At 54.6% G+C, this 57,110-nt stretch carries 53 protein-coding genes and 1 pseudogene (2 of these 54 cut by a window edge); 25 read left to right on the top strand and 29 right to left on the bottom strand.

Annotated features, from left to right (window positions below):
- The 4 genes from FS690_RS02910 to pdeR form a co-directional block, all read left to right on the top strand.
- Positions 1–1,796 carry the 3' portion of an exoribonuclease II gene (locus FS690_RS02910; RefSeq protein WP_145339047.1) on the top strand. Its footprint begins 139 nt before the window's first position, so only the last 1,796 of its 1,935 coding nucleotides appear in the window; the start codon falls outside the window, past its left edge; its stop codon occupies positions 1,794–1,796.
- Positions 1,797–1,976: 180 nt separating this feature from the next.
- The gene (locus tag FS690_RS02905) at positions 1,977–4,043 is read left to right on the top strand and encodes a carbon starvation CstA family protein (RefSeq protein ID WP_094110939.1); all 2,067 of its coding nucleotides are present in this window, start codon (positions 1,977–1,979) and stop codon (positions 4,041–4,043) included.
- Positions 4,036–4,332, top strand: coding sequence for a YbdD/YjiX family protein (locus FS690_RS02900; protein ID WP_039384547.1), 297 nt, complete (start codon positions 4,036–4,038; stop codon positions 4,330–4,332). The genes FS690_RS02905 and FS690_RS02900 overlap by 8 nt, the downstream gene beginning before the upstream one ends.
- Positions 4,333–4,485: 153 nt before the next feature.
- On the top strand, positions 4,486–6,468 hold the full coding sequence (gene pdeR, locus FS690_RS02895; RefSeq protein WP_039384551.1) for a cyclic di-GMP phosphodiesterase: 1,983 nt from the start codon (positions 4,486–4,488) through the stop codon (positions 6,466–6,468).
- 15 nt (positions 6,469–6,483) lie between these two features.
- On the opposite strand, the gene FS690_RS02890 is transcribed toward pdeR, so the two are convergent.
- A complete protein-coding gene (locus FS690_RS02890) occupies positions 6,484–7,350 on the bottom strand; it encodes a crotonase/enoyl-CoA hydratase family protein (RefSeq protein ID WP_039384553.1) in 867 nt (288 codons plus the stop codon).
- A 315-nt stretch (positions 7,351–7,665) separates the two neighbouring features.
- Positions 7,666–8,361 (bottom strand): L-ribulose-5-phosphate 4-epimerase, encoded by a 696-nt coding sequence (araD, locus tag FS690_RS02885; protein WP_039385955.1) that lies wholly within the window; start codon positions 8,359–8,361, stop codon positions 7,666–7,668.
- Between the two features lie 316 nt (positions 8,362–8,677).
- Between araD and osmB the strand changes: the two genes are divergently transcribed.
- Entirely contained in the window at positions 8,678–8,896 is a 219-nt protein-coding gene (osmB, locus tag FS690_RS02880; RefSeq protein ID WP_039384556.1) for an osmotically-inducible lipoprotein OsmB, read from the top strand.
- 62 nt (positions 8,897–8,958) lie between these two features.
- Here the strand turns inward: osmB and yciH are convergent, their stop codons facing one another.
- The 5 genes from yciH to pgpB all read right to left on the bottom strand — a co-directional run bounded on the left by yciH (position 8,959) and on the right by pgpB (position 12,547).
- Positions 8,959–9,282 (bottom strand): stress response translation initiation inhibitor YciH, encoded by a 324-nt coding sequence (yciH, locus tag FS690_RS02875; RefSeq protein ID WP_039384559.1) that lies wholly within the window; start codon positions 9,280–9,282, stop codon positions 8,959–8,961.
- Entirely contained in the window at positions 9,282–9,989 is a 708-nt protein-coding gene (gene pyrF, locus FS690_RS02870) for an orotidine-5'-phosphate decarboxylase (RefSeq protein WP_145339046.1), read from the bottom strand. Before pyrF ends, yciH begins: the two co-directional genes overlap by 1 nt.
- A 187-nt stretch (positions 9,990–10,176) precedes the next feature.
- Positions 10,177–11,346, bottom strand: coding sequence for a lipopolysaccharide assembly protein LapB (gene lapB / locus FS690_RS02865; protein ID WP_145339045.1), 1,170 nt, complete (start codon positions 11,344–11,346; stop codon positions 10,177–10,179).
- A 6-nt stretch (positions 11,347–11,352) separates the two neighbouring features.
- Entirely contained in the window at positions 11,353–11,658 is a 306-nt protein-coding gene (locus FS690_RS02860; protein ID WP_039384565.1) for a LapA family protein, read from the bottom strand.
- Between the two features lie 124 nt (positions 11,659–11,782).
- Complete coding sequence (pgpB, locus tag FS690_RS02855) at positions 11,783–12,547, bottom strand: phosphatidylglycerophosphatase B (RefSeq protein WP_039384568.1); 765 nt, start codon at positions 12,545–12,547, stop codon at positions 11,783–11,785.
- A 225-nt stretch (positions 12,548–12,772) separates the two neighbouring features.
- On the opposite strand from pgpB, the gene ribA reads away from it, so the two are divergent.
- Complete coding sequence (gene ribA, locus FS690_RS02850) at positions 12,773–13,366, top strand: GTP cyclohydrolase II (protein WP_039384570.1); 594 nt, start codon at positions 12,773–12,775, stop codon at positions 13,364–13,366.
- A gap of 32 nt (positions 13,367–13,398) precedes the next feature.
- Here ribA and acnA read toward each other — a convergent pair whose 3' ends face one another.
- The 6 genes from acnA to sohB form a co-directional block, all read right to left on the bottom strand.
- A complete protein-coding gene (gene acnA, locus FS690_RS02845; RefSeq protein ID WP_145339044.1) occupies positions 13,399–16,080 on the bottom strand; it encodes an aconitate hydratase AcnA in 2,682 nt (893 codons plus the stop codon).
- 422 nt (positions 16,081–16,502) lie between these two features.
- Entirely contained in the window at positions 16,503–16,682 is a 180-nt protein-coding gene (locus FS690_RS02840; protein ID WP_039384574.1) for a hypothetical protein, read from the bottom strand.
- A gap of 3 nt (positions 16,683–16,685) precedes the next feature.
- Positions 16,686–16,844, bottom strand: a complete 159-nt coding sequence (locus FS690_RS02835; protein WP_071668859.1) for a YmiA family putative membrane protein — start codon at positions 16,842–16,844, stop codon at positions 16,686–16,688.
- 492 nt (positions 16,845–17,336) lie between these two features.
- On the bottom strand, positions 17,337–18,311 hold the full coding sequence (cysB, locus tag FS690_RS02830; RefSeq protein WP_039384577.1) for an HTH-type transcriptional regulator CysB: 975 nt from the start codon (positions 18,309–18,311) through the stop codon (positions 17,337–17,339).
- Between the two features lie 184 nt (positions 18,312–18,495).
- Positions 18,496–21,093: a type I DNA topoisomerase gene (gene topA / locus FS690_RS02825; RefSeq protein ID WP_104085016.1), complete on the bottom strand. Its 2,598-nt coding sequence runs from the start codon at positions 21,091–21,093 to the stop codon at positions 18,496–18,498.
- A gap of 463 nt (positions 21,094–21,556) precedes the next feature.
- Positions 21,557–22,603, bottom strand: a complete 1,047-nt coding sequence (sohB, locus tag FS690_RS02820; RefSeq protein ID WP_039384581.1) for a protease SohB — start codon at positions 22,601–22,603, stop codon at positions 21,557–21,559.
- A 175-nt stretch (positions 22,604–22,778) separates the two neighbouring features.
- Between sohB and FS690_RS02815 the strand changes: the two genes are divergently transcribed.
- Entirely contained in the window at positions 22,779–23,543 is a 765-nt protein-coding gene (locus FS690_RS02815; RefSeq protein WP_039384584.1) for a YciK family oxidoreductase, read from the top strand.
- Positions 23,540–24,127, top strand: coding sequence for a cob(I)yrinic acid a,c-diamide adenosyltransferase (gene cobO, locus FS690_RS02810; RefSeq protein WP_039384586.1), 588 nt, complete (start codon positions 23,540–23,542; stop codon positions 24,125–24,127). The genes FS690_RS02815 and cobO overlap by 4 nt, the downstream gene beginning before the upstream one ends.
- A gap of 28 nt (positions 24,128–24,155) precedes the next feature.
- Here cobO and rluB read toward each other — a convergent pair whose 3' ends face one another.
- Positions 24,156–25,031: a 23S rRNA pseudouridine(2605) synthase RluB gene (gene rluB, locus FS690_RS02805; protein ID WP_145339043.1), complete on the bottom strand. Its 876-nt coding sequence runs from the start codon at positions 25,029–25,031 to the stop codon at positions 24,156–24,158.
- 777 nt (positions 25,032–25,808) lie between these two features.
- Here rluB and FS690_RS02800 point away from each other — a divergent pair.
- Positions 25,809–26,450, top strand: coding sequence for a hypothetical protein (locus FS690_RS02800; RefSeq protein ID WP_039384588.1), 642 nt, complete (start codon positions 25,809–25,811; stop codon positions 26,448–26,450).
- 23 nt (positions 26,451–26,473) lie between these two features.
- Here FS690_RS02800 and FS690_RS02795 read toward each other — a convergent pair whose 3' ends face one another.
- Positions 26,474–27,094: an L-threonylcarbamoyladenylate synthase gene (locus FS690_RS02795; RefSeq protein WP_039384591.1), complete on the bottom strand. Its 621-nt coding sequence runs from the start codon at positions 27,092–27,094 to the stop codon at positions 26,474–26,476.
- Positions 27,095–27,115: 21 nt separating this feature from the next.
- Entirely contained in the window at positions 27,116–27,991 is an 876-nt protein-coding gene (locus FS690_RS02790) for a PHP domain-containing protein (RefSeq protein WP_039384594.1), read from the bottom strand.
- Between the two features lie 280 nt (positions 27,992–28,271).
- Between FS690_RS02790 and FS690_RS02785 the strand changes: the two genes are divergently transcribed.
- The 6 genes and pseudogenes from FS690_RS02785 (at position 28,272) to FS690_RS02755 (ending at position 35,337) form a co-directional block, all read left to right on the top strand.
- Positions 28,272–29,834 carry an anthranilate synthase component 1 gene (locus FS690_RS02785; protein WP_104085017.1) on the top strand — a complete coding sequence of 521 codons (1,563 nt, stop codon included), beginning with the start codon at positions 28,272–28,274 and terminating at the stop codon, positions 29,832–29,834.
- Positions 29,834–31,427: pseudogene (gene trpD / locus FS690_RS18500) on the top strand (bifunctional anthranilate synthase glutamate amidotransferase component TrpG/anthranilate phosphoribosyltransferase TrpD). Before FS690_RS02785 ends, trpD begins: the two are co-directional and overlap by 1 nt.
- Positions 31,428–31,434: 7 nt before the next feature.
- The gene (gene trpCF / locus FS690_RS02770; protein WP_186368974.1) at positions 31,435–32,796 is read left to right on the top strand and encodes a bifunctional indole-3-glycerol-phosphate synthase TrpC/phosphoribosylanthranilate isomerase TrpF; all 1,362 of its coding nucleotides are present in this window, start codon (positions 31,435–31,437) and stop codon (positions 32,794–32,796) included.
- A gap of 43 nt (positions 32,797–32,839) precedes the next feature.
- Positions 32,840–34,033: a tryptophan synthase subunit beta gene (gene trpB / locus FS690_RS02765; protein ID WP_039384608.1), complete on the top strand. Its 1,194-nt coding sequence runs from the start codon at positions 32,840–32,842 to the stop codon at positions 34,031–34,033.
- The gene (gene trpA, locus FS690_RS02760; protein ID WP_039384612.1) at positions 34,033–34,836 is read left to right on the top strand and encodes a tryptophan synthase subunit alpha; all 804 of its coding nucleotides are present in this window, start codon (positions 34,033–34,035) and stop codon (positions 34,834–34,836) included. Before trpB ends, trpA begins: the two co-directional genes overlap by 1 nt.
- A gap of 186 nt (positions 34,837–35,022) precedes the next feature.
- Positions 35,023–35,337 carry a BON domain-containing protein gene (locus FS690_RS02755; protein ID WP_039384615.1) on the top strand — a complete coding sequence of 105 codons (315 nt, stop codon included), beginning with the start codon at positions 35,023–35,025 and terminating at the stop codon, positions 35,335–35,337.
- Positions 35,338–35,375: 38 nt separating this feature from the next.
- Here FS690_RS02755 and ompW read toward each other — a convergent pair whose 3' ends face one another.
- Positions 35,376–36,008, bottom strand: coding sequence for an outer membrane protein OmpW (ompW, locus tag FS690_RS02750; protein WP_039384618.1), 633 nt, complete (start codon positions 36,006–36,008; stop codon positions 35,376–35,378).
- A 232-nt stretch (positions 36,009–36,240) separates the two neighbouring features.
- Between ompW and FS690_RS02745 the strand changes: the two genes are divergently transcribed.
- Genes FS690_RS02745 through yciA form a run of 4 tightly spaced genes read left to right on the top strand, consistent with a single transcriptional unit; the run spans position 36,241 to position 38,490 of the window.
- The gene (locus tag FS690_RS02745) at positions 36,241–36,636 is read left to right on the top strand and encodes a YkgJ family cysteine cluster protein (RefSeq protein ID WP_094110951.1); all 396 of its coding nucleotides are present in this window, start codon (positions 36,241–36,243) and stop codon (positions 36,634–36,636) included.
- A gap of 49 nt (positions 36,637–36,685) precedes the next feature.
- Positions 36,686–37,420, top strand: coding sequence for a YciC family protein (locus FS690_RS02740; protein WP_039384626.1), 735 nt, complete (start codon positions 36,686–36,688; stop codon positions 37,418–37,420).
- Between the two features lie 59 nt (positions 37,421–37,479).
- A complete protein-coding gene (locus FS690_RS02735) occupies positions 37,480–38,019 on the top strand; it encodes a septation protein A (RefSeq protein WP_039384629.1) in 540 nt (179 codons plus the stop codon).
- 54 nt (positions 38,020–38,073) lie between these two features.
- Complete coding sequence (yciA, locus tag FS690_RS02730; protein ID WP_039384631.1) at positions 38,074–38,490, top strand: acyl-CoA thioester hydrolase YciA; 417 nt, start codon at positions 38,074–38,076, stop codon at positions 38,488–38,490.
- A 45-nt stretch (positions 38,491–38,535) separates the two neighbouring features.
- On the opposite strand, the gene FS690_RS02725 is transcribed toward yciA, so the two are convergent.
- Positions 38,536–39,267 (bottom strand): energy transducer TonB, encoded by a 732-nt coding sequence (locus FS690_RS02725; RefSeq protein WP_145339042.1) that lies wholly within the window; start codon positions 39,265–39,267, stop codon positions 38,536–38,538.
- Between the two features lie 204 nt (positions 39,268–39,471).
- Between FS690_RS02725 and FS690_RS02720 the strand changes: the two genes are divergently transcribed.
- Positions 39,472–39,768 carry a YciI family protein gene (locus FS690_RS02720; RefSeq protein WP_039384635.1) on the top strand — a complete coding sequence of 99 codons (297 nt, stop codon included), beginning with the start codon at positions 39,472–39,474 and terminating at the stop codon, positions 39,766–39,768.
- Between the two features lie 3 nt (positions 39,769–39,771).
- The gene (locus tag FS690_RS18320) at positions 39,772–39,942 is read left to right on the top strand and encodes a hypothetical protein (RefSeq protein ID WP_158086426.1); all 171 of its coding nucleotides are present in this window, start codon (positions 39,772–39,774) and stop codon (positions 39,940–39,942) included.
- 20 nt (positions 39,943–39,962) lie between these two features.
- Here FS690_RS18320 and FS690_RS02715 read toward each other — a convergent pair whose 3' ends face one another.
- Positions 39,963–40,136, bottom strand: a complete 174-nt coding sequence (locus FS690_RS02715; RefSeq protein WP_128083772.1) for a YciY family protein — start codon at positions 40,134–40,136, stop codon at positions 39,963–39,965.
- A 163-nt stretch (positions 40,137–40,299) separates the two neighbouring features.
- Here FS690_RS02715 and cls point away from each other — a divergent pair, with 163 nt between their 5' ends.
- A complete protein-coding gene (cls, locus tag FS690_RS02710; protein WP_039384637.1) occupies positions 40,300–41,760 on the top strand; it encodes a cardiolipin synthase in 1,461 nt (486 codons plus the stop codon).
- Between the two features lie 35 nt (positions 41,761–41,795).
- Entirely contained in the window at positions 41,796–42,125 is a 330-nt protein-coding gene (locus FS690_RS02705; RefSeq protein ID WP_222126073.1) for an HI1450 family dsDNA-mimic protein, read from the top strand.
- Between the two features lie 63 nt (positions 42,126–42,188).
- Here the strand turns inward: FS690_RS02705 and oppF are convergent, their stop codons facing one another.
- The 6 genes from oppF to FS690_RS02675 all read right to left on the bottom strand — a co-directional run bounded on the left by oppF (position 42,189) and on the right by FS690_RS02675 (position 49,204).
- Positions 42,189–43,193, bottom strand: a complete 1,005-nt coding sequence (gene oppF, locus FS690_RS02700; protein WP_039384638.1) for a murein tripeptide/oligopeptide ABC transporter ATP binding protein OppF — start codon at positions 43,191–43,193, stop codon at positions 42,189–42,191.
- The gene (locus tag FS690_RS02695) at positions 43,190–44,206 is read right to left on the bottom strand and encodes an ABC transporter ATP-binding protein (protein ID WP_145339041.1); all 1,017 of its coding nucleotides are present in this window, start codon (positions 44,204–44,206) and stop codon (positions 43,190–43,192) included. The genes oppF and FS690_RS02695 overlap by 4 nt, the downstream gene beginning before the upstream one ends.
- Before the next feature lie 11 nt (positions 44,207–44,217).
- Positions 44,218–45,126: an oligopeptide ABC transporter permease OppC gene (oppC, locus tag FS690_RS02690; RefSeq protein WP_039384641.1), complete on the bottom strand. Its 909-nt coding sequence runs from the start codon at positions 45,124–45,126 to the stop codon at positions 44,218–44,220.
- Positions 45,127–45,141: 15 nt separating this feature from the next.
- Complete coding sequence (oppB, locus tag FS690_RS02685) at positions 45,142–46,062, bottom strand: oligopeptide ABC transporter permease OppB (RefSeq protein WP_039384644.1); 921 nt, start codon at positions 46,060–46,062, stop codon at positions 45,142–45,144.
- 81 nt (positions 46,063–46,143) lie between these two features.
- Positions 46,144–47,784, bottom strand: a complete 1,641-nt coding sequence (oppA, locus tag FS690_RS02680; protein ID WP_039384646.1) for an oligopeptide ABC transporter substrate-binding protein OppA — start codon at positions 47,782–47,784, stop codon at positions 46,144–46,146.
- A 772-nt stretch (positions 47,785–48,556) separates the two neighbouring features.
- Positions 48,557–49,204 (bottom strand): YchE family NAAT transporter, encoded by a 648-nt coding sequence (locus FS690_RS02675; RefSeq protein WP_039384649.1) that lies wholly within the window; start codon positions 49,202–49,204, stop codon positions 48,557–48,559.
- 386 nt (positions 49,205–49,590) lie between these two features.
- On the opposite strand from FS690_RS02675, the gene adhE reads away from it, so the two are divergent.
- A complete protein-coding gene (adhE, locus tag FS690_RS02670; RefSeq protein ID WP_145339040.1) occupies positions 49,591–52,269 on the top strand; it encodes a bifunctional acetaldehyde-CoA/alcohol dehydrogenase in 2,679 nt (892 codons plus the stop codon).
- A 51-nt stretch (positions 52,270–52,320) separates the two neighbouring features.
- Here the strand turns inward: adhE and tdk are convergent, their stop codons facing one another.
- The gene (tdk, locus tag FS690_RS02665; RefSeq protein ID WP_145339039.1) at positions 52,321–52,941 is read right to left on the bottom strand and encodes a thymidine kinase; all 621 of its coding nucleotides are present in this window, start codon (positions 52,939–52,941) and stop codon (positions 52,321–52,323) included.
- Between the two features lie 373 nt (positions 52,942–53,314).
- On the opposite strand from tdk, the gene hns reads away from it, so the two are divergent.
- The gene (hns, locus tag FS690_RS02660; protein ID WP_145339038.1) at positions 53,315–53,722 is read left to right on the top strand and encodes a histone-like nucleoid-structuring protein H-NS; all 408 of its coding nucleotides are present in this window, start codon (positions 53,315–53,317) and stop codon (positions 53,720–53,722) included.
- Positions 53,723–53,817: 95 nt separating this feature from the next.
- Here hns and FS690_RS02655 read toward each other — a convergent pair whose 3' ends face one another.
- The 3 genes in view from FS690_RS02655 to galU are tightly spaced (at most 23 nt apart) and all read right to left on the bottom strand, a layout consistent with a single transcriptional unit that may run on beyond the window.
- The gene (locus FS690_RS02655) at positions 53,818–54,825 is read right to left on the bottom strand and encodes an NAD-dependent epimerase (protein ID WP_145339037.1); all 1,008 of its coding nucleotides are present in this window, start codon (positions 54,823–54,825) and stop codon (positions 53,818–53,820) included.
- Between the two features lie 14 nt (positions 54,826–54,839).
- Positions 54,840–56,180, bottom strand: a complete 1,341-nt coding sequence (locus FS690_RS02650; protein WP_039384663.1) for a UDP-glucose/GDP-mannose dehydrogenase family protein — start codon at positions 56,178–56,180, stop codon at positions 54,840–54,842.
- A 23-nt stretch (positions 56,181–56,203) separates the two neighbouring features.
- On the bottom strand, positions 56,204–57,110 hold the 3' portion of the coding sequence (gene galU, locus FS690_RS02645) for a UTP--glucose-1-phosphate uridylyltransferase GalU (RefSeq protein WP_039384664.1). It continues 2 nt past the right edge of the window; only the last 907 of its 909 coding nucleotides appear in the window; the start codon is cut by the window's right edge — 1 of its three bases falls inside, at position 57,110; it ends in the stop codon at positions 56,204–56,206.

Here is a 57,110-nt window from a genome sequence, read left to right as displayed (position 1 = left end):
CGCCACCGCAAATGAAGAAAGTGATGCACGGCGATCGTATCACCGCGGTGATCCACACCGATAAAGATCGTGAAAGTGCAGAGCCGGATACCCTGATTGAGCCGTTTCTGACGCGCTTCGTCGGCCGGGTGCAGAAAAAAGACGATCGTCTCGCCATCGTGCCGGATCATCCGCTGCTGAAAGATGCCATTCAGTGTCGCGCCGTGCGCGGTCTGACGCACGATTTCCAGAACGGTGACTGGGCTGTGGCTGAAATGCGTCGCCATCCGCTGAAAGGCGATCGCGGCTTTTATGCTGAGCTGACTGAATTTATCGTTACCGCAGACGACCACCTGGCGCCGTGGTGGGTCACGCTGTCGCGCCATAACCTGGAGCGCGAAGCGCCAGAGAGTGAATGCGGCGGAATGCTGGATGAGCAGCTGACGCGTGAAGATCTCACCGCGCTGAACTTTGTCACCATCGACAGCGCCAGTACGCAGGATATGGACGATGCGCTCTATGCGGAAGCGCAGGCGGATGGCAGCCTGCTGCTGACCATCGCTATTGCCGATCCGACCGCTTACGTAGCTGAAGGCAGCGAGCTTGATAAGCTGGCCGCCCGGCGCGCGTTTACCAACTACCTTCCCGGCTTTAACATTCCTATGCTGCCGCGCGAGCTCTCCGATAATATCTGTTCGCTGCGCCCGCATGAGAAACGTCCGGTGCTCGCCTGCCGGGTGACGGTCCAGCCGGATGGCGCACTCGCTGACGACGTGCATTTCTTTGCAGCCTGGATTGAATCCAAAGCCAAACTGGTTTACGACAACGTCTCAGACTGGCTGGAAAACAGCGGCAGCTGGCAGCCGGAAAATGAGGCGATTGCTGAGCAGATCCGTCTGCTGCATCGTCTCTGCCTGGCGCGCAGTGAATGGCGTCAGACCCATGCGCTGGTATTTAAAGATCGCCCCGATTTCCGCTTCCTGCTGGGAGAGAAAGGCGAAGTGCTGGATATTATCGCTGAACATCGTCGTATCGCTAACCGCATGGTTGAAGAGGCGATGATTCTGGCCAACATCTGCGCGGCGAACGTGCTGCAGAAAAAACTGGGTTTTGGCATCTATAACCTGCACACCGGCTTCGATCTGGCCAACGCTGAACAGGTAGCTGGCGTGCTGGCTGGTCACGGCATTACCGTCGATCCGCAGGCCATTACGACACTGGAAGGGTTCCGTCAGATGCGTCGCGAACTCGACGCGCAGCCGACTCAGTATCTCGACAGCCGCATTCGCCGTTTCCAGAGCTTTGCTGAGATTGGCACCGAACCCGGCCCGCACTTTGGTCTGGGTCTGGATGCCTATGCGACGTGGACCTCACCGATCCGTAAGTTTGGCGATATGATCAACCATCGCCTGCTGAAAGCTATTGTGCGCGGTGAGAGCATTGCCCGTCCGCAGAGTGACGTTACGGTTATCATGGGTGAGCGTCGCCGTCTTAACCGAATGGCTGAGCGCGATGTGGGTGACTGGCTTTATGCGCGTTTCCTGACGCCTTTCGCCGGCAGCGAGCGCAAATTCAGCGCCGAGATCATTGATGTATCGCGCGGTGGTATGCGCGTACGCCTGCAGGAAAACGGTGCGGTGGCCTTTATTCCGGCGCCGTTTATTCATGCGGTACGCGATGAGCTGGTCTGCTCGCAGGAGAGCGGCACGGTGCAGATTAAAGGTGAAGTGGTGTATCGCGTCACCGATATCATTGATGTCACCATCGCCGAAGTGCGCATGGAGACCCGCAGCGTGGTTGCCCGCCCGGCAGCCTGACGGCGCTCATAGTGCGGGATAACAGCTGTTATCCCGCCTCTTCTTTTCTGCTCTGCTTTAAAATTTGTATCGCGCTTCACACTTCTGCTTTTACTACCTTTCGTTAACATTTTTTTACCTTACTTTTAACTCGTTGTGTTTCGCTTGCCTGTTTTTCCGGCCTCTACAAGGAGTTAACTCATGAACAACGTCAAAACCGGCATCGTCTGGTTAGCAGTGGCGTTAATCGGTGCTGGCGCATTTGCCATGCTTGCGCTCAGCCGCGGCGAACATGTCAATGCGGTCTGGCTGGTTATTGCATCGGTCGCCTGCTACAGCATCGCCTACCGTTTCTATAGCCTGTTTATCGCCCGCCGCATCTTCGAACTTGACGATCGCCGCCGTACGCCAGCAGAGCGCCTCAGCGATGGCCTGGATTATGTTCCGACCAACAAATGGGTGCTGTTTGGTCATCACTTTGCCGCCATTGCCGGTGCAGGACCGCTGGTCGGACCGATTCTGGCGGCACAGATGGGCTTTCTGCCGGGCACTATCTGGATCCTGGTGGGGGTGATGCTCGCCGGCGCGGTGCAGGACTTCCTGATCCTGTTTATCTCTACCCGTCGGGACGGACGCTCGCTGGGTGAAATGGCGCGCCAGGAGCTGGGCTCTTTTGCCGGCGTGGTGACGATGCTCGGTGCGCTGGGCGTGATGATCATTATTCTCTCTGCGCTGGCGCTGGTGGTGGTTAAAGCACTCGCTAACAGCCCGTGGGGACTCTTCACCATCGCAGCCACCATTCCCATTGCGCTGTTTATGGGCGTCTATATGCGCTTTCTGCGTCCGGGAAAAATTGCTGAGGTTTCCCTTATCGGTTTTGTACTGATGATGGCAGCGATTATCTATGGAGGCGATGTGGCCGCCGATCCTTACTGGGGCCCCTTCTTTACCCTTAAAGGCACAGAGCTGACGTGGGTGCTGGTGATCTACGGTTTCGTCGCCTCTTCGCTGCCGGTCTGGCTGCTGCTGGCACCGCGCGACTACCTCTCCACCTTCCTGAAGATTGGCGTTATTGTCGGGCTGGCAATAGGAATTCTGTTTGCTATGCCGGAGCTGAAAATGCCGGCGGTAACAAAATTCATTGATGGCACCGGCCCGGTGTTCTCCGGTGCGCTCTTCCCGTTCCTGTTTATCACAATTGCCTGCGGAGCTATCTCTGGATTTCATGCGCTGGTCTCCAGCGGCACCACGCCTAAACTGGTAGAGCGCGAAAGCCATATCCGGTTTATCGGATACGGCGCCATGCTGATGGAGTCGTTCGTGGCTATTATGGCGCTGATCTGCGCCTCGGTACTGGACCCGGGCGTCTACTTCGCCATGAACTCCCCGGCTGCGCTGATTGGAACCACCGTCGAAAACGCGTCGCAGGTAATTAATGGCTGGGGCTTTGTTGTCACGCCGGAGATGCTGAGTGGCATTGCACGGGACGTCGGTGAAAGTACGGTGCTCTCACGCGCCGGTGGCGCCCCCACCTTCGCCGTGGGTATGGCACACATCATCACCGAGGTATTCAACAGTCGCGCGATGATGGCGTTCTGGTATCACTTTGCCATTCTGTTTGAGGCCTTATTTATCCTGACCGCCGTGGATGCCGGCACCCGCGCCTGCCGTTTTATGGTGCAGGACTTAGTGGGTACCGTGGTTCCGGCAATGGGCAGTAACCGCTCCTGGCTGGGAAATATGGCCGGCACCACCGTTGCCGTCGCCGGCTGGGGCTTTTTTGTCTATCAGGGGGTGGTCGATCCGCTGGGCGGGATCAATACGCTGTGGCCGCTGTTCGGCATTGGTAACCAGATGCTCGCCTCAATGGCGCTGATCCTCGGGACAGTGGTGCTGTTTAAGATGAAAAAACAGCGCTACGCGTGGGTCACTATTCTCCCTACCGCATGGTTATTTATCACCTCGATGACCGCGGGCTGGCAGAAGATTTTTCATGAAAAACCCGCCATCGGCTTTCTGGCTCAGGCGCGCAAATTTCAGCAGGGCATCGACAATGGCATCGTGATCGCCCCGGCCAAAAGCGTGGCGGATATGCAGACCATTATCTTCAGCAATCAGATCAACGCGGCGCTGTGCGGCTTCTTTATGCTGGTTGCAGTCACCATGCTGGTTGCCGCCTTCTTTGTTATTCGTCGTGCGCTCCGCAGCACGTCACCGACCGTGCGCGAAGCAGAGGTTTCATTGCGTAAGGAGGTACGCCATGTCTGAGTCCATCTATCGCTGGACGCCTCCCGGCGCAGGCTGGCAGATAAAGCGCTGCTTACTGATAGTGAGTGCCGCTGATACCCCGCCGCTCTCCCGCTGGCAGCAAATCTGGCGCGGATTGCAGCAGAGCTTTCGTTTAATGGTTGGCGTGCACGATTATCAAACTTATCTGAAGCATATGCGCCTCCATCATCCTGAAACGCCGCCCATGGATGAGCGCACTTTTCACCGGCACTGTCTCAATGCCCGCTTTCCGAGCCAGGCTGGAAACCCCGGCAGATGTCCCTGCTGATGATTATAAGCCCCGTTTTCGGGGCTTTTTCGTGCCATTCTTTAATAAAAACAAAAATATATTCGGTTTGCATCTTGTGCTTACGCAGGAGGTTGAATACTGTTGCTAAAATAATGAGATAGAGTCTTAGAGACATGGCCGGAGGAAGTTTAAATGACCGATGAACAGGGGCAAACCTTGCTGTATGCCTTGTTTGGCACCACCAGCCCCCATTGGCGGTTAACCTCTGACAGTGACGCACTGCATTTTGCCGAAGATGAAAATGCCAATACCAATCTGGCCGTTTCGCTTACTCCGGCGCAGGCCAGTCTGTTACGGGCGATGACGGTGATCACCTCCAGCATTAATCTTACTCTGCCGCTGCACGGAACCCCGGTGCCAATGCACTTTGTCGGACGTAAAGTGAACCAGTCTACCTGGGCCGGCACCGCCTCCGCATGGGGTGATACGTCGTCGGTTGCCCGCGATCTGACCCAGGGACTCTCTTTCGCCGAACAGGTGGTATCTGAAGCTAACTCGGTTATCGTTATCCTCGACCAGCGCGGTAACATTCAGCGCTTTAATCGTTTGAGTGAAGAGTATACCGGCCTGAAAGAGCAGGAAGTTATCGGTCGTAACGTCTTTCAGCTATTTATGACCCGGCAGGAGGCGCAGGCTTCACGCCGTAATATCACCGGTTTTTTCCGCGACGGAAATTCGTATGAAGTTGAGCGCTGGGTCAAAACCAAAAAGGGTCAGCGACTGTTTCTGTTCCGTAATAAGTTCGTTCACAGCGGCAGCGGAAAAAATGAAATTTTCCTCATCTGTTCCGGTACGGATATCACCGAAGAGCGACGGGCACAGGAGCGGCTTCGGGTGCTGGCAAATACCGATACGGTCACGGGTTTGCCTAATCGTAACGCTATTCACCAGCAAATTAGCCTGGCACTGGAGCTGGCGAACGGTTCTCAGACCGGCGTGGTCTACCTCGATCTCGACAATTTTAAAAAGGTAAATGACGCTTACGGTCATATGTTCGGCGATCAGCTGCTGCAGGCGGTATCGCTGGCTATCCTCAGCTGCCTGGGCAAAGATCAGACGCTGGCGCGTCTTGGCGGCGATGAATTTGTGGTGCTGGCTGAGCATACCAGTCAGGCGGCGCTGGAGGCGATGTCGTCGCGTATCCTTGAGCGGCTGCGGCAGCCCTTTCGCATCGGGCTTATTGAGGTTTACAGCGGCTGTTCTATCGGGATCTCACTGGCTCCCCTGCATGGTGAAGATCGCGAAAGCCTGATCCGCAATGCGGATACGGCCATGTATCATGCCAAAGAGAATGGCCGCGGCAAGTTCTGCATCTTCACCAGCGAAATGAACAAGCGGGTCTTTGAATACCTCTGGCTCGATACCAATCTGCGTAAAGCGCTGGAGCAGGATCACCTGGTGGTCTATTACCAGCCTAAGGTCGATCGCGACGGCGAGGTGCGCAGCGCCGAAGCGCTGGTACGCTGGAACTCTCCGGAACGCGGCATGGTCTCGCCCGGCGACTTTATCCCCTATGCCGAAGAGTCCGGTCTCATTGTCCCGCTGGGCCGCTGGGTCATGCTTAATGTGCTGCAGCAGATTATAAAGTGGCGCAGTGAAGGCATTTTTCTGCGCGTTGCCGTCAACGTCTCCGCGAAACAGCTTATCGATCAGAGCATCTACAGCGATCTGAAAAATGCGCTGGGCGAAGCGGGGCTGACGGAATCCCCGATCGATATTGAATTAACTGAAAGCTGCCTGATTGAGAATGAAGCGGGTGCGCTTAAGCTCATGAAACAGTTTCAGGAGCTTGGGGCGCAGGTACATCTTGATGACTTCGGCACCGGCTACTCCTCCCTTTCTCAGCTGGCACGGGTACCCATTGATGCCATTAAGCTGGATCAGAGTTTTGTCCGGGATATCAACAAACAACCGGTTTCGCAATCTTTAGTGCGCGCGATTGTGGCGGTTGCCAAAGCCCTTGAGCTGCAGGTGATTGCAGAGGGTATTGAAACCAAAGCGGAAGAGAAATTTGTTCTCACTAACGGTGTAGATGGGCGCCAGGGCTATTTTTACGCCAAACCAATGCCCGCAGAACAGCTCGGGCATTGGCTGAAGCATCCTGCCCGTGTTTAACGCTGCGCGGAAGTGTTATCCGGCTTTACGTAATGAAGCACTGTGGCGATTTTGTAACTGCACCAGGCGCTCCATATAGGCGATATCCTTGGGTTCAAGCGTAAAGGCATAATCTACCCAGTCCTCCGTAATATCCATCAGTTCAGCACGTGACAGCTGCAGTACGCGCTGGCGCGCTTTCAGCATGGCACGCACGCCATTCAGCTTGGGCCGTAAGGTATCGATAAAGGTGCGCGTCGCGCGATACGCTTCACCCGGCTGGAACACTTTATCGACCAGGCCGCGCGTCTCATACCACTCCGCACTGTGCGACTCCCCTTCACAGATCAGCTCTTCTGCCAGCTTCATACCGGAACGACGCGCGACCAGCGAATAGCCACCCATTCCCGGGAACAGATTGAACGCAATCTCCGGGAAACCGAGACGCGCGCTGTTCTGTGCCAGAATGAAATGGTGCGCCAGCGCGGCCTCAAAGCCTCCGCCCAGGGCGCTGCCTTCAATCATCGCCAGCGTTACCGCACCGGTATCAAACCCGCGAGCCGCCGAGTGAATGCAGTCGACGCAGGCCCGGGCATAGGCACGCAGCGCTTCGCGACGGTTATTGCGAATGCACTCAACAAAAAAGCGCAGATCGCCACCGGCGTTGAACATCTGTGGGACTAAAGAGCCGGTTACCCAGAAATCGATCGGCAGTCCGGAGCGCTGAGCCGTATAGCTCAGGTTCATGATCTCCTCGATTAATTCATGGTTGAAGCTTGGGCGTGGCTGAGCCCGCAACATCATCCACATGGTGCGACGCCCTTCCTCGTAATAAGCAACAAGTTGGGTGGTCTGTCCCGCTTCGGTAAACAGGCGGCAGGTTGGTTGGTTAATAACGGTCATAGTCTCATCCTCTAATATTTATGTGATGCGTTTAACGCCACATCAGCGTAATGCAGAGTGAGGCCAGACCAAATGAGAGATTGATTTATAAAGCAAAATCCAGAAGTATCCCTGAACAGGGGGGTGAAAAATCATTAGCGCCATTTCAGGATAGAGCAGAGCGAAAGCCAGAGTACATGAGATCGCCTAACGCGTTGTGAATAAAGACGATTTAGCACACTGCACGCGCGTTAATCACGCATCGTTAGCCAGGAATTTACTGATGCAGCGATAAAAAAAAGCGCCCGCAGGCGCCTGAGGCAGTGAGAACCGCCTTTATTGTCCATACCACGCATTTTTACCGTGTTTGCGCAGGTAGTGCAGATCCAGCAGATTTTGCGAGATGGGCGGGAGTTCAGCCCGCAGCTGTTCGGTATGCAGCGCCATATAGGCGACCTCCTCCAGGACCACCGCACTGTGTACTGCCGCCGCCGCATCGCTGCCCCATGCGAAGGGCCCGTGAGAGTTAACCAGCGCTGCGGGAATTGCGGCGGGCTGAATATTACGATGGGCAAAAGTTTCGATGATGACCTGTCCGGTATTCCACTCATACTCCTGCTCGATCTCCATGCGCAGCATGGCGCGGGTGCAGGGGATCGTACCGTAGAAATCATCCGCGTGGGTCGTGCCCCAGGCGGGTATGTCGCGTCCTGCCTGTGCCCAGATGGTTGCATGCCGCGAGTGCGTATGAACGATACCGCCAATATCGGGCCATGCCTGATAAAGCGCACGATGCGTGGCCGTGTCCGATGAGGGTCGCAGCGCGCCTTCGATCACCGCACCACTCTCCAGATCTACCACTACCATGTCATCCCGCTGCATCTTTTCATATCGCACCCCTGAAGGCTTGATCACCAGTACGCCCTGCTCTCTGTCAATGGCGCTGACGTTGCCCCAGGTGAACGTGACCAGGTTGTAGCGCGGTAAATCGAGATTCGCTTCCAGTACCTGCTGCTTTAGCGCTTCCAGCATCATTGTTCTCCACCAGTCTGTGATAGAGAGATTGTGCGCAGAGAGGGGATCGGATGTTATGGAAAGAATAGCTGAATGCTCAGTGGAAAGTCGCTGTCTCGTCATAAATGCGGCGCAGATTCAGCGTTTTCTGTCTGACGACTGCGCCGCAGCGTTTAAAATTAAACAGGACCATTCGGTTTCAGGATATTTACTCTGGCAGACAGCATAAACCCGGCGGCCTGGCCCAACTTTTCCATCCGGGAATAAAGAACTTTGCCGTCGGGCATCTATACTTATTGCTGTTGCCTCTGAGCCAATCATCAAGGAGATATCTATGACTACAACAGTGAAACGTGTATCCGTTGCCGTGCTGGCAGCAACATTAGTTGTTGCGCTGAGCGGCTGTTCAAACTGGTCTAAACGCGATCGCAACACGGCAATTGGTGCCGGTGCCGGTGCTATTGGTGGTTCAGTCCTGACTAACGGTAGTGGCCTGGGTACCGTGGGCGGCGCGGCGGTGGGCGGTATTATCGGCCATCAAATCGACCGTTAATTTTTTGCAGGCTACACAGCAGACACTCTTTTGTCCGGGCCACAATGCGTGGCCCGCTTTCATTAACCGCCTGCCAGCTTAACCTTCATGCCTTTGGCTTCGAGCAGCGTTTTGAGCAGGTCACGTTTATCCCCCTGAATCTCAATCACGCCCTCTTTTACCGCCCCCCCGCAGCCGCACTTTTTCTTCAGTTCTGCGGCAAGAGTAGCCAGCGCGCTGTCGTCCAGATCGATACCGGTGATCAGACAGACGCCCTTGCCTTTACGTCCGCTGGTCTGACGCTGAATGCGTACAATACCGTCGCCGCGCGGTCGCTGTGGCTTCTCCTCTGCCGGCACAATACGCCCGCTGTCGGTGGAGTAAACCAGTGGATTGTCCTGCGCCATTACGCCTCCTGTAACGATGTAATAATCTGCTGCAGCGTGGCAGCCGGATCGGCTGACTGCGTAACCGGGCGACCGATAACCATATAATCAACCCCGGCCTGCTTCGCCTGCAGAGGCGTCATAATGCGGCGCTGATCGCCAGCGTCGCTGCCTGCCGGTCGGATACCGGGCGTGACCAGCGCAAATTCGCTGCCGAACGCCTGTTTGAATGCAACCGCTTCATGGGCGGAGCAGACGACACCATCCAGGCCACACTGTTGCGTGAGGCGCGCCAGCCGCTCTGCCTGTTGCGCCGGTGACAGGGTGATGCCCAGTCCGCGCAGATCCTCTTCATCCATGCTGGTCAGCACGGTCACAGCAATCAGCAGCGGTGCATCTTTTCCAAAAGGCAGCAGCGCTTCGCGTGCAGCCTGCATCATGCGTGCTCCCCCGCTGGCGTGCACGTTCACCATCCAGACGCCCAGCTCTGCGGCAGCGGCTACGGCATGTGCGGTGGTGTTGGGGATATCGTGAAATTTCAGATCGAGAAAGAGATCGAATCCGCGTGCCTGCAATGTCCGGACCACTGACGGACCAAACAGCGTGAACATCTCTTTGCCTACTTTGAGGCGACACTGAGCAGGATCAATACGGTCCACAAATCGCAGTGCGTCATCCAGATTACTGTAGTCGAGCGCCACCAGAATGGGTGAAGGGGTTACAGACATAACGTTTCCTCATAAGCAGGCACAGGGGCAACAAACGGCCTGCATTCTACCTGCCATGCTGCGGCAGAACAATCTTACGCCCGGGATACGTGACCTGTTGAGCCATATGCCGGTGTCTGATGCGCGATAATGCGATTATTAGAAAAGTACGTTGTAACTATTGTGCCTGTTTTTTTTAAAATAGCTGTTACTGCCCGTCAAGTCCTCTGATCGGTTTTATTGAAGACCATGCCCGGCAGGATGGGCAGTGCCAGTAAAGTGCGTAGGCGGTAAAACCGCATTTATGGCAACGATAGCGCGGTTTGGTGCGGATCTGTTCACCAACCATATCGCGCAGAACCATCAGACTCTCTTTTGCCCGGCCATCTTCCGCTTCATGCAGGTGAAAGTCCATTAGCCGGTGGAAGACGCGCATGGTCGGATGACGCTGCAGCTGGCGATTAATATAGAGCTGTGCCGCTTCCGGCCCCTGCTGCTGCTCCAGAATATCTGACAGATAGAGCTCAGCGGCGGCACCGGTATTCTCTTCGGTACAGCGCTGCAGATAACCGGCCCAAACCTCTGGCTGCGCCAGCCGCTGATAGCAGGTTTCCAGCATCGGCAGCGTTTCGCTGACCAGTTCTTTATCCTGCTCCAGCACCCGCTGCAGGCGCTGTGCTGCTTTCGCATACTCCCCCTGCTCCATCAGGATGCGTCCCGTCATGATGGAAACGCGCGCGCTCTGATGATCGGCCGATTCACCTTTTTTCAGCAGCGACATTGCGCGATCGAGATCGTCACTGCTCATCGCCTGCAGCGCCAGCTCACAATAGAAGTGCGCAATCTCGCCTTTTTGCTTCTCTTTTCCCAGTTTTACCAGCTTCTCAGCAACGTCGATCGCTTTCTGCCAGTCGCTGGTTGCCTGATGAATCAGCAGCAGCTGCTGCAGAGCGGCAATGCGAAAATCGGTTTCATCCGTTAGCTGACTGAACATATCTTCTGCGCGATCGTAGAGGCCCGCCGCCATATAGTCGCGGCCAAGCTGCTGAATCGCCAGCAGTCGCTGGTCGTAGGTAAGCGAGGCGCTTTCCATCAGCGACTGGTGAATACGTATAGCGCGATCTACCTCGCCGCGTGAGCGAAACAGATTACCGAGCGTCAGGTGCGCCTCAACCGTACCACTGTCTTCTTTCAGCATGTCGAGGAATAGATCGACGGCTTTATCCTGCTGATTTGAAAGCAGAAAGTTTACCCCGGCCACATACTCTCGTGACAGGCGGTTCGCTTCCTGTTGCTTATTCTGGTACGCGCTGCGTCGTCCCATATACCAGCCGTAGGCCGCTGCGACCGGGAGAAGCAGAAACAGCAATTCATGCATTGAACATTAATCCCGACGACCTGTAGTCGATACGGTGGTGGCTGCCGAAGCGTGTTCGTTTTGCGCCTGCATACGCTTCAGTTTACGCTGAGCATGTGCCAGTGAAACGCGGATGCGTAACCAGAATAGTCCGCAGATTGCCCAGCCCAGTAAAAAACCGGCGCCAAACAGCACTGCAAGCAGCGTGGAGATACGAAATTCACCCTGCGCCAGCAGATAGTTGAAGGTCACCACCTGATCATTGTGAGCACCCAGCGTCACTGAAATGATAAAAATGACCAGTACCACCAGAAAAATCAGCAAATATTTCACAATGCGTCCTGTCGTAGAGTTTCCAATAGAGTATGCCAAAAAAGCGCGTACCATGCTGCTTTCACGTTATCAGTTAGCTGGCTTTGCGCAAGCGTAATCAGCTATATGGGGGCAGTTCGGCTGATTACAATCCGTCGTCGCGCGCTTTGACTTCGCGCTGCTCATCAGGCGGAAGCGTAAGCGGACCGCAAAAGCGCTGCGCCAGCCAGGTCGCGACGGTCACCAGCAGCCAGGAGATAAGGGTTGCGACAATCAGGTCGCGCGGCCAGTGCATACCCAGTACCAGCCGGCTGCCCATCACCATAATGGCCCAGCTGAACAGCACCACCAGCGTCACCACCCGGCGACGCGGCCAGAGCAGGCCCATTGCCAGCAGCGCCCAGCTGGCAGCAAACATAGTATGGCCGGAAGGAAAAGCAAATCCTGTTTCAAATGCCCAGTGCTGCTTTAACCAGCGGGGAATTTGCGTATCGCTGGCCAGCAGCCCATTAACCATCTCGCCCCGCTGTTGCCGTTTCAGCTGATAAAATTCATCGTTGCTGATGCCATGCTGCTGCTCCAGCCAGACCACATAGGGTCGCGGCTCCTGCACCTGCTCTTTAATCCATGACTTCGTGTACTGCCCGGCGAGAATCGCGCCATTCATGATAATCAGCAGCAGGATAGCAGGCTTAAGGCGGAAGCGCAGACACCATAGCATCCAGGCGCTCAGCACGCTGCTGGTGATAATCCCCCACGGGCTGGTGACGGTTTCCGTCATCCAGAACAAAAAGCGCAGCACTCCCCCGCTTTCACCCGGCTGCCATTGCCAGCCCGACAGCCAGACGCAGAGTGGCATCGCAATTAATAAAAAGGCACCCAGAGTCGTGCGCTGCACTATTTTCAACATACTTTGGCTTTTCCTGCGGGTTATAATGCGTTTGCTGAATAACTTTAGCTGAAAAAAGAATAACATACCTAAAGCGGCTTGGATAATCGTGCTTTATCACTACAATCTTTCTGACTGATTAGCGGGCCTGCTTGTGGATATGGCACAATAGACACAATTTTCGGGTCAGTCGGCCCGTGCGTTATCAAGATGATAGCGCATCCTCTGAAGGTTCTGGAGAATCACATGCAGCTTAAACGGGTAGCAGAAGCTAAACTGCCCACGCCATGGGGAGATTTCCTGATGGTAGGTTTTGAAGAACTGGCAACCGGCCACGATCATGTGGCGCTGGTTTACGGTGATATCAGCGATCATACGCCGGTGCTGGCGCGTGTCCACTCTGAGTGTCTGACCGGTGATGCGCTGTTCAGTCTGCGCTGCGACTGCGGCTTTCAGCTTGAAGCGGCGTTAACAGCGATTGCTGAAGAGGGGCGCGGGGTGCTGCTGTATCACCGTCAGGAAGGCCGTAATATCGGTTTACTGAACAAAATCCGCGCCTATGCGCTGCAGGATAAAGGCTATGACACCGTCGAGGCGAACCATCAGCTGGGCTTTGCCGCTGATGAGCGTGATTTCACCCTGTGCGCTGATATGTTCAAATTACTGGGTATCGATGAAGTGCGCCTGCTGACAAATAATCCGCGCAAGGTTGAGATCCTCAGCGAAGCGGGCATTAATATTGTTGAGCGCGTGCCACTGATCGTCGGGCGCAATCCAAAAAATGCCCACTATCTCGATACCAAAGCGGAAAAGATGGGGCATCTGCTGCCGAAATCCTGAGAGAAAAGAAGCCGGGCAAGCCCGGCTTTTTTTTAGTTCAGCATATTGCGGATAACATAGTGCAGTATGCCGTCATTGCGGTAGTAAGTCAGTTCCGTTGCCGTATCGATACGGCAGCGTGCGGCCACCTGCTCCTCACTGCCGTCTGCGCGGATCAGAGTAACATTGACCGTGCAGCCCGGCGTCAGCTGCGTCAGGTCAGCAATATCTATCCGCTCCTCACCGGTTAACTGCAGCGTCTTACGGGTAACGCCCGCCGGGAACTCCAGCGGCAGGATCCCCATACCAATCAGGTTTGAACGGTGAATACGCTCAAAAGACTCAGCGATCACGACGCGTACTCCCTGCAGGCGCGGTCCTTTAGCAGCCCAGTCGCGGCTGGAACCTGAACCGTACTCTTTCCCGGCCACCACGGCGAGCGGCACGCCCTCTTCTTTATATTTCATTGCGGCATCATAAATAGCCAGCGTTTCATTACCCGGAAAATGCCGGGTGTAGCCGCCTTCCGTACCGGGCACCATTTCATTGCGGATACGAATATTGGCAAAGGTACCGCGCATCATTACTTCATGGTTACCACGGCGCGACCCGTAGGAGTTAAAGTCGTTACGCTCTATGCCTTTCGCCAGCAGATAGCGTCCCGCCGGACTCTCAGCCTTAATACTCCCCGCAGGCGAAATGTGGTCAGTGGTGACTGAGTCACCCAGCATCGCCAGAATACGGGCGCCGCGAATATCCTCAACCGGCTTTGGCGTTTTCTCCATGTCATCAAAGAAAGGTGAAAGGCGGATATAGGTCGATCCTTCATCCCAGTCGTAGGTTGCCGCTTCACTCACGGAGATTTGCTGCCAGTCCGGCGTTCCGTCAAACACTTCCGCATACTCTTTGCGGAACATGCTGCTGTTAACCAGCTGCACCGAGGCGGCGATCTCTTCCGGTGATGGCCAGATATCTTTGAGATAAACATCTTTGCCGGTCTGATCCTGACCGATAGGCTCGCTCTGCAGATTGATGTTCATATTGCCGGCCAGCGCATAGGCCACCACCAGCGGGGGTGAAGCCAGCCAGTTAGTTTTAATCAGCGGATGTATACGGCCTTCAAAATTACGGTTCCCGGAGAGCACGGCGCCAACGGTCAGATCGCCCTCTTTTATAACGCTTTCGATCTCATCCGGCAGTGGCCCTGAGTTACCAATACAGGTTGTACAGCCATACCCCACCAGGTTGAAACCGAGTTTGTCCAGGTAAGGCGTGAGACGGGCTGTGGCCAGATAGTCAGATACCACTTTTGATCCGGGGGCCAGGGAAGCTTTTACCCACGGCTGGCGCTTCAGCCCGCGCTCAACCGCTTTTTTTGCCAGCAGGCCGGCGGCCATCAGCACGCTGGGGTTTGACGTATTGGTACAGGAAGTAATCGCGGCAATAACTACCGCACCATCATCAAGCTGATGCGACTGGCGGGTTTCACTGTCGCGGTAACTGACCGCTTTATGCGGCTTTTGTGCGTGGTTGATCTCCAGCTCATTACTGGCGGCAAACGCGGCGGGCACATCGCCCAGCGCCACCCGATCCTGCGGGCGCTTAGGTCCTGCGATACTCGATTCGACGTCAGCCATATCCAGCGCCAGCGTGCTGGTAAAGATCGGCTCGTCGCCCGCATTTCGCCACAGGCCCTGCTGCTTCGCATACGCTTCCGTCAATTTAACCTGCTGCTCATCGCGCCCGGTCAGCGTCATATAGCTCAGGGTGACGTCATCAATCGGGAAGAAACCGCAGGTGGCACCATATTCTGGTGCCATGTTAGCGATCGTTGCGCGATCGGCCAGCGGCAGATCGGCCAGCCCGTCACCGTAGAATTCGACAAATTTGCCGACAACGCCATGCTTACGCAGCATCTGGGTAACGGTCAGCACCAGATCGGTCGCGGTAATGCCCGGACGCAGTTTGCCAGTCAGCTTAAAGCCAACCACATCGGGAATAAGCATTGAAACCGGCTGACCCAGCATAGCCGCTTCCGCTTCGATGCCGCCAACGCCCCAGCCCAGCACGCCCAGCGCATTGATCATCGTGGTATGCGAGTCGGTACCCACCAGCGTATCAGGCCAGGCAACGTTTTTGCCCTCCAGCTCTTCATGCCAGACGGATTTACCCAGATATTCCAGATTAACCTGATGACAGATGCCGGTACCCGGCGGCACCACGCGGAACCGGTTGAACGCTTTCTGTCCCCAGCGCAGGAAAACGTAGCGCTCGTGATTACGTTCCATCTCCAGCCTGACGTTTTCGCCAAAGGCGTCATCGTTACCGAAGCGATCAACGGTTACGGAGTGGTCAATAACCAGATCCACCGGGGACAAAGGGTTAACTTTTGCCACATCTCCGCCCAGTCGTGCGACTGCTTCGCGCATAGCGGCAAGATCGACTACGGCGGGTACGCCGGTAAAATCCTGCATCAGCACGCGTGCCGGACGATATGCAATCTCCCGGTCAGCGTGGGCGGTTTGCTGCCAGTCTGCCAGCGCCTGAATATCTTCAAGGGTAACGGACTCGTCATCCTGCCAGCGCAGCAGGTTTTCCAGCAGCACTTTCATCGATTTCGGTAAGCGATCAATATTGCCGGTATGCTGTGCGGCTTTAGCCAGACTGTAATAATGATAGGTGTGTGCCCCGACCGCCAGCGTATCCTGACTTTGCTCGCGTAATGTTAACGACATGTCTCCTCCTTTAATTCCTTAGGCTAAACCTCAGAGAGTGCAAGGTTTAGCTTAAAGATAGACCACATTTTCGTTAACGTTTTGATAACAACCCGAAAGGGCACTGGGTGCTACAAACAAAAATGCCCCGACCTGAGTCGGGGCATTTCCATAAATTCGGTGATAAGAAGCGTCGGTTACATAAGAGCCCAGGCTGCCGCTGCCCAGAAGGCAAATGAGAAAGCATAAACGCTAAGCCATGAAAAAGTGGTTGTATTCATTCGTCACTCCTTCCCGGTTCTCGGGCTAAATTTTCTTTAATCTTCAGTAATCTACTGTCGACGCTTATTTGCAGTGTAAGGTCATGGGCTTTTTGCTGGCCCGCCGGAATAACCGGAAAAAATCAAAGCAACATCAGATGCTAAAAATAAGTGCAACAACAATTATTTGAGTTTTGGATCCATAAAAGATTCGATAAAGCTGCGCTGCTTGTCACTCAGATCCCAGGAAGCAGGAATCGCTACAGACTGCTCAGCAGCAGGAGCTTCTTTTGCTTTGCACGCAGGTGTATTTGGCTGCCGTGCAGTGACCGGATATTTACGACTGAGTGAGTTTGCCCACATGGCTTAGCCCCATAAACGCCAAATCATTAATGCCACCACTACCCAGAACAGCGCTGAAGCAGCGAAGACAGCCAACCAGGCTTTGCGACGGGTGTTACCGGTACGCTGAACCTTGGTGCTCTTAGCCCGGAAGTCGGGTTGTACAGTTATTCTCGTAGCCATAGTTTTTGATAATCACTCTCAACAAAACGATTGATAACAACGATTAAGATTTAGGATGAATCCTAAACTTCTTAAGTCCAAAAATCCAGTTATTTTTATTGAGCACAACGATTAACGCTATTAATCAAAGCTTCGAAAACTGATTAGCCTTATTGAAACACAGACCTCAGAACTATTAAAAAAACGGCGACCGAAATTTGGGTTAAACAACAATTAGTACCACTTTAAATTTGAGTTAAATAAGAAACCTCAGTAATAAAGCCCTTCTTCATCAGGTGTTAACTGGAGTATGGGAATAATCCTGGCAGTGTGCAAAGAAGTGAACCGAAAAATGTGTACTGTTTCTCAATTAATTAATAACAATGAAAAAACCTGTGATGCATGTTTTATTTACAGAAAAATGTCAGCTTTTGTTGAACTACTGATGGCGCTAAGCGAGGGGAAACCTGAAGGTGCCCACTGGACACCCCGGTAAATTCATGATTTGGCGAATTATTTGAAAGGGAGTTTGATATCGCGGAACATCGCTTCAATGTCGTCATTGGAGCGCAGAGCAACAGCGGTGTCTACCACATCACGCGTGAGATGCGGTGCAAATCGCTGAATAAAATCATACATATAGCTGCGCAGGAAGGTGCTGCGGCGGAAGCCTATTTTGGTCGTACTATTGGTGAAAATCTCTGAAGCTTCAATGCGAACCAGATCCGGATCGGCTACCGGGTCAACCGCCATACTGGCAATCACACCCACACCTAAGCCAAGCCGTACATAAGTTTTAATTACATCTGCGTCAGTTGCGGTAAACACGATACGCGGGGTCAGACCTGCACGATTAAACGCTGTATCGAGCTCGGAGCGGCCGGTAAAACCAAAGGTGTAGGTTACCAGTGGGAAATCGGCCAGCTCCTCTATAGTCACGTTGTCTTTGCCTGCCAGCGGATGGTCGGGCGTTACCACAATCGCACGATTCCAGTGGTAACAGGGCAGCATGATGAGATCGTCGTAGAGGTGCAGGGCTTCAGTAGCAATGGCAAAGTCAGCGTTGCCCTTGGATACCGCTTCAGCAATCTGCGTAGGGGAGCCCTGATGCATATGCAGTGAAACGCGAGGGTAGCGCTCGATAAATCCTTTGATTACGCCCGGCAGCGCATAGCGCGCCTGCGTATGCGTGGTGGCGACATAAAGCGATCCCTTGTCAGGCCAGGTGTGTTCGCCCGCTACGGATTTAATCGCATCAACTTTTGATAATACTTCACGTGCTATGCGGATAATCTCTTCACCGGCTGGCGTAACCTGCGTCAGATGTTTGCCGCTGCGGGCAAATATCTGCACCCCCAGCTCATCTTCAAGCATACGTACCTGTTTGCTGATGCCAGGCTGTGAGGTATAGAGACCTTCAGCGGTTGATGAGACGTTGAGATTGTGATTGACCACTTCCACGATATAGCGCAACTGCTGCAGTTTCATAGTTATATCTTCCCGTTAGCGACTAACGTGCGTGCCGGCAGCCGCCCATGATGCAGATGTGAGGAACAGAGCGAATTGAGAATAGAAAAACTATAACAACTATATCAGTTTTTAACCGAATAAAGAACGTTAGGTTATAAGGCGGGGAAAGTAAACGGGGCTGGCAGATGCCAGCCCCGGAGAGTTATTTTTTCGCTTCCTGCCATTTACCGTCAATATAGAACATTGACCAGCCGGTTGCTTTACCCTCTTTTTCAGACGAAACGTACTGCTGTTTTGTCTTGCGGCTAAAACGCACCAGGGTTTTATTTCCTTCCGGATCGGCTGCCGGTGCCTCTGCCAGATATTTAAGCTTTTCCGGCAGACGGTCAGCGAAGCGCTTCAGCTCTTCCACCAGCGGCGCGCGGGTCTCGCGCGATTTCGGGAACGTATTAGCCGCAAGGAAGACGCCGGCTGCTCCGTCACGCAGCACAAAATAGGCATCTGACTTCTCGCACGGCAGCTCAGGCAGCGGTACCGGATCCTCTTTCGGCGGCGCGACTTCGCCATTGCGCAGGATTTTACGGGTGTTTTTACACTCTTCGTTGGTACACGCCATATACTTGCCAAAGCGTCCCATCTTAAGGTGCATTTCCGACCCGCATTTCTCGCACTCGACTATAGGGCCATCATAGCCCTTGATGCGAAACTCGCCCTGCTCAATTTCATAGCCATCGCACTCTGGATTGTTACCACAGACGTGCAGCTTGCGGCTGTTATCAATCAGATAGCTGTCCATCGCGGTGCCGCACTTAACGCAGCGGCGGCGGGCACGTAACGCGTTGGTTTCCGCGTCGTCACCCTCCAGCACGTTCAGCACTTCGTTTTCCGGGATCAGATTGATGGTCTGCTTGCAGCGCTCTTTTGGCGGCAGGGCGTAGCCCGAACAGCCGAGGAATACGCCGGTGCTGGCCGTACGAATGCCCATTTTGCGACCGCATGTCGGGCAGTCGATTGAGGTCAGCACCATCTGATTCGGCTGCATGCCGCCCTCTTCCGGATCTTTTTCAGCCTGCTCCAGCTGCTGGCTGAAGTCACTGAAGAAGGAGTCGAGAACGCCTTTCCACTGCGCCTGATTGTTGGCTACCTGATCGAGGCTGTTTTCCATATGAGCGGTGAAATCGTAATTCATCAGCTCGCGGAAATTTTCTTCCAGCCGGTCGGTGACGATCTCACCCATCTTCTCAGCATAAAAACGACGGTTCTCAACGCGTACATAACCACGATCCTGGATAGTGGAAATAATAGACGCGTAGGTTGAGGGACGGCCAATACCGCGCTTCTCCAGCTCGCGCACCAGCGACGCCTCGCTGAATCGCGCCGGAGGCTTGGTAAAATGCTGGCTCGGCTGCAGCGCAGTCAGATCCAGTATTTCCCCTACCGCTACTGGCGGCAGCGTCCTGTCTTCATCGTTTTTACGCAGCGCCGGCATAACGCGCGTCCAGCCATCAAAACGCAGCGTGCGGCCTTTTGCCTTGAGCCTGAATTCGGCTGCGCCTACGGTCAGCGTGGTGGAGTCATATTTAGCCGGGACCATCTGACACGCCACAAACTGGCGCCAGATAAGCTGGTAAAGTTTTTGCGCATCCGCTTCCATATCTTTCAGCTGCTCAGCGCTTACGTTGACATCTGACGGGCGAATCGCTTCGTGTGCTTCCTGCGAATTATCTTTGCTGGTATAGGTCACCGGCGCTTCCGGCAGGTATTTTTTGCCGAACTCGCTGGCGACATAGTCGCGCGCCATGGTCACTGCATCCTGGCTCAGGTTCGTGGAGTCAGTACGCATGTAGGTGATGTGACCCGCTTCATAAAGCCGCTGCGCCATCATCATGGTTTTCTTCACGCCAAAGCCGAGACGTGTGCTCGCAGCCTGCTGCAGCGTTGAGGTAATAAAAGGTGCAGAAGGTTTGCTGCTGGTCGGTTTATCTTCACGATCCAGCACTTCATAACGCGCTTTTTCCAGTATCGCGACCGCCGCGTGCGTCTGCTCGCGGTTAACCGGACGAAACGCTTTGTCGCCCTGATGCGTCACCTGCATCGCCAGCGCATCGCCTTTTGGCGTAGCAAAATCTGCGTCGATCTCCCAGTACTCTTCTGGCACAAACGCTTTGATTTCGCGCTCGCGCTCAACCACCAGACGTACCGCTACCGACTGAACGCGTCCGGCAGAGAGACCGCGGGCGATCTTTTTCCACAGCAGAGGCGAAACCATATACCCCACAACGCGATCCATAAAACGGCGCGCCTGCTGGGCATTAACCCGCTCGATATTCAGTTCACCCGGCTTTTCAAACGCCTGGCGAATCGCATTTTTGGTGATTTCATTAAACACCACCCGGCTGAAACGCTTGTCGTCGCCACCAATGACTTCACGCAGGTGCCAGGCAATGGCTTCTCCTTCGCGGTCAAGGTCGGTTGCGAGATAGATATGATCGGCGTCAGCGGCCAGGCTTTTAAGTTCAGACACAACCTTCTCTTTGCCTGGCAGAATCTGATAATCAGCTTCCCAGCCATGCCACGGATCAACACCCATTCGGTTGACCAGCGCCGCCTTTTCATCTTTTTTAACTTTTTTCCCGGTTTTTACCTTCTCACCGTCAGTACTTTTACGGGTCGTTGAACCACTGGTCGGCAAATCGCGGATATGACCGACGCTGGATTTCACCACGTAGTCATTACCGAGGTATTTATTGATTGTTTTGGCCTTTGCCGGGGACTCAACGATAACGAGTGCTTTACCCATATGTACCTTTACCTGATTGAAACGTCCTGATAAACGGGAGAGGATTAATGCCCCAAAACCCAGTGGGTTTAATATTGCTGCCAGCAATCTGATTTTCAAGCTGGCGGGGACTGCCACTATTCAGTTTAAAACGGTGTGCGCAACCTTATGATTAACTACACTTTTTCCGCCTGACATCATCACACATCCTGGTGTGAACTCCCTGAAAGCTGAATCGCCCACACTCTACCTGATAAAATCTGATACGCAACTTAAATAGCACTCTGTTTAATTTTGCGCCAGCTGCAGGCGTGAACACGGATAAGTGGCAACAGAATGGCAGGTAATATAGAAGGAGAAAATGCGCTGTCAAAAAAAGTCGGATAATTCGGGACAAAAATGGAATTCATTTCACAACCCGGCCGAAGTAAATGGGACTCACCCGTTGCTAAGCATAAAAAACCCGGCCGGAGCCGGGTTTCTGTTACAGCAGAGGCTTTTCGCCACGCTGCCAGATTTTTAGCAACAGCCGTTCTGCCGCCTGGCTGGCGCTGCCGGTAAAACGATCCATCATCTTTTTCTTACGCGCATACTGTACGCCCAGCACGGTGAAGCGCTCCATATGCCGGATAATCAGGGCATCACTGGTGCCGATTTCATCAATCAGACCCAGTTCAAGCGCCTGCTGCCCATACCAGTGTTCGCCGGTCGCTACCCGGTTCATATCCAGCGACGGACGCATTTGCTGCACAAAGCCCTTAAACAGCTGATGCGTTTCATCCAGATCGTGCTGGAACTTCTCACGCCCCTCTTCGGTATTTTCACCAAACAGCGTCAGGGTACGTTTGTACTGGCCTGCAGTATGCAGCTCCACGTCAATATCATTGCGCTTCAGCAGCCGGTTGAAGTTGGGGATCTGCGCCACAACGCCGATTGAACCGATAATGGAGAACGGCGCGGCGACAATGCGATCTGCCACACAGGCCATCATATATCCGCCGCTGGCGGCCACTTTATCTACGGCGGCGGTCAGGCGCAGACCCGCGTCGCGCAGGCGCTGCAACTGCGACGCTGCCAGACCGTAGCCATGCACCACCCCGCCCGGGCTTTCAAGCCGCAGCAGGACTTCATCACCCGGTTGCGCTACGGCCAGTACAGCGGATACTTCTTCACGCAGGGAGGCGACTTCACCCGCGTCCATGCTGCCTTTAAAGCCAAGCACATAGAGTACCGGCTTCGCGGTTTCAGTGACGCCGTTTTTTGCGTTGCGCTTCTCTGTTTTCGCTTTCAGCTTCTCTTCTTTTTTATGCTGTTTCAGCCAGACTTTTTGTACCTGCGGCTTCATTTTAGCCAGCTGCAGATCCTCTTTTATCTGACGATACTCATCATCCAGATGCGTCACCTGCAGCTGACCGGCGTGATGACGTTTGCGCAGCGCAGCATTCAGTATGATAAATACTACGGCCGCAATGGCGATCACTACTGTGACAGCCTTGGCCAGGAAGAGCCCATAGCTGGAGAAAAAATCCATTCTGCCGCCTTATTAAACAGTGAATTACAATTAACAGCTGAGTGTAACTGCTTTAACCCGGTTCGTCGCCTGAAAAGCCCGCAGGCGGCACAGAATGCTCCTCTGTAGCATTGCACCGGCTGGCGAATTCAGGCATAAAGCCAGAAACCTCTACCACTGACTGAAGGAGATTGCTGTGCACTATCAGCCTAAAGGCGATCTACTCGAAAACCGCATTATTCTGGTTACCGGCGCATCAGACGGCATTGGCCGGGAAGCGGCGCTGACCTATGCCCGCTACGGCGCCCGCGTTATCCTGCTCGGACGTAACGCCGTTACCCTGCAGCAGACAGAAGCGGCGATTAACCAGCTTAATAAGCAGCCCGCCAGCTCATACCTGCTGGATCTCGCGACCGCCACGCCTGAATCATGTCAGCAGCTGGCCGCGCAGATTGCTGAGCGCGTGCCGCGTCTGGACGGCGTGCTGCATAACGCCGGTATTCTGGGTGAAATTGTTCCGCTGGCCGATCTTGAGCCGGCCCTCTGGCGCGAGGTGATGCAGATCAACCTGGATGCCACCTTTTATCTGACGCAGGCTCTGCTGCCGCTGTTGCTGAAATCAGAGGCGGGATCGCTGGTATTCACTACCTCCAGCGTAGGCCGCACCGGGCGCGCCGGCTGGGGCGCTTACGCCGTCTCTAAATTTGCCACTGAAGGCATGATGCAGGTGCTCGCCGATGAGTATAAAAACCACGCCCTGCGCGTAAACTGTATCAATCCCGGCGGCACGCGTACGAAGATGCGCGCCAGCGCGTTTCCGGAGGAGGATGCAAACCTGCTGAAAACTCCGGCCGATTTAATGCCGCTTTATCTCTACCTGATGGGCGATGATAGCCGGCGTAAAACGGGCATGAGCTTCGATGCTCAGCCCGGACGTAAAGCGGGTCCGGCCAGCGCATGAGCGATCGCCATCAGCAACGTCAGCAGCGCCTGAAAGAGCAGGTTGACGCGCGCATCGCTGCGGCGACAGAACATCGCGGTATCGTTATGGTATTTACCGGTAACGGTAAGGGAAAAACCACGGCGGCTTTCGGTACGGCGCTGCGCGCCTGCGGCCACGGAAAAAAGGTGGCAGTGGTACAGTTCATTAAGGGGGAGTGGCCCAACGGCGAGCGTAATCTGCTGGCGCAGCACGGGGTTGAGTTTCAGGTAATGGCCACCGGATTTACCTGGGAGACCCAGAGCCGCAGCACGGATACGATCGCCTGCCAGCAGGTCTGGCAGCAGGCACAACGCATGCTGGCTGATAGCGATGTTGACCTGGTGATCCTTGATGAAATCACCTATATGGTGAGCATGGATTATCTGGATCTGGAGGCGCTGATGCTTGCTCTGCAACAGCGTCCGTCTGCGCAAAGCGTGATTATTACCGGACGCGGCTGTCACCGGCGCCTGCTGGAGCTGGCAGATACCGTGACTGAGATGCGCCCGGTAAAACATGCCTTTGATGCCGGCATCCAGGCGCAACAGGGAATTGACTGGTAGCCGCTGCCGGGGCAGCGGCACACAGCCATCAGGCGCCGCGTTTGCTGCTGCGGCGCTGAGTGGTATTGCCGGCGCTGCTGTGACGCTTCACTGCGCGGCGGATCTGATTCGCTTTGGTGCGACGGCGATCTTTCTCAATGGCAACTTTGGTAACGGTCTCTTCCGGCATGCCCACCAGCTTACGCAGGTAGTTTACCGCCGGCAGCTCCATCTCCATCCAGCCGCCGCGCGGCAGGCCTTTTGGCAGCTGAATATCACCATAACGCACGCGCATCAGGCGGCTAACCTGAACGCCTACCGCTTCCCATAAACGACGCACTTCGCGGTTGCGTCCTTCGGTAAGGGTAACGTTGTACCACTGATTGATCCCTTCACCGCCAGCAAACTTAATGGTTTTAAAGGCAGCCGGGCCATCTTCCAGCTGAACGCCCTTGCTCAGCAGACGCACTTTATCGTCACCCACTTCGCCAAAAACACGCACCGCATATTCGCGTTCAACTTCGCGACTTGGATGCATCAGACGGTTGGCCAGTTCCCCATCGGTAGTGAACAGCAGCAGACCGCAGGTGTTAACGTCCAGACGACCCACTGCCACCCAGCGCGATCCACGCAGGCGCGGCAGGCGGTCAAACACGGTTGGGCGCCCTTCCGGATCGTTACGGGTACAAAGCTCCCCTTCCGGCTTGTAATAAGCCAGCACGCGGCACACTTCCGTAGTGGACTCGGCAATAGAGACCAGGTGACCATCAATACGAATTTTCAGGCTTTTGTCATTTTCAATGCGATCGCCCAGCGTGGCCAGTTTGCCATCTACGCTGACGCGTCCGGCGGAAATCATGGTTTCGATTTCGCGGCGCGAGCCGTGACCGGCACGCGCTAATACTTTCTGTAATTTTTCGCTCATGGAGCTGCCTCGTTGTCGCCTTCCCAGGCGTCGTGGTAAGAATGGGTAAGACAGCGGGATTACCACGTCCTCTGTCAGAAACTGTTAACGTTGCGCATCAATCTGACCGGATGCAAACGGCCTGCGATTTTACACCAGCTAAGGTTGCGTTAACACCTTTAACTTTGCTGCCGATAATAGCCGGCCGGCGTTTTCCCGCCTCTGCCGGTTTTGCCGTTCATGACGACAGGCGTTTTTATCCCTGACACTCTCCTGTTTACAGCCTGGTCAATGACCTGGCGATAGAGAAGCTCGTATTATATTGATGCCTGATGAGCCCGACCGGGGAAATCGCTTTAAAGCAATGAACCCGCTAAAACCGCTCAGGCCCCGGCTGCACGGCAAAATAGTGCTATCGCTTACGAAAACCACACAATCATCTACCCAACCAGCTTAAAACAAAATTTCACCTCGCCCTGAGTGGGTTGTGCGTATGATCCGCGCTACAGGTTGGTTTAAGGCTCTATATTCTGTTTTATTGCCATCTATTAGCGCGCTGAATTTGTGCATAAATAAAAGCGGTGTAAAATAAAGCAGCAGGCCAGATGTAGATTCGAAGAAATATTATTTTATTAAGCCTAAAGCTATTTATAACAAATTATTAACGTCACTCTGCATGACGGCTGTTTTAACGGAAAATATCCCGTCTATATGCCCGTACAGGCTGACATAATTAATTAGCGTGTCTGCTCTCCTCACCAGGGATGTTACTGACGCGCCTTAAAGAAGATCGTAACAATGAAAATAACCGTACTTTGCCCGGCGCTGTTCGCGCTGGCGCTGACCGGTTGTTCCGTTGGACAGACTGAATACAGCAAAGCGGCGCTTGAACATGTTGATATGAGCGTAACAGGCGTGCCGACAGTGCTGGGTTTGGGTGTTCTCGGTACAACTATTCCCCTTACGCCGGAGTACAGCCTGACAGCGGCGCACGTTGCTAAAACGTCTGTGCAGCGCGTTAAGGCCTATCATCCTTATTGCGACGTTGCGATTATTTATCACAAAAATAGTCCTGATACGCTGGCCAGGTTTCGTACCAGCGCGCCCGGAGAAGCGATTAAAATGTATGGCTACAGTTTTATTTCTGCCATGCCGGTTGAATCGAGCGGCGTTAATTTGGCGCGCACGGCTATTACTAATCGCTGGAATAAAAAACCCTGTATGGCAATGGCATCTAATGCGGGTGTGACTCAGGGAATGTCAGGCGGCGCGGTCTATAACAGTGATGAAACCATTGCCGGAGTGATTGTGGGATACAGTCATGAAATTGCGAACAGACGTAGCAGAAAAGTGATCCTTAAAGATGTGTCACTCTATATTCCCTATGGCGATTTTAAGCGCTGGCTTGAGCGCAATCTCAGCCAGGCGCCTGTCACGTAGCGACACCTGGCCTGGCCGGGCGATTAGCTAAATGGCCGCGTATCTCCGGCACCTGCGCGCACCACGACCGGCGTGTCTTCCGTCAGGTCGACAACCGTCGTCGGCTGTTGCCCCAGCGTGCCGCCATCGAGGATCAGATCGACCAGTTTTCCGATGCTGTGCTGGATCTCTTCCGGATCGGATTCCGTAAAGTCATTACCGGGCAGCATCAGTGATGTCGACATCATCGGCTCATTCAGTCGCTCAAGCAGCGCCAGCGCAACCGGATGCGAAGGCACGCGCAGCCCGATGGTTTTGCGTTTGTCATTCATCAGGCGGCGCGGCACCTCTTTCGTCGCCTTGAGAATAAAAGTGTAATTACCTGGGGTGTTGTTTTTCAGGATACGAAAGGCTGAGTTGTCGACCTGAGAGTAAACCGAAAGCTCTGAGAGGTCGCGACACATCAGCGTAAAGTTGTGGTTACCATCCAGCTGACGGATACGGCAGATACGTTCCATCGCGTTTTTTTCTTCCAGCCGGCACCCCAGCGCATAGCCGGAGTCGGTGGGATAGACAATGACGCTGCCTTTATTGAGATAATCCACCGCCTGATTAATCAGGCGCGGCTGCGGGTTATCAGGATGAATGTGAAAACGTTGACTCATAAAAACCTCTTGTCATCTGTCTCAGGCAGTTGAAGCGGGGGCCAGAGCGGGAAAGCGTTCCCAGACGGGTTCAACGCCACCCGGCAGCCAGAGTTTACGCCCCAGCTCAATCCAGGGACAGGGTTGGTGAAAGTCGGACCCCTGCGATGCTGCCAGTTGATTATCGCGCGCATAGCCTGCCAGCTGGGTGCGTTCGTTAGGCGGCTGCTGACACTGCGCCACCTCGATCGCGTCGCCTCCCGCTTGTGCGAAAAAGGCAATCAGCCGCTTCAGCCATTTTGCCGACAGGCCGTAGCGTCCCGGATGCGCCAGCACCGCGACGCCGCCGGAATGATGAATAGCTTCAATAGCTTGTTCAATTGTACACCATTGTGGTGGCACATAGCCGGTTTTGCCACGCGCCAGATAGTGTTTGAACACCTGGGCCATATTCTCAGCTTTACCCTGTTCAATCAGATAACGGGCAAAATGACCGCGCGTAATCACCCCACCCTGTGCCAGCCGCTGTGCGCCCGCCAGTGCGTCGGGGATGCGGGCCCGCTCCAGCCGTTCAGCAATCTGCAGCGCCCGCTCATAACGACACTGGTGCTGCGCTGCCAGAAAGGCCTTAAGTGCCGGATGATCGCAATCGATATTCAGGCCTGCGATATGAATTTCGTGATTTTCCCACAGCGTGGACGCTTCCAGACCGGCCAGCACTTTTATCGGCAGTTTCTGCTCCTGTGCAAACGCCTGCGCCTCAGCAACGCCCGCGACCGTATCGTGATCGGTAATGGCCAGCACGCCAACTTGCTTATCAACCGCGCGCTGAACCAGGGCCGCTGGGGTCAGCAATCCATCGGAGGCGCGGGTATGGCTGTGAAGATCGTAAAGCGGGAAACGGCTGATATCTGACAAAGTAACTCCGGAGCACGGCTAAAAATCAGCGGGCATGATAGCGATTTTGTTGTTAACTGAGAAAGGGTATTGACATTTTTCACCCGAACCAGTTAACTAGTACACAAGTTCACACACAGTGGGTATCTGCCATGAGTCAGGTAGCAATGCGGTTAACAGATAGCTGGCGTACGTCTTCCTGTAACGGGTGGCGTTATTGTGCACAAGCCTGATTCCTGTGCAGATACCTGAGCCCGCCACCATGCGGGCTTTTTTTTGAGCGAATTTCAGAGAAATTATCATGGCAAATGCGAAACCTACATTGAAGTTGATTACCGGAAACGCACCCTATCGCGAAGATCCGGCCGCGGTGTTTCATCAACTGTGCGGCGCACGTCCGGCCACTCTGCTGCTTGAGTCTGCGGACATCGACAGCAAAAAAAATCTGAAAAGCCTGCTGATTGTTGATAGTGCACTGCGCATCAGCGCCCTTGGTCAGACCGTGACTTTACAGGCGCTCTCTGAAAATGGCCGTGCCCTGCTGCCGTTGCTGGATGCCGCTCTGCCTGAGAGCGTAAAAATCGACGTTCGTCCGGATGGTCGTGAGCTGCATTTTGCTACGGCGAATGATGTACAGGATGAAGATTCGCGGCTAAAAGCCTTCTCGGTGTTTGATGCGCTGCGTCTGATTCCGCAACTGGTTAATACACCTGCCGATGAGCGTGAAGCGATGCTGCTGGGCGGACTGTTTGCTTACGACCTGGTCGCCGGCTTTGAAGCGCTGCCGGCGCTGCGCAACGACCAGTGCTGTCCCGACTACTGCTTCTATCTGGCGGAAACGCTGCTGATTATCGACCACCAGCAAGGTTCAGCCCGCCTGCAGGCGAGCCTGTTTACGCCGTCAACCAGTGAATTTCAGCGTCTGCAGAGCCGTATTGAGCAGCTGCACGGGCAGATGACACAGCCGGCGCCCGCCCTGCCGGTGCAGCGCGTGGAACAGATGACGCTCAGCACCAGCCAGAGCGATGATGCTTACTGCGAGGTGGTGGCGTCGCTGCAGCAGGCTATCCGCATCGGTGAAATTTTCCAGGTCGTGCCGTCGCGCCGTTTCTCGCTACCCTGTCCGTCACCGCTTGCCGCTTATGAAACGCTGAAGAACAGCAATCCCAGCCCCTATATGTTCTTTATGCAGGATCGGGAATTCGCCCTGTTTGGTGCCTCACCGGAAAGCTCGCTGAAGTATGACGCGCAGTCGCGCCAGATTGAGATCTACCCCATTGCCGGCACCCGCCCGCGCGGCCGCCATGCCGACGGCTCGCTGGATCGCGATCTCGACAGCCGTATCGAGCTGGAGATGCGTACCGATCATAAAGAGCTGGCCGAACATCTGATGCTGGTGGATCTGGCACGTAACGACCTTGCCCGTATCTGCAAACCCGGCAGTCGTTACGTTGCCGATCTGACCAAAGTTGACCGCTACTCTTTTGTTATGCATCTGGTCTCCCGCGTGGTCGGCACGCTGCGTGACGATCTGGATGTCCTGCACGCCTACCGCGCCTGTATGAATATGGGCACGCTGAGCGGCGCGCCTAAAGTACGCGCCATGCAGCTGATTGCTGAAAAAGAGGGCACGCGGCGCGGCAGTTACGGCGGTGCCGTGGGCTACTTCACGGCGACCGGCGATCTCGATACCTGCATCGTGATCCGTTCCGCCTGGGTCGAAGAAGGTGTGGCTACCGTGCAGGCGGGTGCCGGCGTGGTGCTGGATTCTGTCCCGCAGGCTGAAGCGGATGAAAGCCGCAACAAAGCACGCGCAGTTCTGCGCGCTATCGCAACCGCGCACCACTGCAAGGAGATGTTCTGATGGCTGATATCCTGCTGCTCGATAATATCGACTCGTTTACCTATAACCTGGTGGATCAGCTGCGCAGCTTTGGTCACAACGTAGTGATCTACCGCAACAGCGTGCCGGCTGAGACGCTGATTGCGCGGCTGCAGCAGATGGAAAATCCGGTGCTGATGCTGTCACCCGGTCCTGGCGCGCCGACTGATGCGGGCTGTATGCCAGCCCTGCTGCAGGCGCTGCGCGGCCAGCTCCCCATTATCGGTATCTGTCTGGGTCATCAGGCTATCGTTGAAGCGTATGGCGGCCACGTGGGCCAGGCGGGTGAAATTCTGCATGGTAAGGCGTCTGCGGTAGAGCATGACGGCAGCGCGATGTTCAGCGGCCTGAGTAATCCGCTGCCGGTGGCACGCTATCACTCGCTGGTGGGGAGTAATACGCCCGCTGAGCTGACGGTTAACGCCAGCTACAACGGCATGGTCATGGCCGTGCGGCATGATGCCGATCGCGTCTGCGGCTTTCAGTTCCATCCTGAATCGATTCTCACCACCCAGGGCGCACGCCTGCTTGAGCAGACGCTGGCCTGGGCGCTGGCGCAGTAACAGGGAGATAAAGATGCAAACTATTCTGGAAAAACTGTATCAGGCGCAAACGCTGAGCCAGGCGGAGAGCCACCAGCTGTTCAGCGCCATTATTACCGGTCAGCTGGAGCCCACTCAGCTGGCCGCAGCGCTGATTGCCATGAAAGTGCGCGGCGAGCAGCCACAGGAGATAGCCGGCGCCGCATCGGCGCTGCTGGCTGATGCCAAACCTTTCCCGCGTCCTGACTATGCGTTTGCTGATATCGTCGGCACCGGAGGCGACGGCAGTAACAGCATTAATATCTCGACCGCCAGCGCGTTTGTGGCCGCAACCTGCGGCCTTAAAGTGGCCAAACATGGTAATCGCAGCGTCTCCAGCAAATCCGGCTCCTCCGATCTGCTGGCAGCGTTTGGTATTAATCTGGACATGCCCGCGCAGCAGGCGCGCCAGGCGCTGGACGATCTTAATGTCTGTTTCCTGTTTGCGCCGCAGTACCATACCGGCTTTCGTCACGCAATGCCGGTGCGTCAGCAGCTGAAATCGCGCACGCTGTTCAACGTGCTCGGCCCGCTGATCAATCCGGCCCGACCGCCGCTGGCGGTGATTGGCGTGTACAGCCCGGAGCTGGTGCTGCCCATCGCGCAAACGCTGAAGGTGCTCGGCTATCAGCGGGCCGCTGTGGTCCACGGCGGCGGAATGGATGAGGTCGCTCTGCACAGCGCCACGCAGGTGGCTGAGCTGCGCGAAGGGGAAATTACCTGCTATCAGCTGACGCCGGATGACTTTGGTTTTGGCATGCATGACAAAGAGGCGCTGGCGGGCGGGACGCCGGAAGAAAACCGTGACATTCTGACCCGTTTACTTCAGGGTAAAGGAGAGCCCGCGCATGAGCAGGCGGTCGCCGTTAACGTGGCGATGCTGCTGAAAGTGTTTGGTCATGAAGACCTGCGCGACAACGCGGAGCGGGCCATTGCCGCGATTCGCAGCGGACAGGCTTATGAGCGCGTGGTTGCACTGGCAGCGAGAGGATGAGATGAGTATTAAAGGCACCGTATTAGAGAAAATTGTGCAGGATAAGGCGATGTGGATAGCAGAGCGTCAGCAGCAGCAGCCGCTGGAGACATTCCACCCGGAACTGCAGCCGGCAACGCGCTCTTTTTATGACGCCCTGCGCGGCACCCGCACCGTTTTTATCCTTGAGTGTAAAAAAGCGTCACCGTCAAAAGGGGTGATCCGCGAGGATTTCGATCCTGCCGCCATCGCCGCCGTCTATCGTCATCACGCGTCTGCCATTTCGGTACTGACGGATGAGAAATATTTTCAGGGTGACTTCGCTTTTCTGCCGATTGTCAGCGCGGCGGTGACCCAGCCCGTGCTGTGCAAAGATTTTATCATCGACCCCTATCAGATCTACCTGGCGCGCCACTACCAGGCGGACGCCATCCTGCTGATGCTCTCCGTACTGGATGATGAACAGTACCGGCAGCTCGCCGCAGTGGCTCACAGCCTGAACATGGGCATCCTGACCGAAGTCAGCAATGAGGCGGAGCTGGAACGGGCGATTGCCCTCGACGCTCAGGTGGTGGGCATCAACAACCGCGACCTGCGCGATCTTTCAATCGATCTTAACCGCACCCGCGAGCTGGCACCGCGCCTCAGTCACGGCGTCACGGTCATCAGTGAATCCGGTATTCATAATTATGCGCAGGTGCGTGAGCTGAGCCGCTTTGCTAACGGTTTTCTCATCGGCTCGGCGCTGATGGAAGAGGCTGACCTGGCAGCTGCGGTACGTCGCGTGCTGCTGGGTGATAATAAAGTGTGCGGCCTGACGCAGCCGGAAGCGGCGCGCGCCGCCAGTGAAGCGGGAGCCCTGTATGGCGGTCTGATTTTTGCTGAAGGCTCACCGCGCAAAATCGATACTGTCCAGGCACACCGCGTGATGGCCGCAGCGCCGCTGCGCTATGTGGGCGTGTTTCGTAATGCGCCGGTTGGTGACGTTGTCACGTTGGCGGTAGAGCTGAATCTGGCAGCAGTGCAGTTGCATGGCGCCGAAGATCGTGACTATGTTGCCACGCTGCGTCAGGCGCTGCCGCCACAGACGCAAATCTGGAAAGCGCTGAGTGTCAAAGAGAGCCTGCCGGCGCGCGACTGGCCGCACGTTGATCGCTACGTGTTTGATAATGGCCAGGGCGGCAGCGGGCAGCAGTTTGACTGGTCGCTGCTGCAGGGAGAGTCGCTGGACAACGTGCTGCTGGCTGGCGGTCTCGCCGCTGATAACTGCGTGACGGCAGCCCAGCTGGGCTGCGCTGGTCTTGATTTTAACTCCGGCGTGGAGTCCGCCCCTGGCATAAAAGATGCCGGCAAAATTGCTGCGGTATTTACCACATTACGCGCTTACTAATGTTGCTGGCCCGCCAGTGCGGGCCGTTGAGGAAAGATCAATTATGTCGACGTTATTGAATCCCTATTTTGGTGAATTTGGCGGCCAGTACGTTCCGCAAATCCTGATGCCGGCTCTGCGCCAGCTGGAAGCTGCTTTTGTTGAAGCGCAGCGCGATCCTGAGTTTCAGCAGGAGTTTACCGATCTGCTGAAAAATTACGCTGGTCGTCCGACGGCGCTGACCCTGTGCCGTAATCTGACTCAGGGGACGAAAACCCGCCTCTATTTGAAGCGCGAAGATCTGCTGCATGGCGGCGCGCATAAAACCAATCAGGTACTGGGTCAGGCGCTGCTGGCAAAGCGAATGGGGAAAAATGAGATCATTGCGGAAACCGGCGCCGGCCAGCATGGTGTCGCCTCCGCGCTCGCCTGCGCGCTGCTCGGCATGAAGTGCCGTATTTATATGGGGGCGAAAGATGTTGAGCGTCAGTCTCCCAATGTGTTCCGGATGCGGTTGATGGGCGCGGAAGTGATCCCGGTTCACAGCGGCTCAGCTACGCTGAAAGATGCCTGTAACGAGGCGCTGCGCGACTGGTCAGGCAGCTATGAGACCGCACACTATATGCTGGGAACCGCAGCAGGTCCGCACCCCTTCCCGACCATCGTGCGCGAATTCCAGCGTATGATCGGCGAAGAGACCAAAGCGCAGATCCTCGAAGCGGAAGGCCGCCTGCCCGATGCCGTGCTGGCGTGCGTAGGCGGCGGCTCCAATGCGATTGGCATGTTTGCTGATTTCATTGAAGAGAGCAGCGTGGGCCTGATTGGTATTGAACCCGCTGGCCACGGTATTGAAAGCGGCGAGCACGGCGCGCCACTGAAGCACGGCCGGGTTGGTATCTATTTTGGTATGAAAGCGCCAATGATGCAGACCGAAGAGGGCCAGATTGAAGAGTCTTATTCTATCTCCGCCGGCCTCGACTTTCCGTCAGTTGGTCCGCAGCACGCGCATCTGAACAGCATCGGGCGCGCAGAGTATGTCTCCATTACCGATGATGAAGCGCTCGACGCGTTTAAAACGCTGTGCCGCGCAGAAGGGATTATTCCGGCCCTGGAATCGTCTCATGCGCTGGCCCATGCGCTGAAAATGATGCGGGCAAATCCGGAAAAAGAGCAGCTGCTGGTGGTTAACCTTTCCGGTCGCGGCGATAAAGATATTTTCACGGTTCACGATCTGCTTAAAGCGAAAGGAGAGATTTGATGGAGCGTTATAATCAGCTGTTTTCACGCCTGTCAGCGCGTCAGGAAGGCGCGTTTGTCCCTTTTGTTACGCTGGGCGATCCCTCTCCGGAGCTCTCACTGCAGATTATCGATACGCTGGTTGAAGGCGGCGCTGATGCGCTGGAGCTGGGGATCCCTTTCTCCGATCCGCTGGCAGATGGACCCACCATTCAGAGCGCCACGCTGCGGGCTTTTGCGGCCGGCACCACGGTGGCGCAATGCTTTGAAATGCTGCAGGTAGTGCGGCAGAAATACCCCGATCTGCCCATTGGTTTACTGATGTACGCTAATCTGGTGTTCAGCCGCGGCATCGATACGTTCTATGCGCAGTGTGCCGCCGCGGGCGTCGACTCGGTACTGGTCGCTGATGTGCCAGTTGAAGAGTCAGCCCCCTTCCGCCAGGCTGCGCTGCGTCACAACATTGCGCCGATTTTTATCTGCCCGCCTAATGCCAGCGATGACCTGCTGCGTGAACTGGCTCAGCATGGCCGCGGTTACACTTATCTGCTGTCGCGCGCAGGGGTGACCGGTGCTGAAAACCGCGCCAGTCAGCCGCTTCACCATCTGATTGATAAACTGCGTGAGTTTCAGGCGCCGCCTGCCCTGCAGGGGTTCGGCATCTCCGAGCCGGAGCAGGTACGTGAAGCGATTGCTGCAGGCGCAGCGGGAGCGATCTCCGGTTCTGCCATTGTACGCATCATTGAGAAAAATCAGCGCGACCCGGCAACGCTGCTGCGTGAGCTGAAAGCCTTTGTCAGCGGCCTGAAAGCGGCCACCCGCTAATCGCTGTGGCTCCGTCACTCCGACGGGGCCACACTCTTTTTTCCGCCACCCCCATCCTTTCTGCCTGAGCGCCAGCTTTTTTCACTTTTTCTCTGCCAGCAGGTTGCCGATTATTCAGGGCCGACCCACACTTAAATGCGCCGTTGCGTTACGGTGTGAATCCATCTATGACAGGGAGATAACCAAATGAAATTGTTCAAGGTCGTTGCGGGAATTTTTATGGCTGCATTTGTGGCACTGACACTGAGCGCCTGTGCGCCAACGCCAACCAAAGAAGGCACCGGCGGTTATATTGATGACACCGTCATCACCACGAAAGTAAAAGCGCAGCTGCTGAATGATGAAGCGCTGAAATCTACAGAAATCAATGTTGAAACGTTCAAAGGTAAGGTTCAGCTGAGCGGGTTTGTCAGCTCGCCACAGATGGCTAACCGCGCCGTTTCCGTTACGCGCAGCGTGGCAGGCGTGAAGTCTGTTGTTAATAATATGCAGATCAAGTAATACCAAAAGGGCGGCCGGCAGGTCGCCCTTCTTCTGCCTCAGAAGCGATAGCCTGCACCAAAGAAAAAGACAAACGGATCGATACGCGTATTAATATTCTGCTGTACGCCCTGATGTCTGAATTTCACTTCAGTATCAATATCCATGTACCACAGCGAAGCGTTCAGCATCCAGTCACGGTTAATCTGATAATCGAGCCCCACCTGACCCGCAATGCCCCAGGAGTCTTTAACGCTCAAATCGCTGAGCTGTGCATCCCTGGCGGTCTGATTCAGCTTTGCGTCAAAAAAGGTGGTGTAATTGATGCCAACGCCCGCATAAGGACGTACCGCACTGTTACTGTCGAGGAAATAGTATTGCGCCATCAGCGTGGGCGGCAGCTGACGCACCGTGGCCAGGTTACCGGTCGGACCAAGACCGACTTTATGACGAAACGGCGTGGCAGCCAGCAGCTCAATTCCGATATGGTCGGTCGCCATCCAGGTGAATGTCAGCCCCAGCTGCGTATCATTATCGACGCTGAATTCACCCATGTTCAGCACATTATCTGACCCCTCTGTCGGACGGACCGTTGCCGTACCGGCGCGCATAAAAAAGTCACCCGCCTGATGAGCCAGCGCCAGCTGTGGTATCGCCATCGCCAGGAACAGTGCGCATTTTGCCAGTTTCATCATCACTCCTTTGCCTGAATTAAAATTTTTCGCGGCACAGATGTAACGGTTTTCAGCGCAGATTTCATTAACTGGCTGGCAGAATAAATGCTTAGTTAACAATGAATTGACACAGATCAAATTTGCCAGCGCGAAAAAAGATCAAAAACAGGTTGCTGAAGTTTCATAACGTGATTACTTTGCTGATCCCGAGTGATTTTGGTTCGATGCCTCAGGAGTGGCGGGCGATCAGATGAGCGATATAACTAACCCTTGTATGACCTGTGGCGCCTGCTGCGCCTATTTTCGCGTTTCCTTTTACTGGGCTGAAGCCGATGATGCCGGTGGCGCAGTGCCAGCCGAACTCACCGAGCCGCTAAACCTGCTGATGCGCAATATGCGCGGCACCAGCGATCGCACGCCGCGCTGCGTTGCTCTGCAGGGCGAGCCCGGTAGCTGCGTCTCCTGCGGTATCTATGAGCAGCGCCCCTCTCCCTGCCGTGAATTTGCGATGTCCGGGGAAAATGGCGTCGTTAACGAAGCCTGCGACCGTGCCCGCGCCCGCCATGGATTACCTGCCCTTTTTCACCCTTCTTTACCTGACATGACAGAAAGTTATGGTATTCCGGGTGCCAGCCTGACCGCTTAGCATGTACAATCGCCGGGTTAATTAACCCGGTTTTTTTCAAGGAGTGTACATGTCTATCACGGCAAGCTCGTTATACCGTGACACAGGAAATTTTTTGCGCCATCAGCTGGTCACTATAATGCTGATGGCGCTGCTGACCTCATTCATTACCGTGATTATCGGGCATGCGTTAACGCCTGATGATGAGCAGCTGTCGCTGCTGAGTCAGAGTGACAGCAGCGCATCCTCCCTGTTTGAACTGGTACAGAATATGTCTCCGGATCAGCAGCGTATACTGCTGCGCGCTTCCGCAGCAGGAACCCTGGCGGCGCTGATTGGTAATACGCTGCTGCTCGGCGGCATGCTTTGCCTGATCCCGCTGGTCTCCAGCGGTCAGCGCGTCAGTGCCCTGCGCGCTATCGGTACCGCTGCACCGCTGCTGCCTAAGCTGCTGCTGCAGACCTTTTTGATCACGCTGCTGGTGCAGCTTGGCTTTATGGTGCTGATGGTGCCTGGTATCGTGCTCGCTATCTTGCTCTCTCTGGCGCCGGTGATGCTGGTCAGTGAAAAAATGGGCGTAATCGGTGCCATGCGCGCCAGCCTGCGCCTGGCGTGGAAAAATATTCGCCTGATTGCACCCGCTATTCTGCTGTGGCTGCTGGCAAAAATTATTCTGATGTTCTTTTTCTCTTCGCTGACGGTATTGCCCGCCAATATTGCCTCCGTGGTGCTTAACGCGCTGGGCAATCTGGTTTCTGCCGTTTTGATTATTTATTTGTATCGGCTCTATATGCTGTTACGTTAAGGGTTACGGCGCTCCGCTGAGCGCTATAACCACAGGCTACTGTCCGGACTGGAAACGCTATGAAGCAGTTACTCGACTTTCTCCCCCTGGTCGTTTTCTTTGTTTTTTACAAACTCTACGACATCTACGTTGCATCGGGCGCGCTGGTGGTGGCTACCGGCCTGGCGCTGGTAGTGAGCTGGGTGCTCTATCGCAAGCTGGAAAAGATGACCCTGTTTACCTTTGTCCTGGTGGCGGTGTTCGGCACCCTGACGCTGGTGTTTCATAATGATGAATTCATCAAGTGGAAGGTCACCGTAATCTATTCGCTGTTTGCGCTCGCACTGCTCTACAGCCAGTGGTTCATGCAGCAGCCCCTGATCCAGACCATGCTGGGAAAAGAGCTGCAGCTGCCTGCCACGGTCTGGCGCCGGCTCAACATCGCCTGGGCGCTGTTCTTTCTGCTGTGCGGCCTTGCCAACATCTATGTTGCGTTCTGGTTGCCACAGCCGGTATGGGTGAACTTTAAAGTGTTTGGCCTGACAGGGCTGACGCTGCTGTTTACCCTGCTGAGCGGGCTCTACATCTGGCGGCAGATGCCCCAGCAGGAATCAAAATAGTCTTTCCATCGCCCGGCCAGCCGGGCTTTTTTTCACCTGCAGAAGAACTGAGCAATGAACGAGAAGCATAAGCAGCCCACGGGCGAAATGGTTTTGCGTACGCTGGCTATGCCAGCCGACACCAATGCCAACGGCGATATTTTTGGCGGCTGGCTGATGTCGCAGATGGACATGGGCGGTGCAATTCTGGCAAAAGAGATCGCTGAAGGTCGCGTGGTCACGGTTCGGGTCGACGGCATGAGTTTTCTGAAGCCGGTCGCGGTAGGCGATGTGGTCAGCTGCCATGCGCACTGCCTGCGCACCGGAAACAGCTCAATGACTATCAACGTTGAGGTGTGGATTAAAAAGGTTTCATCTGAGCCGATAGGCCAGACCTACTGCGCCACCGAAGCGGTGTTCGTTTACGTCGCAGTAGACAACAGCGGCAAGTCGCGTCCGCTGCCGGCAGATCGCGCTAACCGCAGCCACTGAGTGATGAAAAGCAGAGCGGCTTTTTCGGCCGCTCTGCTCTGCGCCCTACTCGATCTTCGCGCCGCCGTTAATACGGAAAACAATATTCATGGTGATGCCCTGGCCCGGCTGGCCCGGCTGGTAGCGCCACTTTTTAACCTGATCCCTGACGCTGCGCTCGAACATATTGCGCGGCTGTGCCGAAAGAATAGTGACGTTGCCAACCCGGCCGTCACTGTCGACATCAAATTTCACCCGTACATTACCCTCAATACGCAGCGCGGCCGCGCGTGCCGGATAGGCTGGTTTGCTGATGCTGAGCGCTTTCGGTCCGCTCGCTTTAACCGGTGCCGGAGCAGTGGCCGCTTTTGGTGCAGTGGCGGGCCGGGGCTGAGCTGCTGCGGTCTCCTGCCTGAACGGATCGGCCCGGTCCGGTGCCGGCTGACGGGGGGCTGGCGCCGGTTTTTTTTCTGCTTTTGGTTTTGGCTTCGGCTTAGGTTTCGGCTTCGGCTCCGGTTTTGCAATAGGAACCGGCTCCGTTTTTGGCGGCTCCGGGGCGGCCTGCGGCTCGGGTTCAGGCTCAGGTTGCGATGCCGGTGCTACCACAGCCGGCGCAGGTTCCGGCTGCACCTCAGGCGCGACCATGGTGATGGCGATAGGCTGAGACGCGGCAGGCAGCTCACGGGACTGATGCCACGAGGCATAGAGAATGCCGGCAATAACGGACCCGTGCAGTACCACGGAGAGGATCAGTGAAACAGGCGTACGGGTCGGAAAAGGCGTTGTCAATGTCGTCATAGCAGCTGTGGTCATTGAGTGAGAAGATGATTTTAAATGCAAATAGCAATCAGTTTCAATAAGCAGCGTAAAAGTGCCCCGTTTCCTCTTTTTTTTAACCCCGCTTGCGCTGGCGCCGATTGCCCTGAGGTTTCGTTTGCACTCTGCCGGGCGATCCCTTAACGTGTCTCGCAATTTCGGCCAGTCTAACGGGAGTATCCCATCGTGCTTTACCTCATCTACGCGGAAGATACCGCAGATTCACTGGAAAAACGCAACAGCGTGCGCCCTGCGCACCTTGCTCGTCTGCAGCTGCTGCAGGATGAGGGACGACTGATTGTTGCCGGCCCGCTACCGGTGGTCGACAGCAACGATCCAGGCCCCGCTGGCTTTAGCGGCTCGGCAATTGTCGCAGAGTTTGATTCGCTGGAGGCGGCGCAATCCTGGGCTCAGGACGATCCCTATATCGCCGCTGGCGTTTACGAAAAAGTTACCGTTAAGCCGTTTAAGCGGGTATTTTAATTCGTGATGTTATCACTGCTGCTGCTACTGGTGGCACTGCTGCTTACCGGTCGTGCGCTCTGGATCTGGCGCCGTCAGGGCTGGCTCCAGGCGCGCCAGCAGATTGTCATGCTGATAGTCCTGGCGGCGGCGGCGCAGATCGTCAACATTACGCTGATGCTGCGCGGCCATTAACGAACCCAGCCGCGCCGGTCTCACATATTCTGCGTAATAAACAGAATTGAACGGCGCTGCTGCTGCGCAACCTGGTGACGAATGGCATGGATGCGCTTATAGCGACGCGACTGGCCCTCCAGCCAGCGGGCACGACGGCGATGCACCTGGCGTAACATTCTCCAGCGGGCCACTTCATTTCTGCTTCGTCTCATGACACTCTCTCAGTCCGGCATATTTCGGCACGCATTATAGTGATCTGCACAGAAATGCCAATTCGAAACCTTTATCGATAAATCTCAGGGCAGATTAAGGTTTCGCTACAGCGCATCAGCACGTAAACTTTGCCTATAAATGCGCGAACAGGATGTCCACTCAATGACCACCTTTTATACCCTGATCAGTTGGTTACTGCTGTTTGGCTACTGGCTGCTGATTGCGGGTGTAACGCTGCGTATTCTGATGAAACGTCGCGCAGTGACCTCAGCTATGGCCTGGCTGCTGATCATCTATATTCTGCCGCTGGTAGGGATTATCGCCTATCTCTCGTTCGGGGAGCTGCATCTTGGCAAGCGCCGGGCCGAGCGCGCCCGCACCATGTGGCCCTCTACGGCTAAGTGGCTCACCGACCTCAGGCAGTGCCGGCATATCTTTGCCACCGAGCACAGCGACGTTGCACGCTCGCTTTTTGATCTCTGCCGGCACCGGCAGGGGATCGCTGGCGTCAAAGGCAATCAGCTGCAGCTGCTGACCAGCAGCGATGAGGTGATGCAGGCGCTAATCCGTGATATTCAGCTGGCGCGTCATAATATCGAGATGGTGTTCTATATCTGGCAGCCAGGCGGCCTGGCTGACGATGTGGCGGAGTCGCTGATGGCAGCCTCACGCCGGGGCGTGCACTGTCGTCTGATGCTCGATTCTGCCGGCAGCGTCGCCTTTTTCCGTAGCCCATGGGCAAATATGATGCGTAACGCCGGGATCGATGTGGTTGAGGCGCTGCAGGTCAGCCTGCTGCGTGTTTTCCTGCGGCGTATGGATCTGCGGCAGCACCGCAAAGTCGTGCTCATCGACAACTACATCGCCTACACCGGCAGCATGAACCTGGTCGATCCGCGTTTCTTTAAGCAGGATGCCGGTGTCGGGCAGTGGATCGATCTGATGGCGCGGATGGAGGGGCCTGTTGCCACCACAATGGGGATCGTTTACGCCTGCGACTGGGAGATTGAGACCGGTAAGCGTATTCTGCCTCCGGCACCAGACGGCAACATCATGCCGTTTGAACAGGAGAGCGGCCACACTATTCAGGTTATCGCTTCCGGACCGGGTTTCCCCGAGGATATGATCCATCAGGCGCTGCTGACCGCGGTTTACTCCGCGCGCGAGCAGCTGATCATGACCACCCCCTATTTTGTTCCCAGCGACGATCTGCTGCACGCTATCTGCACGGCTGCGCTGCGCGGCGTAGAGGTCAGTATTATTGTCCCGCGTCACAACGATTCACTGCTGGTTGGCTGGGCCAGCCGGGCATTCTTTACGGAACTGCTGGAAGCGGGCGTAAAAATCTATCAGTTTGAAGATGGCCTGCTGCATACCAAAAGCGTGCTGGTTGACGGGCAGCTCAGCCTGGTGGGCACGGTGAACCTTGATATGCGCAGCCTGTGGCTCAATTTTGAGATCACCCTGGTGGTAGATGATGATGGTTTTGGCAGCGATCTCGCTACCGTGCAGGATGACTATATTGCCCGTTCGCGCCTGCTGGACAACGCCCGCTGGGCGAAACGTGCCTGGTGGCAGCGCATCGTTGAACGACTGTTTTACTTCTTTAGTCCATTACTGTAAAACGAGCGGAAAGATTACCGCCGCAGGATAAGCACATGACCATGGATTTAGACAACCGCCTGACCGATGATGAAACGCTGGAGCAGGCCTACGATATTTTTCTGGAGCTGGCGGGCGATAACCTCGATCCGGCTGATATTATTCTGTTTAACCTGCAGTTTGAAGAGCGTGGCGGCGCAGAGCTGTTTGACCCGTCGGAAGACTGGCAGGAACATGTTGATTTTGACTTAAATCCCGACTTTTTCTCAGAGGTTGTGATTGGTCTGGGTGAGGCCGATGGCGAACCTATCACGGATGTGTTTGCCCGCGTGCTGCTCTGCCGTGAGAAGCATCATAAGCTCTGCCATATTCTCTGGCGCGAATAAGTCAGCCATAAAAACGCCGGGCCTTTGCCCGGCGTTTTGCTATTCAGAGCCTGCTGACTGACGTCAGAGCGGATCTACCTTCAGGCAGGATACCGCATGGCGGAAACTGCCCTCCAGCAGCGGGCGGGTTTTGGCACATTCCGGCCCGGCAATCGGACAGCGGGTACGAAATACGCAGCCTGAAGGCGGATTGATTGGCGAAGGCAGCTCTCCGTCCAGCAGCTGGATCTGTTTATTCTTCTCCAGGTCAGGATCGGGGATCGGCACCGCCGACATCAGCGCCCGGGTATAGGGATGCTGCGGATCGTTGTACACCGCATCATAAGTACCCAGCTCAACGGCATGGCCCAGATACATCACCAGCACGCGATCGGAGATATGTTTCACCACCGCCAGATCGTGCGCAATAAATATCAGCGACAGCCCCATCTCGCGCTGCAGTTTCTGCAGCAGATTCACCACCTGCGCCTGGATAGAGACATCCAGAGCCGAGACTGGCTCATCACAGATAATCAGCTTCGGCTCCAGGATCAGCGCGCGCGCAATACCGATACGCTGACACTGGCCGCCAGAGAACTCGTGCGGATAGCGGTTGATAAGATTCGGCAGCAGGCCGACTTTCATCATCATCGCTTTGACCTTGTCTCTGACTTCCTGACGCGGCATTTTGGGATAATAGGTGCGCAGCGGTTCAGCAATAATGTCGCCAATGGTCATACGCGGGTTCAGTGACGCCAGCGGGTCCTGAAAAATCATCTGAATATCGCTGCGGGCCTGACGCCACTCTTCCGCGCTCTGCCCCAGCAGATCGCGTCCCAGCCAGGCGACACGCCCTTCGGTCGCTTTCACCAGCCCGATGATAGCGCGCGCCAGCGTCGATTTACCACAGCCCGATTCGCCTACCACACCCAGCGTCTCGCCCTCATACAGCCGCAGGCTGACACCATCCACCGCTTTCAGCGTCTTCGGCGGCTGCCAGAACCACTGTTTGCCATCTTTGATCTCAAAATGCACTTTAAGATCGGCTATCTCCAGCAGTACTTTTTTCTCTTCCACAACGGTGCTCATACTAACTCCTCCACCGGTTTGAAGCAGGCGCGCAGGCGTCCGTCGGCAAACGGCTCCAGCGGCGGCGAAGCGGCACATATCTCCATTGCATAAGCACAGCGTGGCTGGAACGGACAGCCCTGCGGCAACCGCAGCAGGTTTGGCGGATTGCCGGGAATGGTCGTCAGAGACTCACCCTCTGCATCGAGTCGCGGTACCGCATTCAGCAGCCCGATAGAGTATGGATGCGCCGGCTGATAAAACACATCGCGGGCACGGCCATACTCCATGGTGCGCCCGGCATACATCACCAGTACTTTGTCGCAGATCCCGGCTACGACGCCAAGATCGTGCGTGATCATAATGATGGCGGTGTTAAATTCGCGTTTCAGCTCATTAAGCAGCGTCATGATCTGCGCCTGAACCGTTACATCCAGTGCAGTGGTGGGCTCATCGGCAATCAGCAGCTTAGGACGACATAGCAGCGCCATGGCAATCATCACGCGCTGGCGCATCCCGCCCGAAAATTCATGCGGATACATCTTCATCCGCTTCCGCGCTTCCGGCATCTTTACCGCATCCAGCATGCGTACCGACTCTTCAAAAGCCTGCGCGCTGTTCATGCCTTTGTGCAGCTGCAGAACTTCCATCAGCTGCTCCCCTACCCGCATATAGGGATTGAGCGAGGTCATGGGGTCCTGAAATATCATGGCAATCTGCTCCGCACGCAGCTTGTTCAGCTTGCCTTCGGGCAGGTTCAGGATCTCATGTCCGTTAAAACGTGCCGATCCGTCAATGCGGCCGTTCTTTGCCAGCAGCCCCATCAGCGCAAACGCCGTCTGCGATTTGCCGGAGCCTGACTCACCTACAATGCCAAGGGTTTCCCCGGCACGCAGTGAAAAATTGAGATCGTTGACGGCGGTAACGTCGCCGTCGTGCGTGGTAAAGGTTACGCGCAGATCCTGCACATTCAGCAGCAGCTCCGGGCTTCCCGCCGGCACAGCACGCGCTGGCGTTGTGGTTTCAAAACTCATCGGGAAACTCCTTAGCGATCTTTCGGGTCGAGGGCATCACGCAGACCATCGCCGATAAAGTTAAAGCAGAATAGCGTGACCACCAGAAAGCCGGCCGGGAACATCAGGAGCCACGGAGAAACCTCCATCGAGTTCGCTCCGTCACTCAGCAGCGCGCCCCAGCTACTGAGCGGCTCCTGCGTCCCCAGACCCAGGAAGCTCAGGAAAGATTCAAACAGAATCATGCTGGGCACCAGCAGCGAGGCGTAGACCACTACGACGCCCAGTACGTTAGGCACAATGTGGCGCAGCACGATACTGGCCGTGGAGACGCCTCCTACCTGAGCCGCTTCGATAAACTCTTTGCGTTTTAGTCCCAGCGTCTGACCACGCACAATACGCGCCATATCGAGCCAGGAGACCATGCCAATGGCGACAAAGATCAGCAGAATATTGCGGCCGAAAAAGGTCACCAGCAGGATCACAAAAAACATAAACGGAAAGGAGTTGAGGATCTCCAGAATACGCATCATCACCGAGTCGATTTTGCCACCGAGATAGCCCGCCAGCGAGCCATAGAGCGTTCCCACCAGCACCGCAATCAGTGCAGAGGCGATGCCCACCATCAGGGAGATACGTCCGCCAATCGCCACCCGCACCAGCAGATCGCGCCCGGAGGAGTCCGTTCCAAACCAGTGGCCTGAAACCGTATCCGGCGGCGACGACATCATCGCCCAGTCGGTATCATCATAGTTAAACTGCGCCAGCATCGGCGCAAACACCACAAACAGGGCAATCAGCAACAGCACCAGCAGGCTGATCAGCGCCGCACGGTTGTGAATAAAGCGGCGGCGTGCATCCTGCCACAGGCTGCGCCCCTCCACCTCGAGCTTTTCGCTGAAGGCATCCACCACGTCACTGTTTTTTTTGCTTAACATCATGAGCGTGCTCCACCCTTAATAGCGAATCTTGGGATCAATAACGGCGTAAAGCACATCAACGATCGCATTAAACAGAATAGTCAGCACGCCGACCAGAATCGTCAGGCTCATTACCAGCGAGTAGTCACGGTTTAGCGCACCGTTAACAAACAGCTGGCCGATACCGGGCAGGCCATAGATCGACTCAATCACCATCGAACCGGTAATGATGCCGACAAAGGCAGGCCCCAGATAGGAAAGCACCGGCAAAAGCGCAGGCTTGAGCGCATGGCGCAGCACGATACGGCGCAGCGGCAACCCTTTTGCCCGAGCCGTACGAATGAAGTTTGAGTGCATGACCTCAATCATGGAACCGCGCGTAATACGGGCGATGCTGGCGATATAAGCCAGCGAGAGCGCCACCATCGGCAGCAGCATGTAGTTCCACTGCCCGCCGTTCCAGCCGCCGCCCGGCAGCCAGCGCAGCGTAATGGCAAAAATTAATACCAGCAGCGGCGCCACAACAAAGCTCGGGATAACAATGCCGGTCATCGCCACCCCCATGACGGCGTAGTCCCACAGGCTGTTCTGCTTCAGCGCCGCGATAACGCCAGCGGTTACGCCCAGGATCACCGCCAGGAAAAAGGCCGCCAGTCCCAGCTTCGCGGAGACCGGGAAGGCGTGCCCTACCAGATAGTTAACCGAATAGTCCTTATATTTGAACGAAGGACCAAAATCGCCGTGCGCCAGCTGCCCCAGATAACTCAGGTACTGTTTGCCAATCGGATCGTTGAGATGGTATTTGGCTTCAATATTGGCCATCACCTCAGGGGAGAGCGTGCGCTCGCCGGTAAACGGGCTGCCCGGCGCTAAACGCATCATAAAAAACGAGATGGTGATCAGAATAAAGAGCGTCGGAATCGCTTCCAGAAGCCGACGCAGAATAAATTTTAACATTGCCGTACCTGCCAGGCTGTTGCTTCACAAAATCAAAAAAGCGGTGCCGCAGCACCGCCACTGTCGATAGCCTGTGTGCTATTAGTGCTTAATGATGTACAGGTTCTTATCCAGCGTTTTATCCAGCGGATCGTTACCGGTATAGCCGCCGACATAAGGCTTAACCAGACGGGCGTTAACGTAGTAATAGACCGGCACGATGGCACTGTCTTTATCCAGAATCTGCTCTGCCTGCTGGTAGTCAGCCACGCGCGCTTTTTCATCGGCAGCTTTCACAGCATCGTGGATCACTTTGTCAAAATCAGCGCTCTTGTAGTGCGCTGTATTACTGCTGCTGTCGGACAGCATGGTGTTCAGGAAGGAGGTCGGTTCGTTATAGTCCGCGCACCAGGCCGCACGTGAAACGTCGTAGTTGCCCTGATGACGGGTATCCAGGAACGTTTTCCACTCCTGATTCTCCAGCTTGATATTAACGCCGAGGTTCTTTTTCCAGATAGAGGACGCCGCGATTGCCAGCTTTTTGTGCAGATCTGAGGTGTTATACAGCAGGTTAAACGTCAGTGGCTTATCTGCGGTATAGCCTGCTTCAGCCAGCAGTTTTTTCGCTTCTGCGTTACGCTTGTTCTGATCCCATTTAAACCAGTCCGGCGGCAGCAGTTCCATGCCATCGGTTGCCGGCGGTGTATAGCTGTAGGCGGGCAGTTGACCCTGCGCCAGTACCTTATTCACCATGATGTCGCGATCCAGACCCAGCTTCAGCGCGGTGCGCACGCGGGCATCAGTGAAAGGCGCTTTCTGGTTATTGATCTCGTAGTAGTAGGTGCAGAGATACGGTTTTACCATCAGCTCTTTGCCATTATCGCGCTGCAGCTTTTTGAACAGCTCAATCGGCATATTGTTATAGGTGATGTCGCTGCCATTTTCAGAGAAGTAGCGGTTCACATCGCTCACTTCTGAGTTGATGGGCAGGAAGGTGACTTTGTTCAGTACCGTATGTTCGTTATCCCAGTATTGCGGGTTGCGTACCAGCGTGACGCGCTCGTTGATAACGTGCGCTTCCAGTTTAAACGCGCCGTTTCCTACCCAGTTCTGCGGCTGCGTCCACTGATCGCCCGATTTTTCGATTGCAGGCTTATAGACCGGTGACATCACGGCATTGATCAGCAGCTTATAAAAGTAAGGTACCGGCTGGCTTAGCGTAACTTCCAGCGTATGATCGTCCAGCGCTTTTACGCCCAGTTCAGAGGTCGGCTTTTTACCGGCAATAATTTCATCAACGTTAGCGATATGGCCATACTGCGGATAGCTGGCATAAGGTGACGCCGTTTTCGGGTCAACCAGACGCTGCCAGCTGTAGACGAAATCCTGTGCGGTAACCGGCTCGCCATTAGACCATTTGGCATTTTTACGCAGATGGAAAGTCCAGACTTTAAAATCTTTGTTTTCCCAGCTCTCTGCAACGCCCGGAACCGGTTTGCCGCTGGCATCGCTGACGATAAGCCCTTCATAGAGATCGCGGGCAATATTATCTTCCGGTACGCCCTCAATTTTATGCGGATCGAGCGACTGAACTTCGTCACCGTTACCGCGCACCAGCTCCTGTTTGGCGGCCAGCTCAACGCCAGCCGGTACCGTTGCAGCCAGCGCAGCGTTCCCTGTCAGAGAGGCAATTGCGGCCAGAACGCCGGCCGCAATCAGACTTTTTTTCGTGATGTTGTTCATTGTTATGCTCCAGTTTTATTATTGTCGTCGGTGCGCTATCGCGCCTGACGTATCCCGTTTACCGGGCGATCTTCGTCTCGTTCGAGCAAAGATCCCTGTCCCCTTCCGGGTGACTTCAGCAAGCCGCCAGCGGGTAATGATATTTGCTGACAACTCACTCACTGTTCTTTTGATAAAGAAAGCGTTCAGCTGCCGGTTTCTGATACGCGTTGCCGGTATAACTACGCCCGCGTGCTAATAAGCAAAAATCGTACACATCTGCTGAGAGAGCGATAAAAATCCTGGAAGTGCCAGAAATTATCAGAAGCTATCCCGTTGCGCCAAAGCCAATGCAGAAAAATGTTAGCTATTTCTCTTTTATCATGTCCGGGATAACGTTGAAAGCGTTAATTATTTCCGCTAAATATCAGTTAATACATTGATAAATATGATTATTTAAGCAATTCTGGCGATTATGCGCGCACTTATTTTATGCAAAACTCATTCTGCGCAAATCTATTGAGTTTTTACTTCAAAGCGGAATATTCAGCGACTACTTTACAAGAGAGGCACAGCTAATCACTTTCAGCGCGGATTTAGCAGCAGGTAAATCTGTGACAATAATCACATTAATAAACGGATATTAAGCAGGGATGACTGACTGAGTAGTAAAAGTGATAAAAGCGAGCCTGAAAGTAGCCCGATAACTAATTTCACCAAAAAGGTGCGTCTGCACGTCGCGATGCACCCTTTTGGTTCATGAAGATGTTTTTCAGCAAAAAACAGGTCAGGTCTAATTCAGTAATCCTGGAAAGATTGCTTTTATGCCGGTGACGACAAATTCAATCCCTAACGCCATTAATAACAACCCCATAATACGGGTAATGACGTTAATTCCGGTCTGACCCAATATCCGTACCATTAACGGCGCCGCTCTGAACAGTAACCAGCAGCAAAAGGCGAAAACCGCAATCGCCAGCGTAAAACCCAGCAAATTAAGCCAGCTGTGATAGCGCGAACTCCAGACGATAGTGGAACTGATAGCCCCCGGCCCTGCCATGAGCGGCAGCGCCAGCGGGACAACACCGATGCTTTCACGAATAGCCGTTTCTGATTTTTCCTGCTTATTTTGCTTATCCTCACCCAGCTTGCCGCTAATCATCGACATCGCAATGGTCACAACCAGTATGCCGCCTGCGATTCGGAAAGAGTCGATTGAGATACCAAACAGATGCAGGATCCCATCGCCAAGAAACAGCGAGGTCCAGAGAATAATCGCGACCGCAAGGTTGGCTGTAAGATTGGTTTTGTTGCGTTCAGCCACCGCCTGATAGCGGGTCATGCTGATAAAAACCGGAATGATGCCTACCGGATTCACCAGCGCAAACAGGCCGACAAAAAATTTTATATAGCCGGAAAGATCGAGTAGCACGGGGGTCACAACAGGCTCCTGAAAAAGTCAAAAAAACGCGCTTAATGTAGTGCATATGTCTGCTGAAAAACAGCGTATATGGCAGAAATATCTGCTATATGTCCGCCACAGAGATGGCATAAAAATCTGGCTATTTTCATATATGCCTGCAGAACAGCAGCGTCTAAAAAACGGCGCCTTTAGTCGTAAACGATCTGGCTGACCGCTCACCGCTGCAGCCTCTCTTGATCTGCATCATGATTACGTCTCTCCACCAGCGCTACGCTGGGTGCAGTAAATCATTCACGTCAGACCTTTTTACTAAACAGACGGGCCTGCCCTGTCAAACCTTAGCTGATTTCTTTCTCTGCGCTGGCCTGTTTATTAAAAAAGTTTAACTTCCTCAGGAGAGTATTATGGCCGTAAACAATGTTGCCGAACTCAATGCACTGGTTGAACGTGTAAAACGCGCGCAGCGCGAGTTTGCCAGTTTTAGCCAGGAGCAGGTTGATGCAATTTTTCGCGCCGCGGCGCTGGCGGCAGCTGACGCCCGCATTCCGCTGGCTAAGATGGCGGTAGCGGAATCGGGCATGGGTATTGTTGAAGATAAAGTGATCAAAAATCATTTCGCTTCAGAATATATCTACAACGCGTACAAAGATGAAAAAACCTGTGGCGTGCTGGCAAGCGATGATACCTTTGGCACCATTACCATTGCCGAACCCATTGGCCTCATCTGCGGTATCGTCCCTACCACCAACCCTACCTCCACGGCTATTTTCAAGGCGCTTATCAGCCTGAAAACCCGCAACGGCATTATTTTTTCTCCTCATCCGCGCGCAAAAAATGCCACCAATAAAGCAGCCGATATCGTGCTGCAGGCGGCTATTGCTGCGGGCGCTCCCAAAGATATCATCGGCTGGATCGATGCGCCTTCGGTCGAGCTTTCCAGTCAGCTCATGCATCATCCGGATATCAACCTGATTCTGGCGACCGGCGGCCCGGGCATGGTTAAAGCGGCCTATAGCTCAGGTAAACCGGCGATTGGCGTTGGCGCGGGCAATACGCCGGTGGTGATTGATGAAACGGCTGACATCAAACGCGCGGTCGCTTCCATTTTAATGTCTAAAACGTTCGATAACGGCGTGATCTGTGCCTCTGAGCAATCGGTCATTATCGTTGATGCCGTCTATGACGCGGTCCGCGAACGGTTTGCCAGCCACGGTGGCTATCTGCTGCAGGGCCATGAGCTGAGCGCGGTTCAGAATATCCTGCTGAAAAACGGCGCACTGAACGCGGCAATTGTGGGCCAGCCCGCCTGCAATATTGCTGCGCTTGCCGGCATTAGTGTCCCGCCGGGCACCAAAATTTTAATTGGCGAGGTGTCAGCCGTTGATGAATCGGAGCCTTTTGCACATGAAAAGCTCTCGCCGACGCTGGCGATGTATCGGGCAAAAGATTATGCGGACGCGGTAGCAAAAGCAGAGAAGCTGGTCGCGATGGGCGGCATTGGTCACACATCCTGTCTCTACACCGATCAGGATAACGAGGCCGGGCGGATCCACTATTTTGGCGACAAAATGAAAACGGCCCGCATCCTGATCAACACCCCGGCTTCACAGGGCGGCATTGGCGATCTTTACAACTTCAAACTTGCCCCTTCCCTGACGCTGGGCTGCGGCTCCTGGGGGGGCAACTCTATCTCTGAAAACGTAGGCCCTAAACACTTGATCAATAAGAAAACCGTGGCTAAGCGAGCAGAAAATATGTTGTGGCATAAGTTACCGAAGTCTATCTACTTCCGCCGCGGCTCTCTTCCGATTGCGCTGGAAGAGGTTGCTGCTGAGGGAGCGAAACGCGCGTTTATCGTTACCGATCGCTTTCTGTTTAATAACGGCTATGCCGAGCGCGTTACGCGGGTGCTGAAATCACAGGGTATCGAAACCGAGATATTTTTTGAAGTGGAAGCCGATCCGACCCTGAGCATTGTGCGTAAGGGTGCAGAGCAGATGCACAGTTTCCGGCCCGACGTGATTATCGCCCTGGGCGGTGGTTCACCGATGGACGCAGCGAAAATCATGTGGGTCATGTATGAGCATCCGGAAACGCATTTTGAAGAGCTGGCGCTGCGCTTTATGGATATCCGTAAACGTATCTACAAATTCCCGAAAATGGGCGTGAAAGCGCGCATGGTCGCGATCGCCACCACGTCAGGCACCGGCTCAGAAGTCACCCCGTTTGCCGTTGTCACCGATGACGCCACCGGGCAAAAATATCCGCTGGCGGACTACGCCTTAACGCCGGATATGGCGATTGTCGATGCCGACCTGGTGATGGATATGCCGCGCTCGCTCTGCGCTTTTGGCGGCCTCGATGCGGTGACGCATGCGCTGGAGGCTTACGTCTCGGTGCTTGCCAGTGAGTACTCAGATGGACAGGCACTACAGGCGCTGAAGCTGCTTAAAGAGAACCTGCCTGCCAGCTATCGCGATGGTGCGAAAAATCCGGTTGCGCGTGAACGCGTACACAACGCGGCGACTATCGCCGGCATTGCCTTTGCCAACGCTTTCCTCGGGGTGTGCCACTCTATGGCCCATAAACTTGGCTCAGAGTTTCATATCCCGCACGGGCTGGCAAACGCGCTGCTTATCGGTAACGTCATCCGCTATAACGCCAATGATAACCCGACGAAACAGACGGCGTTCAGCCAGTATGACCGGCCGCAGGCACGGCGCCGCTATGGGGAAATTGCTGACCATCTCGGCCTGACTCAGCCCGGGGATCGCACGGCGCAGAAAATCGAAAAACTGCTGGCGTGGCTGGATGAAATAAAAACGCAGCTCGGTATTCCCGCTTCTATTCGGGAAGCAGGCGTGCAGGAGGCGGATTTCCTGGCGAAAGTAGATAAGCTGGCTGAAGACGCTTTTGACGATCAGTGCACTGGCGCCAATCCGCGCTATCCATTAATCGCTGAGCTAAAACAGATTATGCTGGATACGTTCTACGGACGTGATTATTCAGAAACGGACATACCCTCTGCAGAAATCTGCGAGCTGCAGTCCGCTGCCCGCGAAAAAAAAGTAAAGAAAGCGTAGTCCGCTGAAAATAAAAAACCCGCCGCGGCGGGTTTTTTTATGGCTGGCTGATTAAACCGGTGGCGGATTAGCGCCATATATGGCCTCACGCGTACCCAGATTAATCGCCTGCTTGTAATGTTTCCGGCATACGGATATATAGCGCTCATTACCGCCAATTACGACCTGCTCACCTTCGCTGAACGGTCTGCCCTCCCCGTCAAGGCGCAGCACCATGCTCGCCTTACGGCCGCAGTGGCAAATTGTTTTAAGCTCGACCAGTTTATCGGCCCAGGCAAGAAGATACTGGCTGCCGATGAACAGCTCACCGCGGAAGTCAGTACGCAGACCGTAGCAGAGAACCGGAATATCAAGATTGTCCGCCACGTCAGAGAGCGCATAAACCTGCTCACGCGTCAGAAACTGACTTTCGTCAACCAGCACGCAGTGTACGGGCTGGCGCGCATGTTCTTCCGCAATGGCTTCGGCCAGTTCTGTTTTATCATTATACAGACAGGCAGGCGAAGAGAGCCCGATTCGTGAGCTGACCACGCCGGCACCAAATCTATCGTCTATCTCTGCGGTATAGACCAGGGTGCGCATGCCGCGCTCCTGATAGTTATAGGAAGATTGCAGCAGCGCGGTGGATTTACCCGCATTCATCGCCGAGTAATAGAAATAGAGTTGAGCCACTTACCAGTCTCTCCGGGGATACTAAATTCAGAAGGCGGCAGTTTAACACAAATGTATTGCCGCAGAGCACCTCACAAACGACAGGTTTACCGTAGCAGAAAGCCACGCTGCTGGACGCTGAAAATCAATGCCGGCACGCTGCGGTTAAATCACTAATAGCGGTTAATTTAATCTCAGCCAAATGGAATAGCCGTCACGCAACGAGACATATCGCGGATAATTTATGCAGCACAGCGATTGATAATTAACTCTGCTGACATAACTAAAAAAATAAATAAATCTCCTCACTCAGGTTTCACTATTGCAGTTATATATTCCCGCCACTATTATGGAACAGCTTAACCACTCCTTTTTATATTCTGAGATAAGAACAATGAGCGAAGCACTTAAAATCCTTAATAATATCCGTACATTGCGTGCTCAGGCTCGCGAATGCTCTCTGGAAACCCTGGAAGATATGCTTGAAAAACTTGACGTAGTGGTTAATGAGCGTCGTGAAGAAGAGAGTCATGCTCAGGCTGAAAATGCTGAACGCAGCCGCAAACTGGAGCAGTATCGCGAAATGCTGCTGGCTGACGGCATCGATCCTAATGAACTGCTGAACGCATTATCAGAAAACAAAACGGTGACCAAAGCGCGTCGCGCTGCCCGTCCCGCCAAGTACAGCTATGTAGATGAAAACGGTGAAAGCCGCACCTGGACCGGTCAGGGCCGCACGCCTGCCGTAATTAAAAAAGCGATTGAAGAAGATGGTAAACAGCTGGACGATTTCCTGCTGTAATCCGCGCGCTTCGTTTTAACTGTCTGCACTTTTACTGCAATATTCGTTTCGCCAGGTAAAAAAAAGGAAGCCCGCGGCTTCCTTTTTTTATGCGCTTATTTCTGATAAAAGTCGCGATACCAGTCGACAAACTGCTGTACGCCCTGCTCAACGCTGGTCTGCGGCCGGAAATTGATGGCGTCATAGAGAGGCTGCGTATCTGCGCTGGTGCCCAGTACATCGCCGGGCTGCATCGGCAGCATGTTCTTCACTGCCTCAATGCCCAAAGCTTTCTCCAGCGACTCTATATAGGTCATCAGGCGCGTTGGCTGACTATTGCCAATGTTATATACCCGATAAGGCGCAGAGCTGCTGGCGGGGGAGCCGTGCTCCACGCTCCATGCGCTGTCAGGTTGTGGTACCACCGCCTGCAGGCGAACAATCGCCTCAGCGATATCATCGATATAGGTAAAGTCGCGCGTCATCTCACCGCGGTTATAAACGTCGATCGCCTCGCCTGCCAGCATTGCACGGGTAAATTTAAACAGCGCCATATCGGGCCGGCCCCATGGGCCATACACGGTAAAGAAACGCAGTCCGGTTGTCGGCAGCTGATAAAGGTGCGAATAAGTATGCGACATCAGTTCGGTGGCTTTTTTCGTCGCCGCATAGAGGGAAACCGGGTGATCAACGCTGTCATCGGTGGAGAACGGCATTTTGCGGTTCAGCCCATAAACTGAGCTTGAAGATGCATAAAGAAGGTGGCCAATCTTATGGTGACGGCAGCCTTCCAGAATATTCAGATGGCCGGTGAGGTTAGCATCTGCATAAGCGTGCGGGTTATCGATTGAGTAACGCACACCCGCCTGCGCGGCGAGATGGATAACGCGCTCAAACGCGTGCTGTTCAAACAGAGAGGAAATGGCCTGGCGATCGGCCAGGTCCATTTTAATAAAAGTAAATGCGGGATGCGGTGAAATCTGATCGAGGCGAGCCTGTTTCAGGCTGACATCATAATAGTCATTCAGGTTGTCGATACCAACAACCTGGTGACCGGCAGCGAGCAAACGCTGGCTTACGTGAAAACCGATAAATCCTGCTGCGCCGGTAACCAGAAAATTCATACATCCCTCATTTATTACGCAATTTGAATAGACGCTCCGCGGCCGATTGCATAATAAACGAAACCGCGTTTGCTGATACGCTCTGGATCATACAGGTTACGACCATCAAAAATCACGGGTTGTTTTAACGCATTTTTAATTACGTCAAAATCAGGCGCCCGGAAATTCTGCCATTCGGTACAGATAACCAGACCATCAGCGCCCTGCAGTGCCGCTTCTTTAGTCCCTGTGAGTTTCAGATCGTCACGGTGACCATAGATGCGCTGCGCTTCTTCCATCGCTTCCGGATCGTAAGCCTGAACCGTAGCACCCGCTTCCCATAACGCTTCCATCAGCACACGGCTGGAGGCTTCACGCATATCGTCGGTGTTGGGTTTAAACGCCAGGCCCCACAGCGCAAACGTCTTGCCGCGCAGATCGTCACCAAAATGGCGCTTGATAAAGGCAGGCAGTTTGTTTTTCTGCGCGTCATTGACCTCTTCCACCGCCTGCAGCAGGCGCGGTTTATAGCCAATAGACTCTGCTGTACGGATCAGCGCCTGCACATCTTTCGGGAAGCAGGAACCGCCGTAGCCGCAGCCCGGATAGATGAAGTGATAGCCGATACGGGGATCAGAACCGATACCCTGACGGACTTTCTCCACGTCAGCGCCCAGCAGCTCAGCGAGATTAGAGATCTCGTTCATAAAGCTGATTTTGGTCGCCAGCATGCAGTTTGCCGCATATTTTGTCAGCTCTGCACTGCGGATATCCATCAGGATCATGCGATCGTGGTTACGGTTGAACGGCTCATAGAGCTCGCGCAGCAGTTCCACCACATCATCATTGTCAGTACCGACAACGATACGCTCTGGTCGCATGCAGTCGTTAACGGCCGCACCCTCTTTGAGGAATTCCGGGTTGGAAACCACATCGAAAGAAACGCTGGCGCCACGCTGTTTCAGCGTCTCCTGCATCACATTGCGTACGCGGTCGGCTGTGCCGACTGGCACCGTTGATTTATCGATAACGACTTTGTGATCGTTCATATGTTCTGCAATCGTGCGCGCAACCGCGGTCACATATTTCAGATCGGCAGAACCATCTTCGTCAGGCGGTGTGCCAACAGCAATAAACTGCATCACCCCGTGATTAACGCCCTCTTTGGCGTCAGTACTGAATTTCAGGCGACCCGATTCATAATTGGACATCACCAACGGCGTCAGACCCGGTTCAAAAATCGGGATAACACCCTTTTTCAGGTTTTCGACTTTGTTCGCGTCGACATCAATGCAGAGAACGTCATGTCCGACTTCGGCCAACACCGCAGCCTGAACCAGACCGACATAGCCGATACCAAATACAGTGACTTTCATTAAATTATCCTGTGCTTAATGAATTACTTTTTATTGCCTACCGCGTTGTCCAGCCACTGTGCAAAATCTTTGCCCAGCACCGGGTGACGTACGCCGTACTCAACAAAAGCCTGCATGTAACCCAGCTTGTTACCACAGTCGTGGCTGACGCCAGTCAGGTGATAAGCTTCTACAGTCTCTTTTTCCATCAGCATAGCGATAGAGTCGGTCAGCTGAACTTCGCCGCCTGCACCCGGAGGGGTTTTAGCCAGCAGAGGCCAGATATCAGCAGAAAGAACATAACGACCTACTACCGCGAGGTTTGAAGGCGCTTCATTCGCTTTTGGCTTCTCAACAACGCCCACCATCGGTGCACTCTGGCCCGCGCTCAGCTCGGCGCCTTTGCAGTCAACCACACCGTATGCGGTTACGTCTGCTACTGGCTCAACCATGATCTGGCTGTGACCGGTTTCTTCAAAACGCGCCAGCATCTCTGCCAGGTTGTCTTTGGTCGGGTTTGACTCATATTCGTCGATGATAACGTCTGGCAGAATGACTGCTACCGGCTCATCGCCTACCAGCGGATGTGCACACATGACCGCATGGCCCAGACCTTTAGCGATACCCTGACGCACCTGCATGATGGTGACGTGTGGCGGACAGATAGACTGGATTTCATCCAGCAGCTGACGCTTAACACGCTTCTCCAGCATGGCTTCCAGTTCGAAGCTGGTATCAAAGTGGTTTTCGATTGAGTTTTTAGAAGAGTGCGTAACCAGCACAATTTCGTTAATGCCCGCAGCAATACACTCATTTACGACATACTGGATCAACGGCTTATCGACCAGCGGTAACATCTCTTTTGGAATAGCTTTGGTCGCTGGCAGCATACGCGTACCTAAACCTGCAACCGGGATTACCGCTTTTTTTACTTTTGACTTATAGGCAGAC

The sequence above is a fragment of the Pantoea sp. PSNIH1 genome (assembly GCF_007680655.1).
GTDB classification, from domain to species: domain Bacteria; phylum Pseudomonadota; class Gammaproteobacteria; order Enterobacterales; family Enterobacteriaceae; genus Pantoea; species Pantoea eucrina.
This window is presented reverse-complemented; position numbering and strand designations above follow the sequence as displayed.

What these genes read in the sequence shown, in the direction of transcription:
- pdeR (WP_039384551.1), top strand. Translation starts at nt 4,486, where the DNA reads ATGACCGATGAACAGGGGCAAACCTTGCTGTATGCCTTGTTTGGCACC.
- sohB (WP_039384581.1), bottom strand. Translation starts at nt 22,603, where the DNA reads ATGGATTTTTTCTCCAGCTATGGGCTCTTCCTGGCCAAGGCTGTCACA.
- trpA (WP_039384612.1), top strand. Translation starts at nt 34,033, where the DNA reads ATGGAGCGTTATAATCAGCTGTTTTCACGCCTGTCAGCGCGTCAGGAA.
- FS690_RS02835 (WP_071668859.1), bottom strand. Translation starts at nt 16,844, where the DNA reads ATGGCTACGAGAATAACTGTACAACCCGACTTCCGGGCTAAGAGCACC.
- FS690_RS02755 (WP_039384615.1), top strand. Translation starts at nt 35,023, where the DNA reads ATGAAATTGTTCAAGGTCGTTGCGGGAATTTTTATGGCTGCATTTGTG.
- pgpB (WP_039384568.1), bottom strand. Translation starts at nt 12,547, where the DNA reads ATGTTGAAAATAGTGCAGCGCACGACTCTGGGTGCCTTTTTATTAATT.
- lapB (WP_145339045.1), bottom strand. Translation starts at nt 11,346, where the DNA reads ATGCATGAATTGCTGTTTCTGCTTCTCCCGGTCGCAGCGGCCTACGGC.
- FS690_RS02840 (WP_039384574.1), bottom strand. Translation starts at nt 16,682, where the DNA reads ATGTGGGCAAACTCACTCAGTCGTAAATATCCGGTCACTGCACGGCAG.
- pyrF (WP_145339046.1), bottom strand. Translation starts at nt 9,989, where the DNA reads ATGTCTGTAACCCCTTCACCCATTCTGGTGGCGCTCGACTACAGTAAT.
- trpB (WP_039384608.1), top strand. Translation starts at nt 32,840, where the DNA reads ATGTCGACGTTATTGAATCCCTATTTTGGTGAATTTGGCGGCCAGTAC.
- FS690_RS02800 (WP_039384588.1), top strand. Translation starts at nt 25,809, where the DNA reads ATGAAAATAACCGTACTTTGCCCGGCGCTGTTCGCGCTGGCGCTGACC.
- oppF (WP_039384638.1), bottom strand. Translation starts at nt 43,193, where the DNA reads ATGAGCACCGTTGTGGAAGAGAAAAAAGTACTGCTGGAGATAGCCGAT.
- oppC (WP_039384641.1), bottom strand. Translation starts at nt 45,126, where the DNA reads ATGATGTTAAGCAAAAAAAACAGTGACGTGGTGGATGCCTTCAGCGAA.
- araD (WP_039385955.1), bottom strand. Translation starts at nt 8,361, where the DNA reads ATGCTGGAAGCGCTAAAGCAGCAGGTACTGGAAGCGAATCTCGATTTA.
- FS690_RS02705 (WP_222126073.1), top strand. Translation starts at nt 41,796, where the DNA reads ATGACCATGGATTTAGACAACCGCCTGACCGATGATGAAACGCTGGAG.
- FS690_RS02655 (WP_145339037.1), bottom strand. Translation starts at nt 54,825, where the DNA reads ATGAATTTTCTGGTTACCGGCGCAGCAGGATTTATCGGTTTTCACGTA.
- yciA (WP_039384631.1), top strand. Translation starts at nt 38,074, where the DNA reads ATGAACGAGAAGCATAAGCAGCCCACGGGCGAAATGGTTTTGCGTACG.
- rluB (WP_145339043.1), bottom strand. Translation starts at nt 25,031, where the DNA reads ATGAGCGAAAAATTACAGAAAGTATTAGCGCGTGCCGGTCACGGCTCG.
- FS690_RS02795 (WP_039384591.1), bottom strand. Translation starts at nt 27,094, where the DNA reads ATGAGTCAACGTTTTCACATTCATCCTGATAACCCGCAGCCGCGCCTG.
- osmB (WP_039384556.1), top strand. Translation starts at nt 8,678, where the DNA reads ATGACTACAACAGTGAAACGTGTATCCGTTGCCGTGCTGGCAGCAACA.
- oppB (WP_039384644.1), bottom strand. Translation starts at nt 46,062, where the DNA reads ATGTTAAAATTTATTCTGCGTCGGCTTCTGGAAGCGATTCCGACGCTC.
- ribA (WP_039384570.1), top strand. Translation starts at nt 12,773, where the DNA reads ATGCAGCTTAAACGGGTAGCAGAAGCTAAACTGCCCACGCCATGGGGA.
- ompW (WP_039384618.1), bottom strand. Translation starts at nt 36,008, where the DNA reads ATGAAACTGGCAAAATGCGCACTGTTCCTGGCGATGGCGATACCACAG.
- FS690_RS02715 (WP_128083772.1), bottom strand. Translation starts at nt 40,136, where the DNA reads ATGAGACGAAGCAGAAATGAAGTGGCCCGCTGGAGAATGTTACGCCAG.
- FS690_RS02905 (WP_094110939.1), top strand. Translation starts at nt 1,977, where the DNA reads ATGAACAACGTCAAAACCGGCATCGTCTGGTTAGCAGTGGCGTTAATC.
- FS690_RS02725 (WP_145339042.1), bottom strand. Translation starts at nt 39,267, where the DNA reads ATGACGACATTGACAACGCCTTTTCCGACCCGTACGCCTGTTTCACTG.
- FS690_RS02900 (WP_039384547.1), top strand. Translation starts at nt 4,036, where the DNA reads ATGTCTGAGTCCATCTATCGCTGGACGCCTCCCGGCGCAGGCTGGCAG.
- hns (WP_145339038.1), top strand. Translation starts at nt 53,315, where the DNA reads ATGAGCGAAGCACTTAAAATCCTTAATAATATCCGTACATTGCGTGCT.
- FS690_RS02745 (WP_094110951.1), top strand. Translation starts at nt 36,241, where the DNA reads ATGAGCGATATAACTAACCCTTGTATGACCTGTGGCGCCTGCTGCGCC.
- cysB (WP_039384577.1), bottom strand. Translation starts at nt 18,311, where the DNA reads ATGAAACTGCAGCAGTTGCGCTATATCGTGGAAGTGGTCAATCACAAT.
- FS690_RS02785 (WP_104085017.1), top strand. Translation starts at nt 28,272, where the DNA reads ATGGCAAATGCGAAACCTACATTGAAGTTGATTACCGGAAACGCACCC.
- topA (WP_104085016.1), bottom strand. Translation starts at nt 21,093, where the DNA reads ATGGGTAAAGCACTCGTTATCGTTGAGTCCCCGGCAAAGGCCAAAACA.
- FS690_RS02735 (WP_039384629.1), top strand. Translation starts at nt 37,480, where the DNA reads ATGAAGCAGTTACTCGACTTTCTCCCCCTGGTCGTTTTCTTTGTTTTT.
- acnA (WP_145339044.1), bottom strand. Translation starts at nt 16,080, where the DNA reads ATGTCGTTAACATTACGCGAGCAAAGTCAGGATACGCTGGCGGTCGGG.
- FS690_RS02890 (WP_039384553.1), bottom strand. Translation starts at nt 7,350, where the DNA reads ATGACCGTTATTAACCAACCAACCTGCCGCCTGTTTACCGAAGCGGGA.
- cls (WP_039384637.1), top strand. Translation starts at nt 40,300, where the DNA reads ATGACCACCTTTTATACCCTGATCAGTTGGTTACTGCTGTTTGGCTAC.
- yciH (WP_039384559.1), bottom strand. Translation starts at nt 9,282, where the DNA reads ATGGCGCAGGACAATCCACTGGTTTACTCCACCGACAGCGGGCGTATT.
- adhE (WP_145339040.1), top strand. Translation starts at nt 49,591, where the DNA reads ATGGCCGTAAACAATGTTGCCGAACTCAATGCACTGGTTGAACGTGTA.
- FS690_RS02740 (WP_039384626.1), top strand. Translation starts at nt 36,686, where the DNA reads ATGTCTATCACGGCAAGCTCGTTATACCGTGACACAGGAAATTTTTTG.
- FS690_RS02695 (WP_145339041.1), bottom strand. Translation starts at nt 44,206, where the DNA reads ATGAGTTTTGAAACCACAACGCCAGCGCGTGCTGTGCCGGCGGGAAGC.
- cobO (WP_039384586.1), top strand. Translation starts at nt 23,540, where the DNA reads ATGAGCGATCGCCATCAGCAACGTCAGCAGCGCCTGAAAGAGCAGGTT.
- oppA (WP_039384646.1), bottom strand. Translation starts at nt 47,784, where the DNA reads ATGAACAACATCACGAAAAAAAGTCTGATTGCGGCCGGCGTTCTGGCC.
- FS690_RS02650 (WP_039384663.1), bottom strand. Translation starts at nt 56,180, where the DNA reads ATGAAAGTCACTGTATTTGGTATCGGCTATGTCGGTCTGGTTCAGGCT.